Raw genomic sequence first — 57,671 nt, 5'->3', positions numbered from 1 at the left:
GTCGCCGTCACGGAGGCGTTGCCGGTGCCTTGGCCACGCGTGGAGGGCGTGTCCGGCGTAGGCGACGAACCAGCACACCGCGGCGGTCGGTCGGATGACGTTGAGCAGCTCGACCGCTGCCAGCCTGGGCGAGAGCGGTTCGCCGTCGGGTTCCCGGTGGTGCGCGACAACGTCCAGGGCGGAACCGGTCGGGACACTCAGGCTGTTCTCGCGGACGGCGGTCACGAGCCGCGCCAGCCACGCCTCGCGGCGGCCACGGGCCGCGCGGGCCCGCCAGTGCCGGGGGCCGGGTGTGGCGAAACCGTCGACCATGGCCACCAGGTCCGCCGCGACCTCGGGCACCGCCGTGTCGGCAGGAGGGATGCCGGCCCATCGGCACACGGCTCGTGCGAGGACGCGGCTCGCCTCGACGTCGCATGCGGACGTGTGCCCGTCCGGTACGCCGTCAAACCAGGAAGAAGATCGGCGGTTCAGACCACGACGTCCCACACGGTGTGCGGACGTTCCTGGCCGGTCACAGTCCTCAGTCGATGCCGCGGAGCACCGTGGGCTCCGGCTGGTCGTCCTGGGTGTCCTCATCCAGCATCGTGGTGTGCGCCCACACGGCAAAGCTCGTCTCGCGGTCCTCGACGGGCGTGTCGGACCCGGAGACGACACGGTGGGTCGACGCCCGCGGTTCCCGTGCCGTCATCATCGTCATCTCCTCGGGGTCGGTCTGCTTGTCAGTGGGCTACCCCTCATCGGGTCGCACAACCGTGGTGGTGTCGCGACGGGCGACCGGCCGACGTCCGGGGGAGCCCAGGGCTCCGTGGTTTCCTGGCGACCCGCCGGGGTACCTGCCACCGGGTGACACGTGAACAGGTCAGGGAACTGCGGCGGGTCGCCGAGGAGAACTTCGGTTGGTCGCAGCTGCACGACTACCAACTCCAGGCCATGGAACAGGTGATGGCCGGGCGCGACGTGCTGGCAGTGCTGCCGACCGGGGCCGGGAAGTCGGCGATCTACCAGGTGCCCGCGTTGCTGCTGGCGGGCCCGACGGTGGTGGTGTCCCCGCTGATCGCCTTGCAGCACGACCAGATCGACGGCCTCGACGGCAGCGGGATGCCCGGCGCCTTCGCGCTGAACTCGAGCCAGAGTCGCGGTGAGCGTGCGCGGACCTGGGAAGCCGTGCGTCGAGGCGACGCCGAGTTCGTCTTCCTCTCCCCGGAACAGCTGGCCAAGGACGAGGTGCTCGACGAGCTGAGCCGAGTCGGAGTCTCGTTGTTCGTAGTGGACGAGGCGCACTGCGTTTCCTCGTGGGGACACGACTTCCGACCCGACTACCTGCGCCTCGCCCCCGTGATCGAACGGCTCGGGCACCCGAGGGTGATCGCGTTGACCGCCACCGCGGCGCTTCCCGTGCGCCGGGACATCGTGGCGCGGCTGGGTCTGCGTGACCATCGGGAGGTGACAGGTGGTTTCGACCGCCCGAACCTGCGTCTCGCGGTCGAGCGGTTCACCGACGACCAGGACAAGCGCGGCACGGTCGTCGACCGCGTCCGCGACCTTGCCACTCGCCGCGGCCTCCTTTACGTCGCGACCCGGAAGGACACGGAGTTCTACGCGGACGAACTCACGCGGCTCGGAGTGCGGGTCGCCGCGTACCACGCCGGGATGAAGGCCGCCGACCGCGAGCGGGTGCACCAGGAGTTCATGGCCGACGAACTGGACGTCGTGGCGGCGACCTCCGCGTTCGGCATGGGCATCGACAAACCCGATGTGCGGTTCGTCGTGCACGCCTCGGCTCCGGAGTCGCTGGACTCCTACTACCAGCAGATCGGGCGGGCCGGCCGAGACGGCGAACCGGCCACGGTCACGCTGTTCTACCGGCCGGAAGACCTGAGCCTGCAGAAGTTCCTGACCTCCGGGAAGGTGTCCGAGAAGCCCCTGGCCGAGGTCGCGCGCGCCCTGGACGGGCACGAGGAGCCGGTTCGCCCGGCACAGCTCGACGACGAGGTGGACACCTCGGTGGGCCAGCGCACGAGAGCGGTGAACCTGCTCGAGCAGGCCGGCGTGGTCGCCACGACCGGGATGGGCGGGCTGGAGTACATCGATGCCGGTCGCTCACCGGAACAGGCGGTGGACGACGCGGTCGAGGTCGCCGAGGCACACCAGCGGCTCATCCGCTCCCGCATCGAGATGATGCGGGGCTACGCCGAGACGGCCGGCTGTCGCAGGCAGTACCTGCTCGGCTACTTCGGTCACCAGCTGCCCGGCCCGTGCCGCAACTGCGACAGCTGCGACACCGGCACGAGCGAGCAGGAGACCTCGGGTTCCGGCATGTTTCCAGTCGACACCGTGGTCCGCCATACGGAGTGGGGTCGCGGCACGGTGATGTCGGCCGCAGAGGACCGGCTGACCGTGCTCTTCGACGACATGGGCTACAAGACCCTCTCCTTGTCCGCCGTCGCGGAGCGGAACCTCCTCACCACCGAGCAGGGAGGGGTTGAACCGTCCGGCCGGGATCGGTAGTTCACACCGCCGGTCTCAGCCGCGGAGGGTGGTGCGGGCGAGTGTTTCGCGGTCAGTGTTTCGTTCGAGAGGCGAGTCGGGGGTGTAGGCGGGTGGCGTTGCCCGCACCGGCGGCGTGTGCGAGTCGTTCGGCGGTGTTCGTGTCGAGCACGTCGTCGGCGAGCCAGGTGTCGAGGAGGCGGCCGAGGTGGTGGCGCCACAGCGCGGCCGCGAGGTGGTGCAGTTCGGGCAGGACGTTGCCGTCCGACGAGTACAGCAGCGACTCGAACGGGGCGACCTCGAGTGTCTCGGCCAGGACGCCGCCCGCTCTGGTGCCGACGAACGGGATCATCAACCCGGTGTCCACGTACACGTGGTCGTACACGTGGGCCAGGTAGGCGGCGTGGCGGTGGTACGGCCAGCAGTGCAGCAGCACCACGGTGGCTCCGGTGTCCTGAGTGGATCGGAGGAAATGGGTGAGCCGCAGTGGGTCCACCTGGTGCAGATGCAGGTCGGCGTCGCCGAAGCCGGTGTGGAACTGCAGCGGCAGCCGCTGCTCGGCGCTGACGCGGGCGGCCTCGTGCACCACCCAGGCGTGCAGCACCGGGTCGGTCAGCTGCTCGCCGCCCGCCCGTAGCCAGTCGCCTGCGGCGTGCCGCGCCTGGTCGTCGGTGGGTTGGTCGCCGGGTAGGTCGAGCCCGGACCGGTAGGCGAGGACAGATTTCAGTGCGACCGCGTCCTGTGCCCGCTCGTGCAGTTCGGCGCGGAACCGGTCGAGCAGTGCGGCCGGTGAGTCCGCTCGGGCCGCGAGCCGTTCCGCGACCTGTTCCACGCGGAGCACCTCGTGGCCGGTGCCGCCACCCAGCTCGGCCAACTCCGCCGGTGACGTGTCCACGGCGTAGCCGGTGTCGAGCAGCCAGTGCTCGACCCCCGCCGCGGCCAGCAGCCGCTCGGTTACTTCCCGCCAGCCAAGCGCCGAGCGGCGTGCCAGGTAATCCTCCGGTGGGGAGTGTGGTGGCAGGTCCAGCACGGGGGCGCACCAGCGTCGCACCGCCAGCCCCAGCAGCGACTGGAAGCGGTCCCGGTTGCCTGCGGACTGTGCTTCCGCCAGTCCGGTGCCGAACTCCTCGGAATCCACGTCGCGGGTCAACACCCCGTGGCAGTGCTGGTCGACCAGCGCGATGCCGTCGGTCGCTGACATGTGACCACCTCCAGATACTGGACCGCCGCGTCGGCGTCGCCCAACCGGTCACCGCCTCGCGGTAGCCGAACTTCCCGAGCGCGCCTTTCTCGGTGTTCCGTCGGTGGTGGCCCACTCGGCGAGGCGGGGTTCCAGCGCGCGGTAGAAGTCTGGGTGCAGCGTCATGGCCGTGTGGCTGCTGCGGATCTCCACGCATTCGGCGGACGGGTCCTGGCACAGCCGCCACGGTGCGATTCTGTCCAGACGGGAGTACACCGCCAGCGCAGGCACACCGGCCGGCAAAGGTGCTGTCAGCGCGGTGGAGTGGGTGCGGTAGCAGGAGCCGGTTAAGCAGTCCGCGTCGAGCAGGCCCGGCACGCCCGCAGTGGACAGTCGAGTGAGGGCGCGGGCGATCCGCACCACGTTCGGGTTGGCGCCGAGCGGGTCGAGCACCGGGCTGCCGGCCGTCACCAGCCCGCGCACGAGGTCCGGCCGGCGGACCGCGACCAACCGGGCGAGCCAGCCGCCGCGGCTCTGTCCCAACAGGACCACCCGCCGTCCCGTGACCTCGGCGTGCCTTTCCAGCCGTCGTTCGACGCGGTCCACGAGTGTGGTGGTGCACCCGACGTTCAACCGGATCCGCGCGTCGGCCGGCCGGTAGCCGCGCGCCTGCAGCCAACCGCGGGTCAGCGTGAGGGTGCGGTCCCCGCAGCCGAACCCCGGCACGAGCAGCACTCCCAGCCCGGCACCCTGCCGCGCCTTCACCTGACACCAGGCGAAGTCACGCAACAGTCGCGGCACCATGCCGAGCATCTGTTCGTGTGCCTCGATCCACTGCGGCAGATCCCGGACACGTGACATCGGCTCGCCTCTCTTCTTCCACCCGGAATACCCGGTCGGCGTCGGGTGACACCCAGGCGGTTCGGCTGACGTGCCGTTGAGGAATCCAGCGTGTACAACGCAGCGGCGTGCCAGGACCGACCTGGTTGACGATCACCACCGTTGAGGCGGTTGGGAGTGGTCGGACCGCATCGGTGGACTGACCGAGGTGATGTCGGCGACCGAGGTGTTGTCGATGAGGTCGCGCAGGCGAGACAGAACGTCCCGAAGTTCGAGGCTCGCCCGGCTGAACCCCCTCGGATCGCGTGTGTCCAGACAGCGATCGATGTCGCGGTAGATGCCGCGGAGCCGGCAGAGGACATTCAGATCGGCCACAGGATTCACGGCTTGCTCCTCTCCGGTCCATGGCCGGCATCGTCGATGCGGCGGCCTGACAAGGTTCAGGTACCCGTCACCGCGCACCTGAACCCGGCGGGTATGGATCGGGTGTCCGCGCGGTTCAAGGTCAGGGGCCGAGGTGCCGGATGACGGTTTGAGGTCCGGCCTTGCCGGGAACAAGGACTCGTAACGAGTACCTGGACTGACGAGGTCGCATCATGGCCGTTGTCCCACCCTTTCCCGGCGCGATCATCACCTACCACGACCCCACGCGCCCGCAAGCCGCACCATTCCAGCGTGCTGTGGCCATGGCGGGCGCCGATCTGGTCGACCCGCAGGACCGGACACGCTGGGCGCCCGTCATGCATCCGGACGGCACCAGGTCCCTCGTACAACTGGACTGGATCGTCGACGTGACATCCACCGTGTCGCCGCCGAGCCGACAGGGGCAGCCGAGCGGCCGGCGGCAGCGATGAGCGACGACAACGCCCGATCTTCGACGAAGTCCGCCGACTGCTACCGCATGTTGACCTTCAGCGCGTCGATCCACCACTCGAACCGGACCAATCGACGGCGCAGGCCTACTAGCAGGAGATGCGGCGGTCGGACAGCACAGACCCGCCGACCCAGGTGATCTTGTAGGCGCGCCAGTCACCCGGTCGGAGGCGTAATTTGCGCTGAAGGTGGAACGGGTTGGCCGCGGTGTGCAGTGATTAGCGCAGCCAGGCAGGACTGTCGGGTGACATCGTCGCCGGCTCCACCGGCCCCTGCCACTCCTCGTACGGCGTGAGTTGGTGCGGTCATACCTCATCGACGTAGGACAAGCCGTGGAACCGCGGCACCGACGAAGCCGTGTTCGAGCTCGCCGATCGCTTCGCGCAGCCTGCCGACCGCGTTCGGTTCGAGCCACACGTCGTCGTCGAGGAACAGGACGTAGGGCGCACTCGCCTCGCCGAGGAGGAAGGCGCGGTGCTCAGCCAGTCCGCGCAGGGGAAGATGCCGGACGAACCGGACGGCCCGGTCCTGGACCCGTAACACCCGCGCGATGGACTGCGCTGACGGCGTCGTGTACGAGGGCTCGCCGTCGGACTGGTCCTGACCAGCACCCGGAAGCCGGGGTAGCTCTGCGACGCGAGACCGGCGAGGGTTGTCGCGAGTTCGGCCTGCCGGTTCCTGGTGGGAACGACGATGTCGATGTCGATGTCTGTCACCACGCCCGGGCGCCCGTGAACGCGCCGACGAAACAGGACCGGCGGAAAGTCGGGCCGGCTGGTTTACCTCCGCGGTACCTGGCAAATCCTGCCGCGTACGAGTGAACCCGATTGTCCTCTTAGGACACGAGGGGAGTGGGACATGTCCGCACCCAACCCGATCCAGATGCAGAAGTTCCTCGGCGGAGTGGACTATCCGTGCGACCGGGACGAGCTGGTGGAACACGCGCGGAGCAAGGGCGCCGACGATGAGGTGCTGCAACATCTCCAGGCGTTGCCTGACCGCACCTACGACGGTCCGAACGCGGTGAGTGCCGAGTTTGCCCGGAGTTGACCCATACCGCACGAAGGCCGGGACCGCGCACCGGCGGCATAATCCTACGAGAACCCAGTTGTGCTGGACGTTGGCGCCGGCGCAGGCCGCCTCGCCGGGGCCAGCATGGTCTGCGGCCCTGTTCGCGGGCGTGATCAGGTGTCCGTTGCTGATCGCCGGCCACAACGTCACCTCCTGGCCTCATTCGAGGTAACTGAGTTGGCGGCTTCACCGAGTGTCAAACGGTGGTCCACCCCGCGATCGAGTTGCTGGGACGTCGGGCAGCGGATGCTCGCGGCCGAATATCCCGACGGTGAATCCAGACTAAACGTTCGGCTGTTAAACCTGATGGAGCGGAACGGCTCGCCGTGCGAGGTCGAGGCGTTCGGGACGGTAAACACGAAGTGACAGGGAGTGTCGCAGGACGACGACGCTGCCGCCGCTGAACCGAGCGTGCGGAGTTTGCATGTTTGAGCACGTCGCGAGCAGGTCGCTACCACAAGCCGCCTACACCGATCCGGAGGTGTTCGCCGCCGACGTCGAGCACGTCTTCACTGTCGGTTGGCTGTTCGTAGGGCACAGCTGCGAGCTGCGCGCTGCCGGCGATTACTACACCGTCGACATCGGCCGCGACCGCGTAATCGTCGTGCGCGGGCGCGACAACGAGATCCACGCGCACCATGACGTCTGCGCACATCGCGGCTCGCGGATCGTCTCGGCGCCGCGCGGGAACACGCATTCGTTTGTCTGCCCTTACCACCGCTGGGTCTACGGGCTCGACGGCCGGTTGCGCGCGGCACGGCAGATGGGTCCGTGCTTTTCCACCGAGCAGTACCGGCTGGCCCCGGTCGCAGTTCGCGAGGTCGCAGGACTGGTGTTCGTTTGCCTCGCCGCCGACCCGCCGCCGTTCGAGCCGTTCGCCGAGGCGCTCGCTCCGCAACTGCGGCCGCATGGACTGGCCGACGCACGAATCGCCGCGCGGGAACGGTACCGGGTCGCGGCCAACTGGAAGACGGTGGTGGAGAACAGCCGCGAGTGCTACCACTGCGGCAACCATCCCGAGTTCCTGCGGTCCAACTTCGAGCTCGGAATGTACGGCGACCTGCGGACAGACGCCGGCTACGACGCTGTGCTGGCGGCGGCCCGTGCGCGGTGGCGTGCCCAGGGGCTGGCGCCCGAGGACGTCAACTTCCCCGACGGCGCCTGGTACCGGATCGCTCGGGTGCCGCTGCGCGAGGGGTACCTCACCGAGACTCTCGACGGGCACACGGTGGCACCGGTGATGGGCACCCTGACCGGCACTGACACCGGCAGTCTGCGCATGGTCGCGCTGCCCAACCTCCTGGTGGCCCACGCCAACTGCGACTACGCCATGACGACCGCGATCACACCGGTCGACGTGGGTACCACCGACGTCGAGGTGACCTTCCTGGTGCATCGTGACGCCGCGCTGGCCGACACGAACGCGCTGACCGCGGTGTGGCGCTCGACATCAGAACAGGACTGGTTGCTCTGCGAGCGCGCGTACGCCGGGACCGCCTCCCGCGGATACCGGCCCGGTCCGCTCTCCCCGCTGGTGGAGGGACCGTTGATGCGGTTCCACGAGTGGTACGTGGCCCGGCTGCGGGCCGGCGTCCGTGGCGAGACGAATGACCCGTCGTCGAAACTGCTGCTCTGATCGCTGTTCAGCCGTTCGTGATGCTCCGCCAAAGCATGCACAAGGGCGTTACCGGGTACGCAGCTGTCGTGACTCAGCTTGCTGACGGACCGGGAGCGACCGCCGCTGCGTGCCCGCTCCGGCCCGCGTCGGGATCGTTCCGGTGAAAGAAGGTGGCGGCCGCAGCCGGGCAGAGTCGCGTGACGACACCGGCGAACGCAGCCGTCCGGACCATCCGTCGGCGGTCGCGCTCGCGGTCGCCGGATCGGCGGCCGTGGCGACCGCGTTCGGCATGGCCCGGTACGGCTACGGCCTGCTGCTGCCGGACATCCAGGACGACCTCGTGCTCACCCCGACCATGCTCGGGGCGATCGGCACCCTCGCCTACGCCGCCTACGTCGTCACGACGACCCTGGTCGGCCGATGTGTCGTCCGCGTCGGTCAACGGGCGACGGTCGTCGTCGGTGGACTGCTCGCCGTCGTCGGGACGATCATCATCGCCATGGCCCACGACCCGGTCGTCCTGGCGATCGGGGTGGGCACCGCGGGCGCGAGCGCCGGTCTTGTACAACCCCCGTTCGCCGATGCCGTCGACCGGCTGCCCGCGACGATCCGCGCCCGCACCCTGGCGACGATCAGTTGTGGCACCGGGTGGGGGGTGGCGGTCGCCGCGCCGATCGCCATCGCGGCGGGCGACGAGTGGCGGGGCGCCTACCTCGGCTTCGCTGCATGCGCCCTCGCGAGCACGTTGTTCGCCGTGTACGTGCTGGGGCCCGGCCGAACCGTGCAGCCATCGGCACAGGGCGGTCCGCCGCGGCGCCGACCTGCGCCACGACCCGGCCACGGTGTGACGCCGATGCTCGTCGGCGCCCTGCTCGTCGGGCTCGGCAGCGCCCCGTTCTGGACCTTCGCTGTCGACACCGTGCGCGACGCAGGCCTCGACCAGACCGCGGGACGCGTGCTGCTCGGCGTGACCGGAGTCGCGAGTGTGCTGGCGATGGGCACCGCCGACGTGATCCGGCGTCTAGGTGCGGCCCGGACGTTCGTGCTGTGCGCGCTTCTGGAGGCAGTGGCCATCGCGACGGTCGGGTTGGCGCCGAGCCGCGTCGGGGTTGTGCTGATCGCCGCGGCCGCGTTCGGCGCCGCCTACAGCATGCTCGTGAACGTCTCAGTCCTCTGGGGTACGCGGCTCTACCCAGACCAGCCGTCGGTCGGCTCGGCCAGGGCGGTCGGGGCGCAGGCGGCCGGCCTGCTCTGCGGCCCGGTGATCGGTGGTCTCGTCGCCGACTTGATCGGGCTTACCGCCACCCTGCTGGGCGGCGCTGTCGTCGTTGTCATGGCCGCGTTCTTCGCCCCGCGGGGAGATGTCATCCAGAACGCCGCCCGGTGACACCCTGGCCCGTGTCACGACATGACGGGGGACTGACCGAGCGCGGATGTCCTGATGCCGTCGAGAGCGTCGCGCCACAGGCGGTAGTACGCCATTTCTTCCCGGTTGCGCAGTCGTGGCTCGACCGTCGAACGCGCCGCGCGGAACTCCGCCTCGGACACCGTCGAACTCATCCGGGACATGAGCACCTCGGACATGCCGGAGCCCGCGCCGAACTGGACTTTGCGCCGCCACAACACACCGTCGGGCAGCCAGCCGGAGAACGCCGATCGCAACAGGAACTTCTCGCATCCGCCGAAATCCGGCCTGCGCAGAGCGATCGGGGTGGTCATGGCGAGAGCGATGAGCCCTGAGTCCAGGAACGGGACCCGAGCCTCGAGCCCGAACGCCATCGAGGTGCGGTCGCACCGCTGCAGGTTGAGGCTGGGAAGCAGGCCGACGATCCGCTGGAGTTCCGCGTGGAGGAGGCCGTCGTCGCCCGCGAAGCGGTGGAGGTACTCGTACCCGGCGAACACCTCGTCGGAGCCCTCCCCGGTGAGCACGACCTTCGTATGCTCGCTGGCCAGCTCGGCCAGCAGGTAGTTGGCCACAGAACTGTGGATGAGCGCCGGGTCATAGTGCTCGACTGCCCGGATGACCGCCGGGACGGCGGCCACAGCGTCCCCCGCCGTGTAGACCCGTTCGAAATGCCGGGTGCCGAGGTGGGCGGCTACCTCGCGTGCGGCTCGCAGGTCGTCCGAGCCCTCGGTGCCCACGGAAAACGTCAGCAGCCGCTGTCCGCGCCGCGCGTACCAGCGTGCGGCGATCGCGGCGACGACACTGGAGTCGAGCCCACCGGACAGCAGGACGCCGACCGGGACGTCACCCATCATCTGCATTTCCACGCTCGCGACAAGGGCGTCTCTGACCCGCCGGGAGCACCCCGCGACGTCACCGGCGGCCGAGGACGGCGGGTCGGGCGGCAGAACGTGGGCGAAGCGGACGAGGCCCGAGGACGGCGTCCAGTAGTGGCCGGGTGGAAAAGGCTCCACCCACGGGCGATGCACCCGCTCGAACGCCTTCATCTCCGAGGCGAACAACACCGTGTCGCCGATCCTCGCCCAGTAGAGCGGTTTGATGCCGACCGGGTCGCGTGCGGCGAGGAATGGGTGCCGGCTTCCTGCCGTGGCGAAGGCGTACATGCCGCGCAAGCCCGCCAGCGCGGCACCTCCGCGAGTGAGCAACGAATGCAGGATGACCTCGTTGTCCGAACCGGTGCCCACGTTGTCGACCGTCAGACCAGCGCGCAGCGCCCGGTGGTTGTAGATCTCGCCGTTGCTGACGAGGTACTGGCCATCATGGGTCAAGGGCTGCGCGCCACCCTCGATGTCCACAATCGACAGTCGACGATGCCCTAGCCACGCGCCGTCTGTCCGGACCATGCCCTCGTCGTCGGGGCCGCGATGGGCGATCCGGCGCAGCATCTGCGGCCCGAGTTCCGGGTCGGCGGCGCTGTGGAGCGCTACGATGCCACACACCAACACTCACCTGCCTGTCCGGGGCTGCTCGATGAACAGCCGAACGAAGTAGTTCAGCCGGAAGTACCCGGCACCGGTGCCCGGCGAAGGCAGAACCTCCACCATGTGGTTCGCGACCAGCCCTTCCAGCAGTGCCTCGTCCGACGGCGTCAGCTCGCCGAGGGGCTGGGGGAGATCGTCTCCACCAGCCACGGGGCGCGCGCTCGCGGCGAGGCGGCCCAGCAGGTCACGTTCGGCAGCGCCGAGTCGTCGGTGGCTTGACGCGATCCGGGCGCGGACATCCAGTTCACCCAGCTGCAGTTCGTCCAGCTGACCATTGCCGGACAGCGTGGCCAGCAGCGTCCTGGCGGTCAGGCCTCGCTCCGCCGCCAGCTTGGCGCCGATGACGCACAACGCCACCGGCAGACCGCGGCACCACCGCACGAGTTCGCTGCTGCTCTTCGGGTCCTGCGCCAGCTGCTGCCGCCCTGCGAGGTTGCCCAGGATCGCCAGCCCGGTGTCGGCGTCGAGGGGGCCACACGTGAGGTGGACGGCACTGTCGAGCCCGGTCAGCGTTCTGCGGCTGGTGACAAGCACGGAACTCGCACCTGGGCCGGGGAGCAGGGCCCGTACCTGGGACTCACTGCCAGCGTCATCGAGCACGACGAGGATCTGACGGTCGGCGGTGATGCCGCGGAACAGTTCGGCGCGCTGGTACAGGCCAGGTGGTACGTCCGACTGGCTCACGCCCAGCGCGCGCAGGAAACTCAGGAGGGCGTTGGCCGTCGGCACCGGGCCGTCGGTGGCACTCAGCCGCGCGAACATCTGGCCGCCGGGAAACGAGTCCCGTACCCGTCGCGCCACATGCAGGGCGAGGGCGGTCTTACCGATCCCCGCGAGTCCGGACAGCGCCACGAGCGGCAGACCGCCCACCGAAGGCTTCAGCAGGTCCACAAGGTGTTCGGTTTCCCGGACCCTGCCGATGAAATCGTGGTGGCTGGCCGGCAACTGTCGTGGTATGGCGCTGCGACGCGGTCTCGACACCAGTTCCTGTCTTGGTCGGGACCGCAGCGCCAGGTTGTCGTTGAGGACTTCCTGCTCCAGCCGCCGCAGTGTGGTTCCCGGTTCGATGCCCAACCGGTCGACGAGTGCACGCCGGCCCTCCTGGTAGACCTCGAGGGCCTCGGCTCGACGGCCCAGTGCGTACAAGGTCCGCATCAGGTGCTCACGCAACCGTTCCCGGGTGGGGTGAACCAGGGCGAGCGCCGCGAGTTCGTCCACGGTCTCGGCGTAGCGGCCGACCGCCAGCTTCGCCTCGATGCGCATCTCCTCGGCGAATGCGCGCCGTCCGTTCAACCGCCGGGCTTCGGCGACGGTCCGCGGACCGCACGACACGTCGATCAGTGCCGGTCCACGCCACAGGTCCAGGGCCTCGGTCACAGCAACGACACACGAGTCCGTCTCGCCGCGGGCCGCCGCCCGCTGGGCGACAGCGACCCGCTCCTCGAACACGTTCCGGTCCAGGTAGCTTCCACGCAAATCCAGCGAGTACCCCGACGAGTAGGTGACTAGTTCGGGCCGGGAGCTCGTGGCGGACGCACCGGAAGAGCCGAGCTTCCTCCGTACGTGGGAGATGTACTGACGGACCAGGTTGACCGCCGAACGGGGCGGGTTCTCCTGCCAGATCTCGTCAACCAGCTGGTCGACGGTCACCACGTGGTCGTGTTCGCACAGCAACAGGGCCAACAGGGTGCGGTGCTTGCTCGCACTGACCCGTACGTGCCCGTCCGCGACCCGCAAGGGCCCCAGGATCTCGAAGTTCACGCCTGCCCCCAGACGAACGTCGCAGACTGTCGATCAAGCTTGACGCACTGTCCGAGGTCATACCCACAGCCATGTGGGGCAAACCAACCTGTGCCTACACGTCCCCGAAACCAGAACCGGATCGCGGCCGAACCCGGACTAAACCTCCGGCTGTTAGACCTGAATGACGAGGACGCGGCACCTTCGCGATTTCCGGATGTCGCCCATTTCCTTGGGTCGGCAACATTTCAGGAGGTAATGCTCATGACACTGCGGGTGGTGGCCTGTGCCGCGCCGCAATTCATCGAAGGTGATGTCGGGGAAAAGGCGTTGTCGAGCTCCGACCCCGCCAGTTTGTACAACGCCTGCCGGTACGCGGCCTCGCTCGCCGCGCAGGGCCGGGGCGCCTGGGGTGACAGCAACTGGGGCGGCGGTCGAGAGCAGCGCCGGGAGACGACACTCCTGCTTTGGAGTCTCCCCGAGGCACGACAGCGAATGCAGCGTGCCCTGGTGCGGGTCAGACCGAACCTCGTGCTGATCGGCGCGATGACCATCTGCCTGAGGGGCGCCATCGAAACGGCGGAGATGGTGCGTGCGGCCCTCGGTGACTCGGTGTGCATCGTTCTCGGTGGACGCCATGCCACGGAAACCGTTTATGCCGGGCGAAAGCCGGGGAAGGTCGCACACCACGTCTCCTCGCCGCTTCGGTTGATGGCGGAAGAAGAGATCCCGGAGGAGGTATTCGACGTCGTTGTCTCCGGAGACGGGGAGTACGTCATCGCCCGGCTCGGCGAGCTGGTGTCCTCATTGGACGAACGCGGAATGCCCGCGCGGTCGGCACGCCTGCACCTCGATGCGCTCACCGACTGTCCCGGCACCTGGATCGCCGGCTCCGTCAGCGGCGGCAGCGTCGCCGTGGTGTCCGGCGGGAACGTTCCCATCGACTACCACAGCATGCCGTCACCGTCCGCCATGTTCGGCATCACCGCGGCGTTCGACGTGTTCGGCGGGGCGCCCACCGCGCACGTGTTCAGCGATATCGGCTATGGCTGCATCTACGACTGCGCGTTCTGCAGCGAGCGGATCAGTGTGGTCGGCGCGCCGCGGCAGATGAGGTCCAGTGGAACGCGCCTGCACGCGCAGTTGTCGAGCGCCCGCCGGGTCGTCGACGAAGACCACGCCCCGGGGTCGGACGCCAGCGCGTTCGTCGAGGACTCGACGCTGCTCGGCTGGAACGCAAGGTTGGTCAGCCAGTTCGAGCAGTGCATGGAAGCCGAACCGGTGCGGATACGCCTGGGTGGTCAGGCGACGATCGACCAGATCGTGCGCAGCCCGGACCTCGCACACCGGATGTCCGCACTCGGCTTGGAGTACCTCTTCATGGGGCTGGAGACCCCGCTGCCGGATGTGGTCGGCGGGCTCCACAAGAACATCGGCGGTAAGAACGGCACATGGATGGAGCGCGCCGACCGGGCGCTGACCATCCTGGCTGATGCCGGAATCACGGTGGGACTGTCACTGTTGTTTGGGCTGGGCGAGGGGCGCTACGAACGAGATCTCCTCTTCACGGAGCTGGCGGAGTGGAGAAGGCAGGACATGTTCGGCGCCATCTCCATGAACTGGGCGACCCAGCACCCACTTCGGGACTCCGTTGTCGCACCCGAGTACAGGTACCTGGACTGGGCGGTCGGTCGCGGCCCGATGCTGCCGCTGCTGCGCCACTTCGGCGAGTCGTCAGAGTGCTATCCGGTCGCCGGTGGCAGCACCCCCGGAATGAGCGAGGTCAGGGACATCATCACCGCCACGGACATCGTGTCGCGACGTCGAAGGGCGAGCTGAGATCGACGGAGAGAGGGACGTATGACGCTCGTAGAACCCAAGGGTGCGATCCACCGGATGGGCGATAACCGGATCAGCGCGGGCACCCACCTTTTCATCGACATGTGGGACGCGAAGAACACCGACGATGCGGCAGCGGTCGGAAAGTCCGTCGAGTTGGCGGTCCGGTATGCGAAGGCGACACTGCTGGAATCCTGTTTCAGGAAGTTCGGCGACGACGGCGGAGTGACGGGGTTCGCCATTCTCGCGGAGTCGCACATCTGCGTGAACACATGGCACGAGGAGAAGATGGTGGCGGTCGACGTCTTCTTCTGCGGTTCGCTGGATCCCTACAAGTGCGTGCTGGCGTTCCAGCAGATCTTCGAACCGGGACGTATCGACATCAGTGAGCACAAGCGCCTTCTCGCGACACCCCAAACACATCCGGAGTTCGTCCGGCGGTCACCGGCGACGGGCGCGAGGAACGGGACGGGTGCCCGATGACCAAGATCATCGCTTTCGCGCGTGAGCGGTACCCCGGCGAAGCGCGATGCATGGTCGTGCCGAGCGAGGTGCCTGCGTACCGTGCGGCAGGGTTCGACGTGTGGGTCGAGACGAAGACGGGTGCCGAGCTGGGCATAGCTGACGCCGAGTTCGCGGACAACGGGGCGAGCGTCGTGTCCCGCGACGACGTCTGGCGTGCGGCCTATGTCGTGAAGTACAAGACGCCGCAGCCGGAGGATTTCCGGTACTTCCGCTCGGGCCTGACGTTGGCTTCCTCCTTCCATGCCGAGGGCGAGGTGGAGATGGTTCGCCTCATGTGCGAGTCCGGCATGACGGCGTACTCGCTGGAGTACTGCGTGACGCCGGACCACGTCGTGCCACTGCCGCGATCGGACATGGAGATCACCGGCAAGCTCGCCTTCATCCAGGGTGCCTACCTGTTGCAGGCACATTTCGGCGGCTCAGGCGTACTGCTCGCACACGTTCCCGGAGCGGACGACCCCAGGGTGCTGGTCATCGGTCATGGCAAGGTCGGCGGAGCCGCGGTACGCGCGGCCGCCGCCATGGGATGTGCGGTCACGGTCCTGGGGCGCGACCGTACCCGCCTGCGGGAGTTCGCGGCCACCGTCGGGCCCACCGTCACGTGCCGGCTGAACTCGGCGGACGTGCTGGAGGAGGAACTACGGAAAGCCGATCTCGTCATGGGCGCGATCCTGATAGCCACGGAGGACACGCCGCCGATGATCGAGAAGCGCCACCTGGCGATGATGAAGAAGGGGTCGCTGCTGATGGACGTCACGTGTGGCTACGGTGACGGCGTCGGCTGGATGCCGACGTTTCATCGCACCAGCTCGTTCGACGACCCGGTCTACGAGGTGGACGGTGTCCTGCACTACAAGATGGACCGGATCCCTTCGCGCGTGCCGCGCACGGCCTCGCAGGCGAAGAGCCGCAACGTCACACCGTACCTGATCGAGCTCGGCGACGCGATCTACGCGGAACGCGAGAACGCGTTCTTCACCACAGGCAAGATCGTCGAGGGTGGCAGGATCACCCACCCCTACCTCAAGGAGTCGTTCGCCGGCGCCCCCGGGATGGCGTCGCTGATATGAGCGTGGTCAACGACTACTCGCGCCGGTCGGAGATCTACGACGTCGAGTACACGGATGACAACGACCTGTCGTTCTGGGCGGCGCTCGCGGACGGCGCCGACACCATACTGGAGCTGCCGTGCGGGTCGGGCACGCGTGCGCTTTATCTTGCGGCACTGGGGAAGCACGTCACCGCGGTCGACCTCGAGCCAAGCATGATCGCGCTGGTCCGGCGAAAGCTGGCGCGCACCTCACCGCGACCACGCGTCAGGCCTGTCGTCGCCGACATGCGTGCGCTGGATCTCGCCGAGAGGTTCGACGCGGTCTTCGTCATCCGGGAAGGCTTCCAGTTCCTGACCGACGACGGCGAAGCCGTACAGGCGTTGCGCGGCTTCGCGCGACGGCTCGAGGACGATGGCTTCATCGCTGTCGATCTCGCCGACTTCTCGGCGCGTGTGGACGGCTCGCCCTACGCTCTCGGCTACTACGACAGGCGCGTCCCCGACGATGTCTGGGTCGACGAGTGGCGCCGTGTCACGGACGGAGCTGGCGGAGTGTGCACACGCCGTCGTCGCCAACGTCACCACCACGATGGCACGGTGACGATCGACTTCCACTACTCGCTCGACGAGGCGGGTGCCGGTGTGTGCGGCTGGCGGGCGTCGGTGCGGTACCGGCGGCACAACCGCGACAGTTTCCTGCGTCTCGCGGCGCGGTCTGGCCTGCGGTGCGCCGCGTTGTACGGCGACTACGCCTTCAAGCCCTACGAGGCCGGTGACCCACGAATGATCTTCATACTCGAGAACCGAGCACCCGGGAATGAGTGAGAGGCATGGTTCGCCAGTACACCAGGGAAGAGGTCACCGGCTGGATACCCGAGTCGACCCGGGAGTTCTCCAACGAGACCGGCTTCCGGGAGATCACGGACTGGGAGCACCTGAACGTCGACCGCGCCAGCCTGGCCTACTTCAACACGTACGCACAGAAGAACTTCTCCGGCCCGCTCGCGCACGGGATGGGAACCGAGCAGATCCTCGCCGCTCTCGACAGGTGGGGCGGGGGTGGCGAATGGCTGGATCTCGGCGCGGGAACGTCCACACTGTTCTGGTGCTGTGCTTTGGAAGAGGTCGCGTCGATTACCGTGGTGGACGCGTCGGTCGAAGCACTGGTGGTGCTGGATCGCATCGTGCGTTCATCCCGGGTCCCGCGGTGCTATCGCGACGCCTTGGCGATGTACGGCCGCGACGAACGGCACCTCGCTCGCTTTCGCGATGCTGGCTGGCGTTACCTGGTGTTCGACTTCTCCCAGACGTGGCCGGACGCGGTGCCACGCTCGACCTATGACTTGGTCACCGCGTTCGGTTGTTTCGGTCTGGCCGACGGCCCCGACCACTTTCACCGCAGCATCAACGAAACGGCGACCCGCGTCGCTCCAGGAGGGACGGTGATCGGTGCGAACTGGTTGCGTACACCCGACGCCATCGCGGAGAAAGGCTATGACACCACGTTCCTGTCCACCGATTTCGTTGCCGATGCACTGGAAACACGTGGGCTGGAGGCGTGCGAGGTGACCGTGGTGCCGATACAGGGGGAGGAATGGTACGAGGCGGTGGTCGTGTGGGCGGGACGTCGGGCCGTCTGAGGAGGGAGCCACGTGGGTCCTCCCTTCGAGGTGGCCGTCATCGGCGCCGGTATCGCGGGACTGTTCCTGGCCGACGAGCTGCGTCGGCGGGGAATCTGTCACACGGTCTACGAGCAAGCCCGCGAGGTTGGTGGCACGTGGCGGGACAACACCTACCCCGGTCTGTACGTCGATGTCGTCACGCGCGGGTACGAGCTCCCGTTCGCGCGCGGCCGCCGCTGGTCTCGACGGTACGCCCCGGGCCGGGAGATCCAGGACTACCTCGTGCGGCTCGCTCGCGGCCGGCGCATCGTCGAGCACGTCCGGTTCGGTTGTGAGATCCGCGCGGCCCGGTACGACGGCGGTCGCTGGGTACTGGACGCCGCCGACGGGCGGACGTTCACCGCGGACGTTGTGGTGAGCGCGACCGGCTTCCTGCGGGTGCCTGTCCTGCCGTCGATCACGGGACGCGACAGTTTCGCCGGGCCGGCGTTCCACTCCGCGTGCTGGGACCACTCGGTCGAACTGGACGGGCGGCGGGTCGGAGTGATCGGAGCCGGCTCGAGCGGCGTTCAGATCGTCACCGAACTGGGCATGCGCGGCGTGGAGGTCACACACTTCATCCGTCGACCGCAGTGGATCATGGTGCGCCCGAACCCGGCCATCTCGTGGTGGGAGCGGATGGTGCCCGCGCTGCCCGGAGCCGGGCGGCTGTGGGACCGGCGGCTGCGCGCCATGAAGGTCCGGGCCGAGGGCGGTGAAGGCTGGCGACTGGCGCCGGGCCCGGAACGCGACGGGATGCGGCGCCGGTACCTCGCCGAGCTGGCCCGCCAGGTACGCGACCCCGGGCTTCGCGCGCGGCTGACCCCGGACGAGGAGGTCGGCTGCCGGCGCATCCCGAAGTCCGAGCACTTCTACCAGGTGCTTCAACGACCCAACGTGACGCCGGTGACCGGTCCGCTGACCCGGATCACCCCGGCAGGCGTGATCGACGGCGACGGCCGCGCACACGACCTGGACGTCCTCGTCTTCGCCACCGGTTTCGACAGCCACGCCTACATGCGGCCGATGCGCGTCGAGGGCATCAGCGGTGTGACCGTCGACGAGCTGTGGGCGGACGGCGTGTACTCGTACCGCGGCGTCGCGCTGCCCGGCATGCCGAACCTCTTCCTGTTGAACGGGCCCTTCGCGCCGGTCAACGTGGTGCCGGCGCCGGCCATACTCGCCGACGAGGTCGGCTATCTGCTCAGGCTTCTGGACGTGATTCGTGCGCGCCGGGTCGCGCTGGCACCGACCACAGCGGCGACCCTCCGGTTCTGCGACACGGTGCGCGAAGCCTTGCCGAACACCACCTTCGTCGCGTGCTCGAGCTGGTTCACCGACCGGGCCGGACTGCCGATCGTCTGGCCGTGGACCGGCGCCGCGCACACCGAGCTGTTCGCCGAACTGAGCCTCGACGACTTCGCCCTGTTCCCCGTCGGGGCAGCCGCCGATCGCTGAACACTAGCTTGAGTTTTAACGTGTTCGGCGGGGTCGGGGGGTGCTGGACGTGGTTTTTGCTGCTGCGGGTCGTCGGTGTGTCGGCGCTGGTGGCGATGTGGACGTCGTGTCGTGGGGCTGGTCGTTGGTTGGGTTGTCCGGTGGGGCGTCCTGGGCCTGGTCGGGTGGGTTTCGGTGCGCTGGCTGGTGTACCGATTGTTGTGCGGAGGTGCCGAAACCCGCGGTGGACCCGGGCCGGGGTCAGTCGGCCAGGGCGGGCGGTTTCTCCCAGGGGGCGTAGGTCCGCGGTGAGATCGCGGGCGAGACGGAGTTGGGTGTAGGCGGCCAGGAGCAGCCAGGTCCAGCGATCGCCCTGCTCGGGCGTGCGGAGTTTCGGCGTGGTCCAGCCGAGGGTTTGTTTGAGCATGCGGAAGGTGTGCTCGATGTCGAACCGCCGCAGGAACGCTTGCCAGAGAAGGTCAACCACCGTGGCATCGAGATCGGTGGCGGAATGCCAGAGCCAGACCGGTTTCGGGATCGCGCCGGATGGCAGCCGGTCGACCTCGAGGCGGATCACGGTTCCCTCGATGATGGGGAGCTTCCCGAGGTGGGTTGTCCAGGCGGTGCGGTGGGTCAGGCGTGGGTGCAGCCGGTTCCAGGCGCGGGCCAGTGCTGGGCCGTAAAGCCGGGTGTCAGTACGTGTGGTCACGTCCGGCTCGCTCCAGGTGGCGGGGTCACCGAAGACGAACTCGTCGCCGTGGCGGCGAGGCCGCCCCATGGTGCCCGGCAGGCGCGCTGGCGTGGAGCGGCGTAGCACTCGGTCCGAGCGCATCCGAACCAGCACGACCACTGGCAGGTCCGCCAACAGGAACGCGAGCCGGGGACCGTCATAGCCCGCGTCGGCCACCAGCAGGATTTCTCGGTCGCCGGGCTGGCGCGGTCCAGGAGCTGCGGCCGGTCTCCAACGCCACGACGATCGAGTAGGGCCAGCCGGGCACCATGATGTGGGTGTCTTTGCCGCGTCCGTAGGTATGGCACAGGATCCGCTTCGGCGAGGTATGCGCCTCCGGACGCAGCCAGCAGGTGACATCGACCGCCAACACCAGCCGGCCATCCGCCGCCCGCGGCAACGGCCCAGCCGCCAGAGCACGTCGCAGCCGGTCGGCGTCCACCCGGCCACGCGCCAGGCCCGCATACAGGCTGCCGTGTCCGCGACGGTGTTCACCTACCAGGGACAACTCCGGCAACGACCGCACCGGCCCGTCCGCGCACAACACCGCATCGACCAGCTCGAACAACGCATCTCCCCGCCTGGACAAGCACCGGTAAAGCTCCTGGCGGAAGCGGGTGAGGTCCCCGGACACACCGGCAGAGCCGGTGTCGTGCACACTGATCAACAGAAGCCCTTGGTCGTGGTCGTCCTTCTGTCGCAGAGGAATGATCAACCAAGGGCTTCGTCCATGATCTACAGGGGTCAGCCATCAGGCCCAGCACGTTAAACTCAAGCTAGTCGCCGCCCGTACATCTCCCCTCATACCCAAAGCACACGGCCGCCGCCTCCCCCAGGAAGGCGGCGGCCGTCGGCGATCAGGTGATCAGGCTGCGTAGTGACCGCTGTTGGCGCCGGCGGTGCTGAACTGGAATCCGAATCGTGTGCCGTCTTTCACGCCGGTGGCGACCACGGTCCAGGCGCTGGGTTTGGTCAATGTCCACTTAAGTTGGCAAGACATCCCACCCTGAGAGGGGAGAAAACAGACCTTTACGTTTCGTTGTGCGGCAGTGAGGATGTTGATGTCGCCGCAGTTCGACGTCGTTGTGAACCAGTTTCTGGGGAATCCGCTGGGCGCGTACGCCTCGTCCATGTACTTGTTGTAGGGCTTCGCGTTGTCGTAGCAGCCCTGGACGGTGAGGGTGTCCGCGGTGGCCACACCGCCTCCGCTGATCAGGCTGGCCGCCGTGATGACCCCGGCCAGCAACACGAGAATCTTGCGCACAATCGCTCCCTTTCGGTCGTGTACCTGCTGTGTCTAGCGCGGATCCGTTGTGCACGATCGGTCGCTGGACGGTGCACAACGGATCGTGCACAATCGCAGTGGGGGACGGGGGTAGCGCATTGCCGCGTGGGGAACGCCCATTGGGCGACGAGGACGACGTACTACGGCGGTTCGCGGGGGATCTTCGGAGGTTGCGGGCCAAGGCCGGGCAGCCGTCGTACCGGGAGCTCGGCGCGCGGGCGCATGTGTCCGCTTCGGCGTTGTCGGCGGCGGCGGGTGGGCAGAAACTGCCCAGCCTGGCGATCACGCTGGCTTATGTCCGTGCCTGTGACGGTGATGCCGGGGAATGGGAACAACGCTGGCACGAGGTCGCCGCCGACATCGCCCGGCAGAAGGAACCTGAGCCGCCCGACCCGGACGCGCGGGCGCCTTATGTGGGTTTGAGCGCGTTCCAGGAACGTGACGCGGACCTGTTCTTCGGCAGGCAGGATCTCGTCGACAAGCTGAGCAAACGGGTCCGTGCACATCGGCTCGTCGCCGTGGTCGGCGCCTCGGGTGCGGGGAAGAGTTCGCTGCTGCGGGCGGGGTTGCTGCCGCAACTGCGGGCCGGGGAGTCGGTCGTCATCACGATGACGCCGGGGCAGCACCCGGTCGAGGAATGTGCGATCCAGTTCGCCGCCCCGCTCGGCGCGGGCCCGGCCATGCTGGCCGGCGAACTGGCCGAGGGGCCGCGTGGTCTGCACCGGCTGGTGCGGCAGGCGCTCAGCAACCGGCCGGACGACGCCGAGGTGATCATCGTCGTCGACCAGTTCGAGGAAGTCTTCACGCTCTGCCGCGACCAGCGGGAACGCTCCCGGTTCATCGAGTCGCTCGTGACCGCGGCGGCCGAGGAGAACAGCCGGGTGCGGATCGTCCTGGGGATTCGCGCCGACTTCTACGGCCGCTGCAGCCGGTACCCGGAACTGGTCGAGGTGCTGCAGAACCACCAGGTGGTGGTCGGCCCGATGTCGGGACAGGAACTGCGCGACGCGATCACGAAACCCGCGACGCGCGTCGGCTGCTCGGTGGAATCCGCTTTGCAGGCCACCCTGTGCACCCACGCCGACGGCGAGACCGGTGTCCTGCCACTGCTTTCCCACGCGCTCCGCGAAACCTGGCTGCGGCGCAGAGGGAACTCCCTGTCACTGGCAGGTTTCCAGGCGGCCGGTGGCATCGACGGTGCCCTGCGGCAGACCGCGGAAGCGGTGTACGACTCGTTCGAACCCCGTCAGCAGCAGGTGGCGGCCGCGTTGTTCCTGCGGCTGACCGCGCTGGGTGAGGGCACCGAGGACACCAAACGCCGTGTCACCCGCGCCGAACTCGACAGCCAGGACGCGGATCTCGCCCTGGTACTGGAACGACTCGCGGCCGCGCGGCTGCTCACCCTCGACCGTGACACCGTCGAGATCGCCCACGAGGCACTGATCGGCTCCTGGCCCCGGCTGCGCGAGTGGCTGACGGAGGACCGCGAAGCACTGCACCTGCACCGGCGGCTGACCGAGGCCGCAGCCGACTGGGACAGCCACGAGCGGGACCCGGGACTGCTCTACCGCGGTGCCCGGCTGTCCGCATGGGAACGGCGACCCGACACCGTGCTCAACGACCGTGAGCAGGCGTTCCTCGAAGCCGGCAGGGCCGGGGCGCGCCGTGAGCAGGCGGCCGCACGGCGTCGCAGGAACGTGCTCGTCATGAGCCTGAGCTGTGCGCTGGTGGTGGTCAGCCTCCTCGCCGGGCTGGCCGTCGTGCAGGCGGGCCGGGTGGCGGCCGAACGCGATCTGGCCGAGCACCGCAGGCAGGTGGCCACCGCCCGCGCCGAACTGGCCAGGCAGCCGGAACTCGGGCTGTCACTGGCCATGAAGGCGTTCGACACGTCGCCGTCGGCGGAGGCGGCGGCGGTGCTGCGCCAGGCGGTGGCCGACTCCCGGGGCCGCGTCGGGCTGGACACCGGCCAGGGCGACCTCTCCGGCCTCGACGTGAGTGCCAGCGGCGCCAAGCTGGCGAGTGCCGGCTTCGACGGCACGGTCCGGATCTGGGATCGCGACGGGGACGTGCTCGGCAGGAAACCGACGGTCCTGACCACCGGCGGCCCGGTCGCCGGGGTCGACTTCAGCCCCGACGACCGGCTGCTGGCCACCGTGGGTTCGGATGGCGCGGCCACGGTGTGGGACGTCGGTTCCGGTGCCCGGCAGCGCACCTTCCCCGGCCACACCGGGAACGTGAACGCCGTGGCGTTCGGCCCGTCCGGGCAGCTGGCGACCGGTGGTGACGACGGCACGGTTCGCCTGTGGGCGCCGGCGGCCACCGCGCCGAGGGTGCTCACCGTGCCCGGCCGGGTGCTGAGCCTGGCGTTCGACCCGAGCGGGCAGCGGCTCGCGGTCGGCGGGGACGACCGGGTGATCCGCGTCTGGCCGGTCGCGACGACGGCCGGGCCCGAGGTGCTGACCGGCCACACCCACCACGTGAAGGCGCTGGCCTTCAGCCACGACGGTCAGCTGGCCAGCGCGGGCCGGGACGGCTCGCTGCGGGTATGGCAGCTCGGCGGCGAGGGGCCGCCGACGGTGTTCGACAGCCAGACCAGCGAACTCACGTCGGTGGCGTTCGGACCGGACGGCCGTTCGATCGTGACCGGCGGCGGTGACGGTGCGCTCCGGCTCTGGGACACGACCGCGCGCACCGACCCGTTCGTGCTGCGCGGGCACGAGGGCGGGGTCGCGGGGGTGCGGTTCGCCCCCGACGGCACACGCCTGATCAGCGCCGGGGTCGACGGCACCCTGCGCGTGTGGGATCCCGCAGGCGGCGAGGTGCTCGCGCTGCCCGACGGCCATTGGGGTCCCGCGATGGACACGGCCGTCACCCCGGACGAGAAGACCGTGGTCAGCGGCGGCTACGACGGGACCGTGCGGGTCTGGCGTACCGCGTCCGACGAGGCACCGACGGTCCTCCGGGGCGGTCCGGCCACGGTGCTCGGTGTCGCCGTCAGCGCCGACGGCCGCCGGGCCGCCGCGCTCGCCGAGGACTGGGTCATCCGGGTGTGGGACACCGGGAGCGGCAGGGTGCTGTTCAGCCAACCGTCGAGCCCGGACGCGCTGGGAGTGGCGCTGAGCCCGGACGGCCTTCTGGTGTCGGGCTCCGGCCCGGACGGGTTCCCGCGCCTGTGGCGGGTCGGCGAGTCCACCCGGCCAACGGTGCTGCGCGGTCACCGGCATTTCGTGCGCCGCACGGCGTTCAGCGCCGACGGAAGGCGGCTGGTGAGCGCGTCCGACGACGGCACCCTGCGTGTCTGGGACACCAGGACGGGTGCGCTGCGACGGGTGCTGGACGCGGACCGGAGCATGCGGAACGCGGAGTTCAGCCGGGACGGCACCCGGATCGTCGCCGGGGCACAGGACGGGACGGTGCTGCTGTGGGACGCCGCCAGGCCGCCTGTCGTCCTGCGTGGGCACGAGGGTGAGGTGTGGGACGTGGCGTACAGCCCGGACGGCCGGTGGGTCGCGAGCACGGGCAGCGACAAGACGGTCAGGTTCTGGCCCGTCGGCGCGGGTCAGGCGCCGGTCGTCATGCGCTGGAGCGGGCCGATGGCGCCGTCGGTCACCTACGGCCGCGACGCGCAGCGCCTGGTCAGCGCCCACGCCGACGGGGTGACACGGCTGTGGACCTGCGAACCCTGCGCACCCATCGAACGGGTCCGGGCACTGGCCGGGGAACGAACCGAGCGAGGGTTCATGGGGTGAAGAACCGCGCGAGCACGACCGCGAACGCCAACGGGTCGGCGACGTGCGACTGGCCCTCGACGACCCGGCGTTCGCCGTTGGGGAGCGCGGCCACGATCGCGTCGGCTGCCTGGTCGAAGAACCCGGGTCGCAGCCCACCCATGTGCGGATCAGGAACCCCGCCGGTCGCCACCAGAGTCGGCTGCGTGATGGCGGCCAGCCGGGCGACGGGCGGCGGCCCGGCACCGAGGCAGGCCGCGTCGTGGGCGAGGGTGGGGGAGAGCGCCAGCAGACCGGGCCAGAACGAGGAGCCACGCGCCGCGGCGATGTCGTCGTCGGACGAGCCTGCGAGCCACATGAACAGGGCGATCGCGTCCGCACGCCGGTCGTCCGCGAGGGCTGCGGTCAACCGGTCGACGTACTCCGACCAGTGCTTCACCATCACGTCGTCACCCATGTAGGGGACCTCGTACACGGCGACCTGGCCGCCGGCAAGCGGCCCGTGCCGCCGGCGACGACTGTCTGGCCGCCCGGATCCGCGTGATCCACCGCGACTCGGCCGGCACCTGCGGCGTCCCGCGTGTCACCGCCCAGTTGCGTGAGGCCGGGCACCTGGTCAACCACAAACGCGTCGCCAGGATGCGCGGGATCGTTTGTCCGGGCTGCGGCTGCACCGTCGGCACCGTCGGCACCGCACCCCGATCGGCGATTCAGCTGCGGCAAAGGTCTCCGATCTGCTCGGGCGGAATTTCCGGTTCCTCGGCAGGCCGCCCTGGGGAGAAGGTGTGGTCACGACTGCTTCGATCCTCTTCGCCATGGCTGAGCAGGACTTCAGGTGAGGGGCGGATTCACCCGGTCGGTGCAACACCTGTTCGTGAGGTGAGGCGTGATGAGGGGTCGTCCTGGGTTGCCGGTCGAGGTTCGGCGTCGGTTCTGATCTGGGATTCGTGCTGGTGAGGTGGTTGAGCACGCCGCGTGTGGGGCCGGTGTGTCGAAGGCGGTGGCGTGGCGGTGGTTCCGCCAGGCTGGTGGTGTGATGCCTGAGGCTGTGCCTGTTGCCGGGGAATTGACCGCACGGTTGTCTTTCGCGGAGCGGGAGGAGATCAGCTGTCGGCGGGCCGCTGGCGGGGGTGTCCGCGAGATCGCTCGTGTGCTGGGTCGCGCGCCGTCCACGATCAGCCGCGAGTTGTCCCGGGGCAACGCCAAGGTGTCCGGGCAACGGGGGAAGCTCAACGCACGTTTTGCTCAGGTGTAAGGGGCCTAGCCAGATGTGGTTACCCAGGTGTGCTGGTCATTGGCCTCGGCATCGAGCACCGCAAGGTCGTGAGGAGGTTTCGCACAATCTCGCACAGGTCACGCCTCTCGAGGTTTGTGTTCTCGAGCCGGTCCTTGCTGCTTTCGGCAGAACGCCGCGCCCCGGCGGCTGGGGTGCGGCACAGTGGAGCGGGTGATGAACATGGACGACCCCGTCGCGTCTCTGAGAACTGCTGAGCGCCGTTTGCAGGCCGCGCAGTTGGCCTCGGACGTGCCGGTACTGATTGAGTTGCTCGCCGACGACGTGCTGTTCACCGGGCCGGACGGGTCCTTGCTCACGAAGGAGGACGACCTGGCGGCTCACCGGTCCGGGCAGCAGGTCCTGACCAGCGTCGAGGAGGAGGATCTGCGCGTGCTGGCCGGGCCGCACCTCGGGGTCACCTGGTTCCTTGGCTCGGTGGCGGGCACCGTCGGCGGACAGCCCTTCGCTGTCCGGATGCGCTACACCCGGACGTGGGCCAACACCCCGGCGGGCTGGCAGGTCGTCGCCGCGCACGCCTCCCTGGTTGCCTGAGTCACCGCGTGTGCTGCGGAAATCTGCTCCCGACCAGCGCTGATCGCAGGGTCGTGGCCCGTTGTTCCCGGTGAGGTCGTGGCATGCGGCACGACCGTGAACAGGTTGACGCCCTCGTACAGCTCCAGAACACGCCGCTTGGTTTCCTGCGTGGTGAACTGCAACCCCGTGTGGTCTGGGACGTGACGTCACGGCGGGTGGGCTCGGCCGCACCCCAACTGTTCACATCGCGGTATCAACCGTCTCGTCACAGTCGCTTTGGAGGTACTGGAGCGGGAGGGTGTCGCCGCCCTGACCGTCCGGCGCATCGCCAGCGAGGTTGAGTAGACGGCGCCGATGGTCTACCAGCATTTCGTGAACAGGGACGCCTTGTTGCTGGCCCTGGTCGAGATCGGCCACGAGCGTCTGCGCCTGCGGATGGCCGAGGCGGTTCGCGATGTGACCGACAGCGACCTTCGACTGATCGAGGCCGCGCGGTGCTATGTGGCGTTCGCCGCCGGCAGCCCGCACCTGTACCGGTTGATGAACGACACCTTCGTCGATGCCGAAGAACGTTTCCGGGCCGCCACCCCCGTGATCGAACTGGTCGTCGGATTGGTGGCCACGTGGGCCGCGAACCAGGGCATCGCCGTGCGTGATCCTTTGCAGACCTGCGAGCTCGCCCGGGGGATGTTGCACGGCGTCGCCGGTCTGGGGCAGTTGGGCCCCGTCGGTTCCCCCAGAGCTGTCCAGCTGGCCGAACAAGGCATGCAAGCCCTGACCCTGGTCTGGCGCACTCGGCCCGACCTGGCCTGAGCGTGGTGTGTGCTCGTCAGCGGTCGACGAGGGTCGGGACCGCGGCGTTGCCGGCTGATGGTGCCAGATCAGTTCCTCGAGTTGCCGGAGGATGGTCGCGGGCGGAACCGCCTGCGGTCGGGCGAAACGGCGAGAAGCGTGTCGACGGACTGTGCGACGGCACGACCACGATGTCGTGCCCGGCCATCAGCGCCGCCATGGTCGCCGGTGTCTGCGGGCGGTCATCACGGAGATGCCGAGGTGCTCGCCGAGCAGCCGTTCGATGATCTTTCCTGTGGTTTGTCCGCGCCCGCGTTCGTGGCGGTGAACACGAGGTCGACGTCCTGCTCGATTGATGTCGCTGGGTGCTCCAGGCCGACCCCGGTCCCTGCCGGTTCCGGTGGGCGTCAGAGTCCGTGCGGAATCGACGGACCCCACCGCCTACCTGTCTGCCCGGCCGCGTTGGTGCCGGTCAAGTCAACTGGGTGATGACGATCGTGGCGGGGCCGTTGGTCGCGGTGACGCCTTGTGGGGTGAGACATTGCGCGGGTGTCGTGTTGAGCAGGGCGGCGGTCATGACGACGGTGGCGCCGGTGAACCTGCCCGCGGTCACCGTTCCCTGGTAGACCACGACGACCTCGTTGGCGGGCCGTTGGGCGATGATGCCTATGGCGGTCACGGTGGTGGTCTCGCCGGTGTTCCAGGTGATGGTGACCGTGATGGCGAAGCTGCCGGCGAGGCAGGACACGACGCTGGTCGCGTTCGCCTGGTAGCCGCCGGAGGTGATCGCCGGTGAACCAGTCGAGACGCAGGGTTCGTAGTGGGCGCTGGAGGAGACCGCGACGGTCCTCGGTTGGAGGGTGACACCGGGCTGGTAGGTGTTGGTGCCGGTGCCGGTGCACGACAACAGCTCGGTATCGGCCGTGCTGACCGTCGGCGCCACCACCGCTGTCGCGGCGGCCATGACCAGCGTGATCACCGCAGAGACGAACCGGCTCCTGTTTTTTCTCATCGACAGAACCCTCCTTGGCGAAACTCATGGCCACGCCCTGGAACAGCCCGTCGGTCACGAACGCAGCCCCATGAATTCCCCGCGAACTTCACGGACAATCCCCCGAGTGTCACAGCGCGGCGCCCGGCGTTCAATCGGCCGAAAGAATCGAACCGACACACTCTCGGTGGGTGGCGATGGTGCCGTGAGGGGGTTCCGTCGGCCGGGGCCAGGCGAGCCGGGCGGAATGTTCCTCCGACCGGCCTCCACGTCGCCAATTCCCAGCACGACCGGACAGTGTCATGCTCGACCCATGGAGACCGATGACTTCCGCGGCCGACTCGTTCCCGGCGCCGAGCTTCGCGGAACCACTTTCCCGGCGGGGCATTACCGGGAATAGACCTGCACGGTGCGGACCTCCGCGGCGCGGACCTCAGCGACGTCACCGACGGCTTCTTCAGCGTGGAGCCGCCGTGGGCGGCGTACCGGTCGAAGCCGAGCTCGTCCCGCATGAGCCGGTGCCAGACCTGGTGAGTCTGGAGCGTCGGCGGGAGGGCCAGACGTCGCGGCGAGAACGCGTAGCCGGGCAGCGAGGGGACGACGACCGTGAACGCGTCGGACGCGTCGCCGCCGTGCTTCGACGGCTCCGCGAGACGCCGGGCGAGGTCGGTGAGCTCCAGGAAAGTGCTGGGCCAGCCGTGGGTCAGGACGATCGGCAGGGACGTCATGTCTGCGGAGCCTCGCCGTTTGTCGCAGGCGTTTCGGCGGGAGTGCGATCGGCAGATCCCGGGCGTGACGTCGAGCTGTCGCCACCGGTCCAGGACCCCGCCGGAGTTTGGTCACCGGGAGAGGCTGGCGGCCACGTCCGAACGGGCCGAGCGACGGACGGGGACCACGTGGCCATGCCGGTAGGCCAGCCACATGAACACGCCGGTGGCCAGCACGCCGAACACCACCGCGTAGATACTGCCCTCCGGTCCGAAGTCGCCGCCCGTGACCAGCGCGGGACCCGACATCGTCGCGTCCAGCAGGCCCTGCGCGGTGTTGCTGCCGGACACCTCGGTGCTGAAGATGGCGCTCGCGGCGATGTTCCAGCCGAAGTGCAGACCGATCGGCACCCACAGCTTGCGGGTGGCGATGTACGCGGCGGTCAGCATCCCACCTGCCTCGATGGCGATAGCGATGGCACCCCACAGGGTGGCGTTTGCGTTGAGCAGGTGGATCAGGCCGAACAGCGAGCCGGTCAGCGCGAGCGCGATCCAGGTTCCGGTCCAGCGCTCGACGTTCCGGAACAGGACACCGCGGAAGACCAGCTCCTCGGTCACGGCGGCACCCGCCATGACACCGAGCAGGGCGACGGCGCTCGCCGGCGTGCCCAGGCCGTTGATCGTGTAGTCACCGAAGAAGGCGATGTTCGCGATGACTGCCCCGAACAGCGCGATGCCGAGCAGCGTGCCCCAGCTGATTCCGGCACCTGCTCCCTTCAGCGACACCTCGACGGGGGCCCGGTGCTCGGTTCGCCGCACCACCCAGCCGTAGACCAGGACCGCGACGACAGCCGTCAGCAGGCCAGCGACGAGCGCCAGCCAGGGGTTGTCCTTCACCGCAGCCGTGCCCAGATTGCCAAGGATCCAGACCGCCGCAACCGCCAAGAGCTGCCATACCAGACGCACGATGACTCCTTTGTGAGAGTCCGCGGCGGGAGCGCCGCGGAGTACATCGACAAATATGGATTCGCCCGTCCGGAATTATCACCGCACGGTTGACACTCGCAGGTAGCGCGTTCGGCAGAACTCGCCCGCAGCACTCCTCACAACCTGGATACCAGCCCCCGGACCCACCCCGTTCCAGAGTGCGGTCGACGCGTGACCGCAGCTTGAACGTGACGGATTATCAGCACTATCCGCAACTATATGGGAGCGCTCCCGCAGATGGTGTTCACAATACGTTGTTCAGTCGGCGGAGAAGTAGTGGCCGTTGTCCAGATCGGCGAGGAGGCCGGGCTGGCCGGGTTCCCAGCCGAGGGTCCGGCGGGTGATGAGGTTGGACGTCGGGTAGCTCTGCGTGGCTACGTTCGCGAGGAACCCGAAATTTCCCGGCAGCATCAGTTCGTCCAGGGGCACGCTCACGGCGGGCAGACCCAGGCGGCTGCCGATGGCCGCGGCGATCTCGCGGAACGGAATGCCCCCGTCCTCAACTGCGTGCCAGTAGTTGCCGGCAGGGCCCTTCTCCAGCGCCATGCGGAACAAGGCGGCCCCATCGCGGACGTGCACGGCGTTCCACAGGTTCGCGCCGTCGCCGGGGTAACCGGCGAAGCCCTTCTCCTTCGCCAGGGCGATCAGCGTGGGGAGGAAGCCGGCACGATCGGTCGTGCTGTGCGCGATATTGGCAATCCGCACAACCGAAGACCGCACTCCCCGCTCGGCGAGGCCGATGACGGCGGTCTCCACGACGTTACGAGCCCGCAGGGTTCCCTTGTGCTCATCACCGACGGGAAGGGCCGGGTCCTCCTCGGTGGCCGGTCGGCCCAGGTCCCGCCCGGTCCCGGGCGAGCCGATGCTCCCCGCCGCGACCAACGGCTTCCCGGTTCCCGCGAGCGCCTCGCCGTACGCGAGCATGATCGGGATCTCCGCGGCGGCCACGGCGTCGATCCCGCCGGACGGAAGCAGGTCTTGCCTGTGCGCGACGTGGATGACGCCGTCCGAGTCTGCCGCCGCCTCCTTGAGTCCGTCGAGGTCCTGGAGGTCGCCGCGGCGGACCTTCGCGCCGAGCGCGGAGAGCGCCGCCGCGGCTGTGTCCGACCGGGCCAGGCCGGTGACCTCGTGCCCGGCGGTGACGAGCTCGGGAATGATGTACGAACCGGAATGGCCGGTCCCGCCAGTGACGAAGACGCGCACGCGACTGCTCCTTGTGAGTGATGCGGCGGAAGAATTGGTGGTGTGGGGTGCGCTCAGGCGGGGAAGTCGACGCCGAGGGCGACGTCGAAGGTTCCCGCGCCGTGGCGGGCCAGGCCCATCAGCAGCGGCCCGACCCCTTCCAGCCAGCGAGCCATCTCCAGGCCGCCGACGTCGAGGGGACGCAGTCCGAGGCTCTCGATGAACACCGACACGCTCGCCTTGGCGCCCGCGTCATCTCCGGCGAAGAACACGTCCAACGGACGCTCCTGGACCAGGACGTGGCCGAAGACGGTGTTGAACGCCTTCACGACGTACGCGCTCGCCGGGGCCGCCTTGGCGATCTCCTGCGCACCTGACGTGCCCTCAGGAGTGAGCAGGCCGGTGGCGTCGGCGTCGAAGGTGTTGGAGATGTCGATGATGATCTTGCCGGCCAGTGCATCCCCGTACCGGGCGACGACCGGCACAGCGCTGGTGTACGGCACGGCGAGGACGACGATGTCGCCCACAGGGACCGTGCCGAAGGTCCCCGCCGTGGTTCCGGTGCCGAGTTCGGCGGCCAGGCCCTTGGCCTTGGCCGGGTCGCGACCGATGAGTTCGACGGAGTTGCCGCCCGCGACCGCGCGTGCGGCGATGGCGTGGGCCATGCCCCCGAGGCCGATGAAACTGATGCTGCTCATGGTGAGTGCTCTCTTCCTTGGGGGGTCGTTCCTCAGGTGGCCGTTTCTTCGGCGGTCACAACCGGCCGGTACGCGCGATCACCTGGCCGGCGAAGTCGAGCAGCTGGTCAAGGCTGGTGAACATCGCGGAAGGCATCGAAGTACGCCTCGTCAACACCGGCCTCGGCGTACCGCTGCAACTTGTCCGCGACCGAGTCGACGGACGTGCCCGGTTCGAGGTTGATCCGCATGGCCGTCTTCAGTGCGTCGGGATCGCGGCCGGCGTCCTCCGCCGCTCGACGCGCGATCGACCACAGGCGGTCGGCGCCCTCGTCCTGACTGTTGGCCGAAGGGGCGGGCGCCGGCCCGTCGACCCCGAGCCAGCCGACCCCGCAGCGGCCGTCCTCGAGTCCGCGGCTGAATTCACTCAGGCCAGCAGCACTGCTGACGGCGGGCCCGGCAATGGGAATCACGAACCCGAGCTTCATCGCGAGATGTCTCCTTTGACAGGATCTTTCGCCAACATTGATGTCCGACATCAGCGAGTCGGTGGTCCATCAACCATTGTCAGGGCGTCCGGCACCCCTGTTCGCCGACTGCTCGGCCACGGGGTTCAGCCGGTAAATTCGTTGACGCCGAGGGCGAAGTCCCAGTGGCCGACCCCGTTGCCGGCGAGGCCCATCGTGACCACGCCCATTCCTTCCAGCCAGTGCGCCATTTTCAGGCCGCCGACGTCCAGCGGGCGCAGCTCGAGGCTTTCGATGAATGCCGACACGCCCGCCTTGGCCTGAGCATCGTCGCCAGCGATGAAGACGTTGGGCCGGCCATTCTCCAGGACATTGCGGAAGATGGTGTTGAATGCCTTCACCACGCTGGCGCCGGCCGGGGCCACCTTGGCGACTTCCTGCGCGATCGAGGTCTCCTCGCTGTGGGCCAGTCCGTCGAACGTGGCGTTGAAGGGGTTGCTGATGTCGACGATGACCTTGTCCGCGAGGGCGTCTCCGTACTCGGCGACGACCGGAACGACACCGTCGTACAACAGGGCCGTGATGACGATGTCGCCAGCCGGGACGGCGCCCCACTTGCCCGTCGTCGCGCCGCCGCCCAGAGCCTTGGCCAGATCATCGGCCTTGGACTGATCGCGTCCCACGACCTCGACGGTGTTGCCGCCCGCCACCGCGAGCGTGCCGATGGCACGGGCCATGTTCCCCGTACCGATGAGGGTGATGCTGCTCATGAGGTGTGCTCTCTTCCAGTTTCTCGAGGTGTCGCTCTGTCTCGTTCGTGCCGGGGCAGGCGCAGGGCGTCGGCCGTCACGTTCCCGGCCACCGCCGCGCTTTCCTGACATTTCCGGCTCGTCTTCCGCCGGTGGATTGGGATGCGTGAACCTGCCGCCATTCCCAGGAGGGTCAGGTCAGGGACATGGGACGAGGGCGTCCCGTGATCTGATGTGTGGTTCAGATGGCGGTGGTGCCGCCGTCGGTGACAAGTTCCAGGCCGTTGACGTAGCTGGAGTCGTCGGAGGCGAGGAACAGGGCGACGGTGGCGATTTCTTCGGGGCGGCCCATCTTTCCGCGGGGGATGAGGGATTCGAATGCGGCCTTGGTTGCCTCGTCGAACAGTTCTTCCTGTTTGGCGGTGGCGACCTGGCCGGGGGTGAGGACGTTGACCCGGATCTTGCGGTCGCGCAGTTCGTTGAGCCAGACGCGGGCCCAGGCCTGCTGGACGGCTTTGCTTCCCGCGTAGAGGCTCCAGCCGGGGAAGGCGCCGAGGGAGGCGCTGGATCCGGTCATGAAGATCGAGCCGTTGTCGTTGATCAGCGGCAGTGCTTTCTGCACGGTGAACAGGGTGCCGCGCGCGTTGAGCCAGAAGGCGCGGTGGAACTGTTCCTCGGTGATCTCGCCGAGGACGGCGGGTTCGCCCATCCCGGCGCTGGCCCACAGCACGTCGATCGAGCCCTTTTCCCGCTTGACGGTGTCGTACAAGCGCTCCAGGTCACCCAGTTCGGCCGCGTCACCCTGAACGGCGGTGACGTTGCGGCCGATCAGCTTGACGGCGTCGTCCAGCGCTTCCTGCCGCCGGGCCTGGATGAAGACGTGCGCTCCTTCCTCGACGAACAGTTTGGCGCCGGCCAGTGCCATACCGGTAGATCCACCGGTGATCACCGCTACCTTGCCATCGAGCTTTCCCACGATCACACCTTTGAATTTATGGGTTTCTGAGACAGGAACGGAAGAGGCCCGATTCTTGATGTGCTCATCCCGGTTTTGGGCCCTGCTATCAAATACCGATCCCGAATTCTTGTACCGAGTTCTCTCGGCCCCACGAACGATGCCACCGGCCTGAGCGGGTGTCCAAGACCTGTTTCAGCCGTGGTGATACCTTCGAGGCATTGCCGGACCGGGAGGCCCCATGGATCTGGACCTGCGCAAGCTGCGCTACTTCGTCGCCGTCGCCGACAGGCTGCACTTCGGCCGCGCCGCCGATGAGCTGCACATCGCGCAGCCGGCGCTCAGCCGGCAGATCCGCGCGCTGGAACGGGATCTCGGCGCCTCCCTGTTCACCAGGGACAGCCACGGCGTGACGCTGACTGACGCGGGCCGACAGCTGCTGGACGACGCCGGTCCGCTGCTCGCCTCCGCGCACGCGGTCCGGCGCCGGGTGTCCGTGGCAGAACGCGGCGGCCAGCGGCTGGTGGTCGGCTTTCGGGCCGGCATCCCGGTCATCCCGGCAACGCGGGTGTTCGAGGACCGGCATCCGGACGTAGTCGTGGACGTGCAGCGAATGGAATGGGACGACCAGGCCCCGATGCTGCTCGACGGCCGCGTCGACGTCGGCTACGTGCGGCTGCCCATCGACGAGGCCGGCCTGCGCCTGACTCCGCTCTACACCGAGCCCCTCATGGTGGTGCTGCCCGCCGATCACCGACTGGCCGGCAAGGATGAGGTCACCGAGGCTGACCTGGCCGGTGAGCCGCTGATCTGGCATGCCGACGCGAGCACGCAGCCCACCAGGCGCCCGCACCCCGACTCCGGGCTCCGGGTGCGCGGAGTGGAGGAGAAGCTCGAGCACGTCGCGGCCGGCCGTGGCATCTCGTTCGTGGGGCGTTCGGAGACCGTGTTCTTCTCACGCCCGGACATCAGCTACGTGCCCGTCCCGGACCTGGCGCCCGACCAGGTATTCGTCGCGATGGCGGCGTCGCGCACCTCGCCGCTGGCCGACGACTTCTTCGCCGCGGCACAGGCGACGGCTGAGATCACGGCAGAATGCGGGAACCATGAAATGTGGCAGCTTGTGACCGATGCCGCTTCAAAGCGCGGTTGAGCAGCTCGGCTGACAACAACCAGACCCGACCTCCAGTACCCGCATGCCCTGTTCGATCCTGGCCTGATGCAACATTCTGGCTTGTCTTGTTGACCGCACTACTGGCGTATCGTCCCCCCGAGCGCACGGTGATGGCGCTGACGCTGATGTCCTCTCGCTCGACCGTGAGGAGCGGCATCGACGGCACTGGACGTAGAAGATGAGGCGGCGGTCGTTCTGTCGCGGAGCTCGTTGTCGCGCGCAGCGGCTCGGTTCGGCCAACTGGCGCGGCGGATCTGCCGTGGGTCGTGCTCGACGGCACGGGCGTGGCGATCGAACCGGTCCGTGACTTCCTGCGTGAGCTTCTGGCGTGCGGGAACGGGGCGTCGTCGTGATCGCCCTGGAGTGCCTTCACTGGTCGTACGTCGACGGTGGCCGGCCGTCTGCCTGGCCCTGGTAGAAATCGGCTTCGCCTTCGACCAACTCCGCGGCTATCACACAGTGGCGGGTACGGCGCTGCCCATCGCGCTCTCCACCCGCGGCGATGAGTTCCGCCGCCGCTGGCCGCGCACAACGTCCGCATCCACACCAGCGGCGTCAAACTCCTTGGCGCTGCCCGCCGACTCCGGCCAGAGCCTTCTCACCTACACCACCGAGCCCGGATCGCCCACGCAGGACGCCCTGCGCCTACTGGCGAGCTGGGCCGCGGCCGGCGACAACCTCGGGCTACCCGCTCCGTCAGGGCGCGGAGCACTGACTTGGACGGACCGCGGTGACGGCTGGGTGCGGAGGAGTCGGCTGTCGTGAGGTGGGCATGAAGATCTTCCCGGGAGCTGAGAGCGGCAGTCCGGGTCGATCGGGAGATCAAGCGGTAGCAGGACACCGGCGACGGTGTCGGGCGCGGCGCCGGGGACCTCGGTGCGCACCTCGGAGTCCCGCAGCAGCACCTCCCGCGCCTGCGCCTCGGGATCGGCGCTGCCCGCCACGTACCCCGGTCAGGCGCTTTCACGCGTGCGCCGGGTCACCCATTCTGGCCGATTGCCCGAAGCAGGTCAACGAGTGTTCGACTGGGTAATGTCCCCAGTTCCGGTTCGCGCATTCCTGCTCATGTGTTTGCCTTTTCTGGAACCCCGATACGGCCCTTGACACTCGGTAGTGGTCCGCATAACTTGGCTGGAGATCGTTGCCGGGAACTCGTCAAGAAATGGCGAGGGGGAACTCCTCGGCACAATGGGGGATAGCCGGTCAATTCGTTCTCTCTGCCCCTGCCCTGCGGTCGTCACAGGAAAGGAGGGCGAGTGTCCCATGAGCACACAGGCCGACATCGGGACCGCGAACGCCGCGGTGTCCTCAGTGGTGGATCACATCTTCTCCCACCACCCCCACGTCGCCAGGCGGGCGGGCAGCCACGAGTTCGACGGTGTGCTGCCCGAGGTGGGTCCGCACCCGGTCGGTGCGCTCGACGACCTGCTGGCCACCGCGCGTGCCGAGCTGGCCGCGCTGCCAGCCACGGCCGACCCCGAGCTGCGTGCCGACCTGGACGCGGCCGTCCACGTCCTCGGCAGCGAACGGTTCCCCGCCGCCGCGCTCGGCCGCGCCTGGCCGGGCCCGCTGACGTGGCTCGGCGCCACGGACGTGCCCGGTCTTCCCGACGCCGGGCACCCGTCGCTCGTCGACCGCATGGCCGCGCTGCGCGCACAACTGGCCGGCCTGCCACGTTTCCTCGAACAGGCCGCCGGCACGGTCGCCGACCGCCTCCCGGCCGGTGAACGGCTCATCGGGATCGAGTACGCCCGCGCGCAGGCGGCACGACTCGAGGACGTCGGCCGCGTGGTGGCGCGCGACCACTCCGGATACGCGGAGGACGGCATCGCGGTGGCCGCCGCCGAGGCCGCGGCGGCGTGCAGGCGGTACGCGGAAGCGGTGGCGGCCGCCGAGCCCGCGAACCTGTTGTACGGCCCCGAGTTGCTCGACGAGTTCCTCCAGGTGACGCAGGGCGTCGACCAGCAGGCGGAGGAACTGCTCGACCACGCCGAGACCGAGGTTGCCGCGCTGGTCGCCCGGCTCGACGCCCTCGCGGCCCGGCTCGGCGTGTCCGGTCGCGGCGAGGCGTTCGACCTGCTGCGTGCGGAGGTCTCCGCCGCGCCCGTGCCGGACGTCCTCACCGCGACCATCGCCAGGCTGCGGGAGTTCTGGGCCCGCGCCGACGTGGTGTCCGTCGACACCGCGACGCCGCTGGAGGTCCGCCGGGCACCGCGGCTCACCGGCGCCGCCAGGGTGGAGTTCAGCATCTCCCCGCCACTGGCGCGAGACCGCGCGCCGCACGTGCTCTGGGTGCCGGAGCCGGACAGCGGACACGGTGACGTGCGCGTCCGGTTCCTCAACGACCCCATGCTCGAGGTCATCGCGGTCCACGAGGCCGTGCCGGGTCACTACGTCCAGATCGAAGCGGTCACCAGGGGCCCGAGCGTGCTGCGGGCCTGCGTGCCGTGGTTCCCCGCGTTCACCGAGGGGTGGGGGCACTACGTCGAGGAGCTGGCGATCGAGCGGGGGCTCGCGGAGGGCCGCCCGCTCGTCGAGGTCGCGCAACTGCGGTCCGCGTTGGAGGCCACGACCCGGCTCCTCGTCTTCCTCGCCGTCCACATGGGACGAACGTCCTTCGGTGCTTCGGTCACGCGGGCGATGGCGCTGTGCGGGTGGTCGGCGGAACGCGCGGCGCGCGAGGTCGTGATCGTGGCCGCCGACCCGGGCGGCGCCATGTACGCGCTCGGCAAGTCACGCATCCGCGCGTGGCGGCGCGAGGTGGGCACGGGCCGCCCGGCACTGAAGGAGTTCCACGACCGGCTCGTGGCCTGTGGCAACGTCCCGCTGTCCACGGCACTGCGCTACTACCGGGACGGGCTCGCGCACACCGACGACACGGACACCGGGAGCTGACGACCATGACCGAACGACTGCGGGTCGTGTACACCGTCGACGACAACTACGCGATGGCGCTCGCCGTGTCGCTGCACTCGTTGGCGGCACACACCTCCGACCTCGAGCACATCACCGTCACGATCGTGACGCCACGCTTCGCCGACGAGGTCCTGGGCAGGGTGCTCGAGTCCTGCCCTGGGCTCCACGTCGAGGTGATCAGGACGGCGCGGTCCCTGCTCGACGGTCTGCCCGACCTCGAGCACTGGAGCGTGACGCCGTACCTGAAGCTGCTGATCCCGTCGCTGATCGAGGACGACGAACCGTACGTCGTGCTCGACGCGGACACGATCGTCCGCACGGACCTGTGGGAACTGCGCAGGACCCCGCTCGACGGCAAGGCAGTCGGCGCGGTCCAGGACCCCATCATGCGGCGGTTCGACGTCAAACCGGAGGCCAGGCGGTGGGTCGAGATGGGCGTCGCGCGGAGCACGCCGTACTTCAACGCGGGCGTGATGCTCGTGGACCCGGCGGAGTGCAGACGGCTCGGTGTGATGTCCGAAGCGCTGGCGTACTGCCGCAAGTACCGGGAGGAGATCGAGAACCCGGACGAGGAGGCGGTGAACGTGATCCTGAAGGGGGACTGGCTACGCCTCGAGCCGGAGTGGAACATCCTCACGATGGTCGTCGGCACCATCGAGATGGCGGCGCGGCTCGGGCTGGCGTACACGCTCCCGGAGCGGTACGCGGCCGCGGTGCGCGCACCGAAGGTCGTGCACTTCTCCAGCGCGGACAAGCCGTGGCACGTCGACGGCAGGCGCGGGCCGATGAGCGACCTCTTCTACGAGCACCTGGACCGGACGGCGTGGGCCAGGTGGCGGCCGGGCGAGCGGGGGTGACCGCCGCCGGGTGCCACCCCCGCGGCGGTGTCGCCCGGCGGGGTCATCCGGCCTGCCGCACGACAGGTTCGCGTGGAGCGCGGGTCAGCAGCTCACACCCTGTCGCGGTGACCAGGGCAGTGTCGGACAGGCAGTACTGGCCCGCGTTCTCGCCGAGGATCCACGACATCACGTGGAAGACCATGCCCTCCGCGACGGTCAGTGCGCTGCCGTCGCGCAGCCCGGTGATGCCGCTGCCGCCGAACCAGCTCGGCGGGAACGCGACACCGATCAGGTACCCGCAGTGGTGGCGTCCCGGACCACCCACGGTGTCCTCCCACGCGGTGTAGACGTCGCCGCTCAGCACGCCGGGACGAAGCGCCCGCGTGATCGCGTCGAGCCCGGCCAGCGCGGTCGCCGCCGCGGCCGCGACGCCGGGTGGGAGGCGGTCGGCGTAGACCATCCTGGTCAGAGGCGCGTGGTAGCGGTAGACACTCGCGGACAGCTCGAACAACAGGCCCTGCCCCGACCGCACCGGCCGGTCCTGCCAGGTGATGTGCTCGTGGTGCAGGATGTCGGTGCCGCGCACGAACGGGGCGAAGCCCGGGTACTCGCTGCCCCGCTCGACGAGTTCGTGGTGGATCGCGGCGGCGACCGAGCGTTCCGACACACCCGCCCGGGTCGCGGCGACACCGGCGGCGACCGCAGCGTCCGAGATGGCGGCGGCCGCCCGCACGTGGGCGATCTCGGCGGGTGACTTGACCGCCCGGACCGCCGGCAGGAGACCGGAGCCGTCCCGCCACACCCGGTGCCCGGACCCGGCGGCCACGCGTTCCCAGATGTCGACGGGCAACGACATCGCCCGCCGGTCCACGCCGATGTCGCCGCTGGTCTCGGCCACCGCGGCGAGCACCGCCCGCGCCGGGTCCTCGTCGTCGCCGTAACCGACGTGTTTCACGTCCGGCGCCTGGTACTGGATGGTGTGCCGCTCCATCGTCCTGGCCACGAGGATCAGCGGACCGATGGCGGGGAGCACGAGCAGGGAAAACGAGGAATAACCCTGGAAGTTCAGCCCCAGCAGGTAATAGATGTCCTCCGCCCCGGTCGTCACCAGCGCGCCGAGCCCCCGTTCCCGCAGTACCGCGCGTACCCGGGTCGCGCGTTGTTCGAACTCCGCCGCGGCGAAATCCGCTCCGACATAGTCCGGCTGAACACTCATGCGTGGTCTCCCATCGGATTCCTTCGTTCCAGCTCGTCCGCCAGGTTCTGCAGTTCCTGTGCGCAGCCGCGGGCCACTTCGGCCACCGTCTCCATGCAGTGACCGGGCACGGTGTCGACCACCTGGTGCCATTCCAGGCGCTCGACGGCGATCACGCGGAGCCACCGCAGCAGTTCCCTTCCCTTCGCCGACAACCGCAGCGATGGGTCCTGCATCAGGGTTTGCAGCGCGGCGGTCTGGTCCCATGTGGTCGTGCGCCGCCTGCTCGGTGCGTGGACGCGGCGTTTCGGGGGGACGGGGTCCTCCCCGCGTCGCACGCGTTGCTGCACGTCCCGCACGGTGCTCGGGGAGATCCCGGCGACCCGCGCGACCTCGCGCAGCGACGCGCCGGGTCTCGCCGCGAGCACCTCGCTCGCGAGTATGCGTCCTCTCGCGCTGTCGACCGGGCGGACGCGGCCGTCCTGGCCGACCCTGGTGTGCAATTGCGGAAGGTCCCCGGTTGTACACCGGCGGATGCCCTTCACGGTCTTGGCGGCGAGGCCGCTGGCCCTGGCGATCGCGCGGTCGGACCACTGCGGGTACAGCGCGAGGATGCGGACCGCGGCGGCCTCGCGGTCGGCCAGCGACAACGGCAGGCCGTGGGTGACGTTGGCCCGCACCCCCAGCACGAACGCGAGCTCCGCGCAGCCCTCGTAGTAGCGGACCTCGATGGTCTCGTCGCCGCGCAGACGTGCGGCACGCAGCCGGTGCATGCCGTCGATGACCCGCATCGTGCCGCGGTGCACGAGGATGGGCGGCAGTCGCGTGTCGGCGCTGGCGAGCAGCCGGACGTGCGCCTCGTCCTCGCCGTCGCTGCGCGGCGAGTCGGCGGGCGCCAACTCGTCCAGCCGCACGGTCCGCACGGGTGAGCTGACCTCTGTCTCCTCGGGAACGGCGCTCTCACAGTCCACAGTGACCCCCAACGTCGATGACGGGCCCGGCACATTCGACATGTACCGCGCTCGGCGGAACTTGACCAGCGCCTGAGGAATGGTTTCGAGGTACTTCATCAAAATATGCCGGTTGTGTGCGCATCGACAATGCGAGCGCCCGTCGCTCCGGCTACCGGTGGCCGGCCCCGCGCATTCATTGGGGTCGCTTGACAGTTTCGGATGGCTCTCCTAGCTTGAGTGGGCGGGGTCGCACTTCGACGTCAACGGATTCGTCGCACCTTTGTATTTCACGTGTTTATCGGCGTGCGTCCGCAATTCGGTGTGGATCGTCCCGGGAAAGGTGTATTTCGATGTTCGACGACGAGAAAGCGAATTATCTGGTCGTTGTCAACGCTGAGGAGCAGTACTCGATTTGGCCCGACGGCAGGGACATGCCGAACGGCTGGTCCCCGGTCGGCGCGCCGCGGTCCCGTGCGGAATGCCTCGACCACATCGAGCGCGTGTGGACCGACATGCGGCCGAAGAGTGTGCGAGACGCGATGGCCCACCACGTCAGGGAGGACGCATGATCCTGTCCCAGCTCGTCGACGCCGATGAACTGAAGGCGCTCACGCCGGAGGAACTGCGCGACATGATCCTGCGCCTGGACGACGAGGTCGTCTACGGCGCGACCGAGGAACTCGTACCGGACCCGGCGCCGTCACAGCAGGCGCCGTCCGGGGAACAGGCACAGCCGTGACCGACCTGACGAGTGCGCCACCCGCCCGGTCACGGCCGGTCGCGGTGGACTGGGTGACGATCCCGGCCGGCCCGTTCACGATGGGCTGCGACGAGATCCGCCCCGACGGCAGGCCCGTGGCCGCGTACCCGGCCCACACGGTCGACGTGCCCGCGTTCCGGATCGCGCGGACGCCGGTCTCGGTGGCCGAGTTCGCGCGGTTCGCCGAGGAGACCTCGTACGTGACGACCGCCGAGCGCAAGGGCGGCAGCTGGGTCTGGCTGGGTGGCGAGGACACCACCACACCGGACCAGGACCACCTGTGGGCCGAGGTCGAGGGTGCGTCGTGGCGCACGCCGCGCGGCCCCGGCACCGATGTCGCCGACAAGGCCGACCACCCGGTCACGCACGTCAGCCGCCCCGACTGCCTCGCCTACTGCGCGTGGTCGGGCACCCGGCTGCCGACGGAGGCCGAGTGGGAGATGGCGGCGCGGGGCACGGACGGCCGCCAGTACGTGTGGGGAGACGCGCCGCCGACGCCGGACGTGTGCAACCACAGCATGTTCGTGGGCGACACCACCCCCATCGGCCGCTACCCGGCGGCGGCCGGCCCGTTCGGCCTCGCCGACGTCATCGGGAACGTGTGGGAGTGGGCGGCCACGAAATGGCACCTGTTCCCGTACGACGAGACCAAGCCCGCCCGCACCGTGCGGCTGCGCAGCGGTCCCGTCGAGCTCGGTGTGGTGCGCGGCGGGTCCTTCTACAACAACTGCAGCCCGAGTGGCACCGCCGCGTGGGTGCGGGTGTACTCGCACCCCGAGTACACCTCCTACGACATCGGTTTCCGTGTCTGCGCGGTGGGTTAGCGCGCATGGACGAGGTGTTGTGGCAGCGGGTCGAGGCGGCGAGGGGCACGCTCCCCGGTACCGCGCTCGTGCCCCTGCCGGACCCGCGGTCGCGGCTGTTCGCCAAGCTGGAGTCCACCAACCCGAGCGGGAGCGCGAAGGACCGGTCGGCCTACTGGATCCTGCGGGAGGCGGTGCGGCGCGGCGACATCACGCGCGGCACGACCGTCGTCGAGTCCTCGTCCGGCAACTTCGCGCTCGCGCTCGCGATGTTCTGCGGCCGTCTCGGTGTGCCGTTCGTCCCGGTGCTCGACCCGAACGTCAACACGGCCACCGAACGCGTGCTGCGGTCGGTGTGCGCGCGGGTGGAGAAGGTCGAGGAGCCCGACAGCGCGGGTGGTTTCCTGCTGAGCAGGCTGGACCGCGTCGCCCGCCTGTGCAAGGAGATCGAGGCCGCGTACTGGCCCGACCAGTACGCCAACCCCGACGGCGCGCGGGGGCACTACGAGCTGACCGGCGGCGAGCTGGTGGCGGCGCTGGACCGGATCGACTACCTGTTCGCGGGCGTCGGGTCGGGGGCGACGGTCACCGGGCTGTCCCGCCGGGTCGTCGAGAGCAACGCGTCGGCCACGGTGGTCGCGGTCGACGTCGAGGGTTCGGCGATCTTCGGGGCGGCGCCGCGGCGCCGCCGCATCCCGGGCATCGGGTCGAGCATCCGGCCCGCGCTGCTGGACCACGCGACGATCACCGAGGTCGTCACCGTGTCCGAGGTGGACGAGGTGGCGGGGTGCCACGCCCTGCTGCGCGACCACGGCATCTTCGCGGGCGCCTCGACCGGCGGGGTGTACACGGCGATCACCCGGTACTTCGCGAGCCACCGCGGCCCGCCGCCGGTCGTCGCGTTCCTGTGCGCCGACCGCGGTGAGCCCTACCGCGACACGGTCTACGACCGCGACTGGGTCGCGGCGAACCTCGGATAGAAAGGCGGCGTTCCCGTGCCGCACCCGTCACGCAGACCGTCCACCGTCGTCCTCCTGGTCTCGGTGCTGGCCGCCGCGCTCGTCGCGCCGGCACGGGCCACGCCGCAGGGGAGCCCGCTGATCCTGATCAGCACCGACCCGTACACCGACGCCCAGCTCGCGATGGACGGCCCGGCGGGCACGCCGCCGGTGCTGACGACCCGGTGACCACGGTGACCGGGTCCGCCGACATGAACTGGGTCGTGTGCGACAACCACGAGACCAGCCCGTTCTACGGCAACTGCTACACGCACTACGGCGACAACGACACGAGCGAGCTGCGGATGACCACGTCCTCGGACGGCGGCCGCACGTGGCGCCCGCCCGCGGCCACCGGCGACCACACGGGCGGCAGCGGCGGTCAGCCGGTCGTGCGCACCGACGGCGGTGCGACCTGGAGCAGTTCGGTGCTCGTCGCGCCCCTGTCGCACCACCGTGTCGCGGGCGGGCTGAAGGAGTACCCGCTGCCCTCCGCGGAGGTCGATGCCGAGGGCACGGTCTACCTGGTGTGGTGCGACCGGTTCGACGTGGCGATGTACGCCCCACCAGGCGGGCTTCCGGTGACCGGCGGCCCCATCCCGGCGACCCGAAGGGGAGCAGCGTGACCTCGCAAGCGACAGTGTGGACCAACCCGCCCGCCGGCGAGCAGGAGCTCGTCGCGTGGTTCCGGGAGATGCGCGACCGGGACCCGGTTCAGTGCGACCCCAAGGGCGGCTGGCACGTGTTCGGGTACTCGGAGGCGGTCGCGGTCCTCGCCAACCCCGCCGACTTCTCCAACACGGTGACCGAGGTGCCGGAGACCTCCCCGCTGAAGCTCTTCGGCACCGGCAACCTCGCCTGGATGGACCCGCCGCGCCACCGGCAGCTGCGATCGCTCGTGAACAAGGTCTTCACCCCGCGCTACGTGGCGGGCATGCGGCCGGTCATCGAGGAGGTGGCCGGTCAGGCCCTCCGGCGGATCCGCCGCCAGGACACGGTGTCCTTCGTGGACGAGTACACGTTCCCTGTGATGCTGACCGTCATCGCGCGGCTGGTCGGGATCCCGCGCGAGGACTACCCGCTGTTCGGGAAGTGGCTGAAGGTCCTGCTCGCGATCACCGAAACCCAGACGCAGAACCTGATCGAGGTCTTCTCCGCGCTCACCCAGGAGATGCACCGCAACGTGCACGCGTTGATCGCGAGCAGGCGCCGCGCCCCGGAGGACGACCTCGTCAGCATGCTGATCGGTTCCGAACTGGACGGTCAGGTGCTCGGCGACGACGAGATCGCCGGGCTCGTCGCACTGCTGGTCGCGACGGGCGAGGGCGGCGCGACGCAGACACTCGCGAACGCCATCCTGTGCCTCGACCAGCACCCGGAGGCGGCGGACCGGCTGCGTGCCGACAGCGGTCTGCTCGACGGCGCGGTCGAGGAGGTCATGCGGTTCCGGTCCCAGACGACGCGCGTCGCCCGGCGCACAACCAGGGACGTGCCGCTGGCCGGGCACGTGATCCCGGCGGGCGAGATGGTGTCGGTGTGGCTGACGTCGGCCAACCGGGACAAGCGGAAGTTCGACCGGCCGGACACCTTCGACATGACCCGCTCGCCCAACCAGCACATCTCCCTCGGCAGCGGGATCCACTTCTGCCTCGGCGCGCCACTGGCACGGCTCGAGGTCAACGTCGTGCTCGAGCAGTTCCTGGCCGCGACGGAGTCGTTCTCGATCGACTACCCGAACAGCAGGCTGCTCGACCCGAGGATGATCTGCGGCGCCAACGAGATCGCGCTGCGGGTCCGCTGGCGGGCATCGGAGGCCCCCGATGCCCGGTGACCCCTCCGGCGCCGGCGACATCGTCGCGCGGCTGCGCGCGCACGCGGACGCGGAACCCTCGCGGGTCGCGCTCACGTTCGGGCCGCCACACCGCGACGGCACGCGCACCGCGCTGACCTACGGCGAACTCACCGAGCGGTCGTACGCGATGGCCGGTGCGCTGGCGGACCGGGTGCCGCCGGGCGCGCGGGTCATGCTGATCCTGCCGCCCGCGCCGGAGTTCGCGGTGACCTTCCTCGGCTGCCTCGCCGCCGGTGCCATCGCGGTGCCGGTGCCGCCGCCGGTCGAGGACGGTGCCGTGCGCAGGGTGATCGCCGCCGCCGAGGACTGCGCGGTGTCGCTGATCGTCTCGACCACATTCGTACGTGAGGCCGCGTTGCACGGCACCGCGGCGACCCGGCATCTCGCCGAGGCGCACGACTGGCTGCTCGTCGACGCGCCCGGCGCCATGCGCGGGACCGGTGCGCTGCCCGCCATCGCGGCGGAGGACATCGCGTTCCTGCAGTACACCTCGGGGTCGACGAGCACACCGCGGGGCGTGCGGGTCTCCCACGGCGCGCTGATGGCCAACGAGGCCGCGATCCGCGACTCGTTCGGCGTCACCCCGGACTCGACGATCGTGAGCTGGTTGCCGCTGCACCACGACATGGGTCTGATCGGCGGGCTGCTGCAACCGCTGTACACCGGCGGGCGGGGCGTGCTCCTGGACCCGCTGTCGTTCGTGCACCGGCCCGCCTCCTGGCTGGAGGCGATCGCCGAGGAACGCGCGGACATCAGCGGCGGCCCGAACTTCGCCTACGACCTGTGCACCCGCAAGGTCACCGACGAGGAGAAGGCGCGTCTGGACCTGTCGAGCTGGCGCGTCGCGTTCAACGGCGCGGCACCGGTGTTCGGGCACACGATGCGGTCGTTCAGCGCGGCCTTCCGCGAGACCGGTTTCCGTGCCGGCGCCCACACCCCGTGCTACGGGCTCGCCGAGGCCACGCTGCTGGTGGCGACGGCGCCTGCACCGAGCAGCAGCACCACCTTCGACACCGAGGCCCTCGCGGCGGGCCGCGCGGTGGCGACGGAGGGGGACGGTCGCGAACTGGTCGCCTACCGGCTGCCCGACCACGCCACCGTGCGGGTCGTCGGGCCGGAGACGGCGGGTCCCCTGCCGGACGGGCGACTCGGCGAGATCGTCGTGGCCGGTCCTGGCAACGGTTCCGGGTACTGGGGCGGTCAGGCCGACACGTTCGGCGTGACGGTGCCCGACGAACCCGCGGGACCGTTCCTGGCGACCGGCGACCTCGGGTTCGTCCACGACGGGGCGCTGTTCGTCGCGGGCCGGCGCAAGGACCTCATCGTGTACCGCGGCCGGAACGTGCACCCGGAGGACCTCGAGGACGACATCTCCCGCTGCCACGAGGACATCCGGCCGGGGTGTGGCGCCGTGTTCGGCATCCCGCACGACGGGGACGAGGCCGTCGTCGTGTGCCAGGAGATCAGGCCGGGCACGCCACCGGAACGTCACCCGCGGATCGCAGCGCGCATCAGGGCCGCGCTCACCATCGGCCACGGCGTCACCGCCCGCACCGTCGTGCTGGTCCCGCCGCGCACGGTGGAGAAGACGTCGAGCGGCAAGGTGCGGCGGCACGCCGCGCGCGCCCGGTTCGTCGAGGACGGCCTGCCCGCACTGCACGTCAGCACGGTCGACGCACCGGACCTGGCGCCCCCGCTCGCGGACCGCCTGCCCGCGGGCGCCGGTGCCGACGTCGTGACCGACGTTCTGCGCGACCACCTGCGCGAGGTGCTCGGGCTGCCGGAACGCCCAGGCGGTGCCGACTCCCTGCCCGCTCTCGGCGCCGACTCGCTGACCGCGGCGCGGATCGGGCGCGAGCTGGAGACCGCACTCGGCGTACGGCTGCGTCCCGGCACGGCGCTGCGGGCCGGGTCGATCGCGGAGCTGGTGCACACCGCGCTCGCCGCACCGGCGGGGTCGCCGACACCGTCCACACCGGACATCGGCGACTACGAGCTGAACGCGGCCCAGCGCGCGCTCTGGTTCCTGCACCGGGCACTGCCCTCGGGCGGCGACTACAACGTCACGCGGGCGTTCCGGCTGACCGGCGAGGTGTCCGCCGACGCGGTGTCGGCCGCGCTCGCCGCCGTCGTGCGGCGGCACCCGAGCCTGCGCCTCGCCGTGCGCGGTGCGGGCGGCGTACCGCGTGCCGAGGTGTGTGCCGACGCCGACGTCCCGGTCCCGGTCGTCGACGCGCGCACGTGGGACGAGGCGGCGGAGGCGGAGTGGTACCGGACGTTCGCGACCACGCCGTTCGACCTCGCCGCCGACCGCCTCGTGCGCGCCGCCCTGCTGCGGCGGGGGACTGACTGGCTGCTCGTCCTGTCGCTGCACCACATCGTGTGCGACGTCGCGTCGTTCGGGGTGCTGATCGCGGAGATGGTGGCCGAGTACGCGGGCGTCCCCGTGCCTGCCCCGGCCGCGGTCTCGCCCGCGGCGCTCGAACGGGCCGCGCTCGCCGAGCGCGGGGAGGAACTGGCCGCGTACTGGCGGGACCGGCTCGCGGGTGAGCTGCCCGCGCTCACGCTGCCCGTGCACCAGGACGCGACGCCGGGCACCGGCGAGGCGCTGGCGTTCACCGCCGGTGCCGAGGTGGCGAACGGGCTCGCCCGGTTCGCCCGCGCGGCCGGGCTCACCCTGCACAACGTCCTCCTGACGGCCTACCAGGTGGTGCTGCACCGGCTCACCGGTCAACCCGACCTGGTCGTCGGCGTGCCGGCGGACGGCCGCGCGGACCTGGCGCTGGAGTCGTGGATCGGGTACCTCGTCAACGTCCTGCCGATCCGGTCCACTTACGCGGAAGAGGTGCCGTTCCCCGAGTTCGCGCACACGACGCAGGCGAACGTCCTCGACGCCCTGGATCACCAGCAGCTGCCGCTGTCCGACATCACGCGGCTCGTGAACCCCGACCGGGACGCCGTCACCGGCACGGTGTTCCAGGCGATGTTCTCCTGCTACACCACGGCCTTGCCCGGCGGCGCGGACGTCGCCGCGGTGGTCGTGGGCGACCCGGACGCGAGTATCGCGTGTGGACCAGCGGTGCTGCACGGCTACCCCGTTTCGGACCACACGACGCAGTCCGACCTCGGCCTCAACGCCGCGGTCCGGCCCGGCAGGCTCGACTTCCAGCTCCAGTACGACCGGGACGTCGTGTCCGGTGCGCAGGCCGGTCAGGTCGCCACGACCTACCTGACCCTGCTGGCCGCACTCGCCGCGCGGCCGGACACCGAGGTGGGCGCGTTCCCGCTCCTGACCCCCGCCGAAGCGGCGGTCGTGGTGGCGGCGGGCACGGGCCCGGACGTCGAACGCCCCGGGAACTACCTGGACTCGTTCGAACGCATGGCGGACCTGACCCCGCACGCGGTGGCCGTGGACGACGGCGAGGTGCGGCTGACCTACGCCGAACTGGACGCCCGCGCGAACCACGTGGCGCACCGGCTGCGTGCCGGGGGAGTGGGCGTCGACGGCAACGTCGTCGTGTGCGCGGCCCGGTCGGCCGACTACCTGGTCGCGCTCGTCGGCATCCACAAGGCCGACGGGTGCTACGTCCCCGTCAGCCCACGTGAGGCCCCGCGGCGGGCGGCCGCCATGGTGGCCGCGGTCGAGCCCGCCGCCGCGATCGCGGACGGGAGCGGGCTGGCGCTGCTGTCCGGCGCGCTCGGCGACCGCCCGGCCGCGTTGGACCTCGCGACCCTGGCCGCGGGCAGCAGCACCACGCGGCCGCCGCGGCTGTGCGCCGAGCACGGCGCGTCGACGATCATCCACACCTCCGGGTCGACGGGCGTGCCGAAGGCGGCAGTGTCGACCAACTTCGGTGTCACCAACCACATGTGGCAGCTGGCCGAGCACTTCGGGCTCGCCGCGGACGACTGCGTCGCGCAGACCGCGCCCGTGTCGTTCGACATCTCCGTGTGGCAGCTGCTGACCCCGCTGATGCTCGGCGGCCGGGTCCGGATCGTCCCGGAGCCCGTGTCGCAGTCACCCGCCGGCCTGCTGAGGTCTGTTGTGGACGGTGGCGTGACGATGCTGGAGCTCGTGCCGTCGAACATCGTGGCACTGCTCGACGCCGGGCTCGCGGCCACACCGGGCGACCTGCGCGTCATGCTGTCCACCGGTGAGGCGCTCACCGGCGACGTGCTGCGCAGGTGGGTCCGTGAGCTGCCGGACATCCCGGTCCACAACGCGTACGGCCCCGCTGAGTGCACCGACGACGTCACGGCGGGCCTGTGCGCCCACGGCCCGGACGGGCCGTGCACGACGTCGGTCGGCCGCCCGCTCGCGAACACCTCCGTGCTGGTGCTGGACGACCGGCTGCGGCCGGTGCCGCCCGGCGTCGTAGGGATCCTGCACGTGGGTGGCGGTGCGGTGGGCCGCGGCTACCGGGGCAACCCCCGGCGCACGGCGGAGATGTTCGTCCCGGACCCGTGGTCGGCGGCACCGGGAGGAAGGCTCTACCGCACGGGCGACCTGGGACGCGTCGATCCGCACGGTGACGTGGAGTTCCTCGGCCGCGCCGACCGGCAGATCAAGATCAGGGGCCAGCGGATCGAGGCGGGCGAGGTCGAGGCCGCGCTGCGCGAGTGCGCCCGTGCGCCGGAGGCCGCGGTGAAGGTCCACGGCGGACCGGCGGGTGCCTCTCTCGTCGGCTACGTCGCCACCGGCGGCGGCGAGGACGGCACGGCGCGGCTGCTCGGCGTGGCCGAGGACGAGCGGCTCCGGACCGCGCTCGCGGACCTGTTGCCCCGGCACATGATTCCCACCGTGCTCGTGTCGCTCGGCGCGCTGCCGCGGTCGAAGAACGGCAAGGTCGACCACGCGGCACTGGACTACCCGGCACCGGAGGCCGCGGACCGGCCGGTGGCGGAGGACCACGACGACCCGGTCGGGGCCGCGGTCCGGCGGATCTGGGCCGACCTGCTCGGCCGCGACACGATCGGCGGGCAGGAGAGCTTCTTCCAGCTCGGCGGGCACTCGCTGCTGGCGCTGACGATGATCGACCGCGTCGAGCAGACCGTGGGCGTCGCGCTCGGGGTCGACGCGGTGTTCGCCCACCCGAGCCTCGGCGACTTCGTGGCGGCCGTGCACCGCGCCGACCCGGCGACGCCGCGGCCGGTGCCCTCGGACACGCCGGTGCCCTCGGACACGCCGGTGCCCGCGAGCACGGCGCAGCAACGGTTCTGGTACCTGCGCGAGCTGGACCCGGACCGGCCCGCCTACAACATGCCCGGCGTGCTGCGCATGCGCGGGGTGCTGGACGACGACGCGCTGGACGCCGCGCTCCACGAGGTGCTCGCGCGGCACCCGGTGCTGCTCGCGCGGTTCGCCACCGAGGACGGCACACTGACCTGGACCCCGCGCCCCGCCACGGACTTCACGCTGCACCGGCTCGACCTGCGTGGCGCGGTGGCCGAGTTCGGCGACGAGGTGTTCGACCGGCTGGTCGCGCAGGAAGCGGGCAAGGTCACCGACCTCCGCCACGACCTGCCGGTGCGCGCGCTGCTCGCCCGCCTCGGCCAGAAGGACTGGGCACTGTTCGTCACGATCGACCACCTCGTCTGCGACGGTTGGTCCCTGTCGGTGTTCCTCACCGACCTGGCGCAGGCCTACAACCGGCGCCTGGCCGGTGACACCGCACCGCCACCCCGCGACGGGTACGGGTTCGCGGAGTACTGCCGCGACGAGCGGGCCGCCCGCGACGGTCAGGACCGCGACGCCATGGCGCGGCTGTGGCGCGGCGTCGGGGACGGCACGGTGATCCGCTCGCCGCTGCCCTCGGCGCCCGGCGCACCCGGTGCGGGCAGGCACACGCGCTGGATCGACGACGACCTCGCGGCAGGCATCCGCGACCTCGCGGGCCGCACCGGCACGACGCCCTACCTCGTGTTCGTGACCGCCCTGTCCGCGCTCGTGCACAGCGGAGGCCCGGCCCGGGAGACCGTGCTCCTCGGCACGCTCATCGCCCAACGGGACCGTCCGGAGTGGACGAACGTGGTCGGGCCGCTGCTGAACGTGTCGATGCTCGCGGTCGAGTTGTCGGCGGGCGACACCGGCGCCGAGGCGGTGGCACGGGCACGAACCGGTGCGTTGCGCGCCTACCGGTCCGCCGGTCTCCCGTTCCAGGACCTGGTGCCGCTGCTGCCGTCCGCGTCCGAACCGTTCGACGTCATGGTGGTCATGCAGCCCGGTGACGTCCCGGTCGAGTTCGACGGGCTGACCACCGAACTGACCGACGTGGACACCGCGGCCGCGCCCTACCCGCTCCTGGTCGACATCGAGGCGCGCGACCTCGGCTACCGCGTGTCCTACCGGTACGCGACCGACCGGTACGGCCACACGGGAGTCGAGGACCTCGCCGCCCGCGTGCACGCCGCGCTGCGCGTCCTCGTCGCGGACGCGGACCGCACGGTCGCCGAACTCGCCGGGAGGAGCTGACGATGCCACGCGATATCCCCACCGCCTTCGCGGCCCACGTCGCCGACCGTCCACACGCGACGGCTGTGGTGGGCGACGGGACGCATCGCACCTATGCGGAGCTCGACCGGGAGGCAGGCGCCTTCGCCACCGCGCTGCGGCGGCACGGCGCGGGACCGGAGGACGTCGTCGCGGTCGTCGCCGACCGGGGGCCCCGGTACGTGGCGATGGTGCTCGGCGTCCTGCGCACCGGCGCGGCGTTCGTGCCCGTCGCCCCGGACACCCCGGTCGACCGTGCCCGGCGGATGTGCGGCGCGGCGCGGGTCCGGGTGGTCCTCGCGGAACCGGAGCACGAGGCGCGGGCGAAGGAGTTCGCGCCTGCGCCGGTCGTGACCGCGGCGGGCGCGGCGGTGGCGGCCCCGGTCGAGCGCCATCCGGAAGGACTCGCCTACGTCATCTTCACGTCCGGGTCGACCGGGGTGCCCAAGGGCGCGATGGTCGTCGACGCGGGGATGGCCAACCACACCGCGGCCAAGGTGGCCGACCTGGCGCTGCGCCGGGACGACGTGGTCGGCTTCACCGCCCCGCTGTCGTTCGACATCTCGGTGTGGCAGGCGCTGACGGGGCTGACGGTCGGTGCGGCCGTCGCGGTCGCCGCACCGGAGAACCTCGCGGAGCCCGCCGAGCTGGCGGCGTGGGTGCGGCGTCACGGCGTCACGGTGCTGGAGATCGTGCCGTCGTTCCTCGCCGTCGTCGTCGAGCAGCTCGCGGCCGACCCCGGCATGCGCGCCGCACTGCGGTCGCTGCGGTTCCTCGTCGCGACCGGGGAGGCGCTGCCCGCGCCGCTGGTACGCCGCTGGTACGACTGCTGCCCCGACGTCGGTGTGGTCAACGCCTACGGCCCCACGGAGTGCTCGGACGACGTGACCCACCACCTCGTCTCCGCGCAGGAGTGCGCGGGGCGGGACTGGCCGCCGATCGGCAGGGAGGTGCTGAACACCCGCCTGTACGTGGTCGACGAGCACGGCGGCGAGTGCCAGGACGGGACGGCCGGGGAGCTGTACGTCGGCGGTCGCGGCGTGGGGCGAGGGTACGTGGCCGACCCGGTCGCCACCGCGCTGGCGTTCGTGCCGGACCACCTGACGGGTGCGGCGGGGGCACGCCTCTACCGCACCGGCGACCTCGGCACCCGGGGCGCCGACGGTGCGCTCGACTACCACGGCCGCCGCGACCGCCAGGTCAAGGTGCGCGGGCACCGCGTCGAGCTGGGTGACGTCGAGGCGGGGCTGCTGCGGGTACCGGACGTGACCGCGGCCGCCTGCGTGCTGTCGGCGGGCCGCCTGCACGCGTTCGTCACCGTGCGCGGCGGGACGGAGGCGGACCGGGTGCTGGCGCACGTCCGCGCCTCGGCACCCGGCTACCTCGTGCCGCACCGCGTGACCGTCGTCGACGAGATCCCCACGAACGTGGCGGGCAAGGCCGACCACCGCGCGCTGCTCGGCGTGCCAGAACCGGACGCGGTGCGCGCACTGGTGGCCGAGGTGCTCGACGTGCCGTCGGTGGCGGCCGACGAGAACTTCTTCGCGGCGGGCGGTGACTCGCTCGTGGCGATGACCCTCGTCGCCGCCGCCCGCACCCGGTTCGCCGCGGACACCCTGTCGTTGCGGGCTTTCCTCGCCGACCCCACCCCGCGCGGGCTGGCCGCGGCGCTGACCGCGGCCCGCGCCGCGCCGGACGCCGCCGCGGCGCCGCCGGTGCCCGGCGCGCTGTCCTCCGGCCAGGAACGGCTCTGGTTCCTCGAGCAGCTGCAACCGGGTAAGGGCGCCCAGCTGATCCACGTCGAACTGGCGCTGACGGGTCTGCTCGACCGGGACGCGCTGCGGCACGCACTCGACGCCGTGGTCGCCCGGCACGAGCCGCTGCGCACGGTGTTCACACAGGAGGGCGGGGTGCCGGCAGGTGCGGTGTGGCCCGAGGCGACGGTGCGGCTGTCCGAGGACGGCGTGCCGGACCACGGGCTGTCCGCGGCCACCCCGAGACCGCCGCTCATGACCGCCCACCTGCGGCGGGTCGCCGACGACCACCACGTCCTGACCCTCGTGCTCCACCACCTCGTCGCCGACGGCTGGTCGCTGGCGATCCTCGGCCGGGAGATCGCCGAGCACTACCAGCGGTGGCTCGACGGCGACACCGCGGTGTCCCCGCCCGCCGCGACGTTCGGCCAGTACATCGCCGAGGAACGGCGGTGGCTGGCGGGCGCAGAGGCGGTCGAGCACGAGCGGTACTGGACCGGTCGGCTCGCGGGCGCGCCACCGGCGATCGACCTGCCGGTCGACCGCCCGCGACCCGTGGTCGGCGACTTCACCGCGCGCCACGTCGTGACCGAGCTGTCCGCGCGGGAGACGAGCACCGTGGTGGCGACCGCACGCGCGGCGGACGCCACACCGTTCATGGCGGTCGTGGCCGCCTTCCACGCCGTGCTCCGGGACCTCACCGGCACCGACGACGTGGTCGTCGGGATCGACTCGGTGAACCGGTCCTGGCCGGGCAGCGAGGAACTGGTCGGCACGTTCGTCAACCAGCTGCCGGTCCGGCTCGCCGGTGGCGGGCGGACCTTCGGCGAACTGCTGGACCTGGCGCGCACGCGCTGCCTCGGCGCCTACGAGCACGACCGGCTGCCGTTCCACAAGATCGTCGCCGCGGTCGCGCCACCCCGCAGGGCGGGCAGGTTCCCGCTGTTCCAGGTGAAGGTGACCCACCAGAGTGCCTGGCGGACCGGCACGTCGCTGCCCGACATCGAGGTGGTGCCGAGCGACCACGGCGAACCGGTGACCGACCTCGACCTCATGCTCGACGTGTCCGGCGAGCACGATCGTCTGCGCCTGGAACTGCTGTACCGGCCGGAGATCCTCGACGAGAGCACGGCGGCGCGCTGGCTGGCCGCCGTCGCGCACGTGCTGCGGACCGGAGCCGCCGCACCCGGTGCCGGGGTCGCGGCGCCGGGTGCGGTCCGCACACCGACCGAGCAGGTGGTCGCCGACGTGTGGTGCGAGCTGCTCGGCCGCGACTCCGTCGACGTCGAGGACAACTTCTTCGAGATCGGCGGGCACTCGCTGCTGGCGGTCCAGGTGACGCACGAGATCTCGGTGCGGACCGGGTTCCCGCTGGAGCTCGAGGCGCTCTTCGAGCTGGGCACCGTCGCTGAGATCGCCGCGGCCGTCGACCGGGGACGGGCGGACGTCGGCGCGCCCGCCGTGCTCGCCGGGTACGAGGGGGAACTGTGAACGCGCGGGACCTGTTGGAGCGCCTGGAGGACGCGGGCGTCACCGTCACGCTGACCGGTGACCGGATCCACTACCGCGGCGCGGGCACGGCGCCGCCGCCGGACCTCCTCGCCGAGATGAAGAGCCACCGCGCCGAGCTCGTCTCCTTCCTGACGAGGCGCCGGAACCTGACGTGGCCACCGGCGCGGGACGGCGCCGCGCGGCGCGGACCGTTGACGATGGCGCAGCGCGGGCTGTGGGCGACCGACTTCTTCGCCGAGGACGGCACGTACAACCTCGGCGGCGCGCTGCGCCTGCGCGGGCCGCTCGACGACGCCGCCCTCGACGGCGCGCTCACCGACCTGCACCGCAGGCACCCGTCGCTGCGCACGGTGTTCACCGCCGGGCAGGGCGAGTCCCGCCAGCACGTCCTGCCCGCCGTGCCGGACCGGCTCACGCGCCGGGAGCTGCCGGGCCTCGACGCGTGCCTGCGGGAGTGCGCGCGGCTCGCCGACCGGAAGCTCCCGCTCGACGGGATGCCGCCGGTGGCGATGACCCTGTTCCGCACCGGCCCCGACGACCACGTGTTCTTCGTGGTGCTCCACCACGTGCTCGCCGACGGCGTGTCGGTCGCGGTGCTGCTCGACGACCTCGCCCGGTGCTACGACACCCGGCTCGACGGCGGCCGCGCGGCCCCGCCCGCCCACGACCTCGACATGGTCGACTACGCCCGCTGGGAGGACGACCAGCTGCGCTACGCCGACCTCGGTGCGGCCCGGCGGTACTGGCGGGACCGGCTGCGCGGCGCCGCGTTCGGCGCACTGCCGCTGCCGCCGCCGGGGCCGGACGACGACGAACGCGGCGGTGCGGTCACCGCGACCGTCGACGAGGCCACGACCGCCGCCGTGCGTGCGTTCGCCGCCGGTACCCGGTCCAGCGCGTTCCTCGTCGTCACGGCGGCGATCGGCGTCGCCCTGTCCCGGCTCACCGGCCGCGACGACCTCGTGCTGGGCATGCCGGTCGCCCGCAGGGACCGCGAAGGCCTGGCCGGACTGGTCGGCCTCCTCCTGGACACCGTCCCGGTCCGGCTCGACGTCACCGGCGGCGCCACGTTCGCCGAGCTGGTGACGCGGACCAGGACGGCGGTGCTCGGCGCGGTCGCGCACCCGTACGTGCCCGCCGCAGGCGACCCGGCGGAGCGGGCCCGGTTCTCCGTCGTCGTCGCCGACGCCGGCACCGCCCTGCCCGCGCCCGCCTTCCGCGGCCTCGACGTGACCGAGCTGCGGGTGCCGCATGCGGGCGCGAAGTTCGACCTCAACGTCCTCGTCCGCGACGACGGCGGCATTCTCGCGGTCGACGTCGAGTTCGACCGGCGGGCGACCGGGGCGCAGTCGGTCACGGCGCTGCTCGACCTGGTGCGCGCGATCCTCACGGCAGGCACGGCACCGGGCGCCCGCCCGGTGCACGAGCTCGCCGCCGCTCCGGCGGCGGTGGCCGCCGAGGGCGCCGTCGGCGTGGCCGCCGACCGCGTGCCACGCGCGGACGAGTCGGTCGGCCGCCGCTTCGCGGCGGTGGCCGCGGCGCGGGCCGGTGCGACCGCGGTCAGCTGCGCGGGCACCGAGCTGTCCTATGAGGACCTCGCGGCTCGCGTGGGCCTGCTGGCAACGGGGTTGCGCGACAGGGGGATCGGCCTCGGCGACACCGTCGCGGTCGCGCTGCCCCGCGGCACCGACCTCGTCGTCGCGATCGTCGGCGTGATGGCGGCGGGCGCGGCGTGCGTGGTGCTCGACGACTCCTGGCCACCAGCGCGGGTCGACGCCGTGCTCGCCGACTCGGGGGCGCGGCTCACGATCACGGAGGACAACCTGGCGGGGCTGGTAGGTGCCGACGTCGGACCGGTCGCGCCGGTGCCGGGGCACGCCACCGCGTACGTGATCTACACGTCCGGGTCGACCGGGCGGCCCAAGGGCGTGCACGTGACCCACCACAACCTGCTCAGCCTGCTGGACGCGACCGCGGGCCCGTTCGGGTTCGGCCACGACGACACCTGGTCGCTGTTCCACGCCTGCTCGTTCGACGTGTCGATGTACGAGCTGTTCTGCTGCCTGCTGCACGGCGGCAGGCTCGTCGTCGTTC

Annotated in this window: 47 protein-coding genes and 1 pseudogene (1 of these 48 cut by a window edge); 29 read left to right on the top strand and 19 right to left on the bottom strand. The window is 70.3% G+C overall.

The window, feature by feature from the left end:
- Positions 1–523 precede the first annotated feature (523 nt).
- Entirely contained in the window at positions 524–694 is a 171-nt protein-coding gene (locus FHR82_RS11950; RefSeq protein ID WP_184810320.1) for a hypothetical protein, read from the bottom strand.
- Positions 695–846: 152 nt separating this feature from the next.
- Here FHR82_RS11950 and FHR82_RS11945 point away from each other — a divergent pair, with 152 nt between their 5' ends.
- Complete coding sequence (locus tag FHR82_RS11945; protein WP_184810319.1) at positions 847–2,511, top strand: RecQ family ATP-dependent DNA helicase; 1,665 nt, start codon at positions 847–849, stop codon at positions 2,509–2,511.
- Between the two features lie 52 nt (positions 2,512–2,563).
- On the opposite strand, the gene FHR82_RS11940 is transcribed toward FHR82_RS11945, so the two are convergent.
- From FHR82_RS11940 to FHR82_RS11930, 3 genes are all read right to left on the bottom strand, one after another.
- Complete coding sequence (locus tag FHR82_RS11940) at positions 2,564–3,691, bottom strand: amidohydrolase family protein (RefSeq protein ID WP_184810318.1); 1,128 nt, start codon at positions 3,689–3,691, stop codon at positions 2,564–2,566.
- 48 nt (positions 3,692–3,739) lie between these two features.
- Positions 3,740–4,531, bottom strand: a complete 792-nt coding sequence (locus FHR82_RS11935; protein ID WP_376706398.1) for an alpha/beta hydrolase — start codon at positions 4,529–4,531, stop codon at positions 3,740–3,742.
- 132 nt (positions 4,532–4,663) lie between these two features.
- Complete coding sequence (locus FHR82_RS11930; protein WP_184810317.1) at positions 4,664–4,894, bottom strand: hypothetical protein; 231 nt, start codon at positions 4,892–4,894, stop codon at positions 4,664–4,666.
- A gap of 212 nt (positions 4,895–5,106) precedes the next feature.
- Between FHR82_RS11930 and FHR82_RS11925 the strand changes: the two genes are divergently transcribed.
- Positions 5,107–5,364, top strand: coding sequence for a hypothetical protein (locus FHR82_RS11925; RefSeq protein ID WP_184810316.1), 258 nt, complete (start codon positions 5,107–5,109; stop codon positions 5,362–5,364).
- Positions 5,365–5,695: 331 nt separating this feature from the next.
- On the opposite strand, the gene FHR82_RS47980 is transcribed toward FHR82_RS11925, so the two are convergent.
- Complete coding sequence (locus tag FHR82_RS47980; RefSeq protein ID WP_184810315.1) at positions 5,696–5,926, bottom strand: glycosyltransferase family A protein; 231 nt, start codon at positions 5,924–5,926, stop codon at positions 5,696–5,698.
- 315 nt (positions 5,927–6,241) lie between these two features.
- Between FHR82_RS47980 and FHR82_RS11915 the strand changes: the two genes are divergently transcribed.
- The 3 genes from FHR82_RS11915 to FHR82_RS11905 all read left to right on the top strand — a co-directional run bounded on the left by FHR82_RS11915 (position 6,242) and on the right by FHR82_RS11905 (position 9,459).
- Positions 6,242–6,433, top strand: a complete 192-nt coding sequence (locus FHR82_RS11915; protein WP_184810314.1) for a DUF2795 domain-containing protein — start codon at positions 6,242–6,244, stop codon at positions 6,431–6,433.
- 502 nt (positions 6,434–6,935) lie between these two features.
- A complete protein-coding gene (locus FHR82_RS11910) occupies positions 6,936–8,090 on the top strand; it encodes an aromatic ring-hydroxylating oxygenase subunit alpha (protein ID WP_184810313.1) in 1,155 nt (384 codons plus the stop codon).
- A gap of 142 nt (positions 8,091–8,232) precedes the next feature.
- The gene (locus FHR82_RS11905) at positions 8,233–9,459 is read left to right on the top strand and encodes an MFS transporter (protein ID WP_184810312.1); all 1,227 of its coding nucleotides are present in this window, start codon (positions 8,233–8,235) and stop codon (positions 9,457–9,459) included.
- A gap of 14 nt (positions 9,460–9,473) precedes the next feature.
- On the opposite strand, the gene asnB is transcribed toward FHR82_RS11905, so the two are convergent.
- Both asnB and FHR82_RS11895 read right to left on the bottom strand, forming a co-directional pair.
- Positions 9,474–10,976 (bottom strand): asparagine synthase (glutamine-hydrolyzing), encoded by a 1,503-nt coding sequence (asnB, locus tag FHR82_RS11900; RefSeq protein WP_311771021.1) that lies wholly within the window; start codon positions 10,974–10,976, stop codon positions 9,474–9,476.
- 6 nt (positions 10,977–10,982) lie between these two features.
- Positions 10,983–12,779: an AfsR/SARP family transcriptional regulator gene (locus FHR82_RS11895; RefSeq protein WP_184810311.1), complete on the bottom strand. Its 1,797-nt coding sequence runs from the start codon at positions 12,777–12,779 to the stop codon at positions 10,983–10,985.
- A 243-nt stretch (positions 12,780–13,022) separates the two neighbouring features.
- On the opposite strand from FHR82_RS11895, the gene FHR82_RS11890 reads away from it, so the two are divergent.
- The 6 genes from FHR82_RS11890 to FHR82_RS11865 are packed head-to-tail and all read left to right on the top strand — an operon-like array spanning position 13,023 to position 19,292.
- Positions 13,023–14,597: a B12-binding domain/radical SAM domain-containing protein gene (locus FHR82_RS11890; protein ID WP_184810310.1), complete on the top strand. Its 1,575-nt coding sequence runs from the start codon at positions 13,023–13,025 to the stop codon at positions 14,595–14,597.
- Between the two features lie 21 nt (positions 14,598–14,618).
- Positions 14,619–15,080, top strand: a complete 462-nt coding sequence (gene speD / locus FHR82_RS11885) for an adenosylmethionine decarboxylase (RefSeq protein WP_184810309.1) — start codon at positions 14,619–14,621, stop codon at positions 15,078–15,080.
- On the top strand, positions 15,077–16,192 hold the full coding sequence (locus FHR82_RS11880; protein WP_184810308.1) for an NAD(P)-dependent oxidoreductase: 1,116 nt from the start codon (positions 15,077–15,079) through the stop codon (positions 16,190–16,192). Before speD ends, FHR82_RS11880 begins: the two co-directional genes overlap by 4 nt.
- Complete coding sequence (locus FHR82_RS11875; protein ID WP_184810307.1) at positions 16,189–16,998, top strand: class I SAM-dependent methyltransferase; 810 nt, start codon at positions 16,189–16,191, stop codon at positions 16,996–16,998. The genes FHR82_RS11880 and FHR82_RS11875 overlap by 4 nt, the downstream gene beginning before the upstream one ends.
- Before the next feature lie 5 nt (positions 16,999–17,003).
- A complete protein-coding gene (locus FHR82_RS11870; RefSeq protein ID WP_184810306.1) occupies positions 17,004–17,813 on the top strand; it encodes a class I SAM-dependent methyltransferase in 810 nt (269 codons plus the stop codon).
- A 12-nt stretch (positions 17,814–17,825) separates the two neighbouring features.
- Positions 17,826–19,292 (top strand): flavin-containing monooxygenase, encoded by a 1,467-nt coding sequence (locus FHR82_RS11865; RefSeq protein ID WP_184810305.1) that lies wholly within the window; start codon positions 17,826–17,828, stop codon positions 19,290–19,292.
- Between the two features lie 373 nt (positions 19,293–19,665).
- Here FHR82_RS11865 and FHR82_RS47975 read toward each other — a convergent pair.
- Both FHR82_RS47975 and FHR82_RS11855 read right to left on the bottom strand, forming a co-directional pair.
- Positions 19,666–20,548: pseudogene (locus FHR82_RS47975) on the bottom strand (transposase); the annotation flags it as partial.
- A gap of 318 nt (positions 20,549–20,866) precedes the next feature.
- A complete protein-coding gene (locus tag FHR82_RS11855; RefSeq protein WP_184810304.1) occupies positions 20,867–21,265 on the bottom strand; it encodes a hypothetical protein in 399 nt (132 codons plus the stop codon).
- Positions 21,266–21,405: 140 nt separating this feature from the next.
- Between FHR82_RS11855 and FHR82_RS11850 the strand changes: the two genes are divergently transcribed.
- Entirely contained in the window at positions 21,406–25,035 is a 3,630-nt protein-coding gene (locus FHR82_RS11850) for an nSTAND1 domain-containing NTPase (RefSeq protein ID WP_184810303.1), read from the top strand.
- Here FHR82_RS11850 and FHR82_RS11845 read toward each other — a convergent pair.
- Complete coding sequence (locus tag FHR82_RS11845; RefSeq protein ID WP_184810302.1) at positions 25,025–25,471, bottom strand: hypothetical protein; 447 nt, start codon at positions 25,469–25,471, stop codon at positions 25,025–25,027. The two genes, FHR82_RS11850 and FHR82_RS11845, sit on opposite strands and share 11 nt — an antisense overlap.
- On the opposite strand from FHR82_RS11845, the gene FHR82_RS47970 reads away from it, so the two are divergent.
- The 4 genes from FHR82_RS47970 to FHR82_RS11825 all read left to right on the top strand — a co-directional run bounded on the left by FHR82_RS47970 (position 25,414) and on the right by FHR82_RS11825 (position 27,637).
- Positions 25,414–25,971 carry an IS3 family transposase gene (locus FHR82_RS47970; protein WP_376706402.1) on the top strand — a complete coding sequence of 186 codons (558 nt, stop codon included), beginning with the start codon at positions 25,414–25,416 and terminating at the stop codon, positions 25,969–25,971. The two genes, FHR82_RS11845 and FHR82_RS47970, sit on opposite strands and share 58 nt — an antisense overlap.
- Positions 25,972–26,050: 79 nt before the next feature.
- Positions 26,051–26,269: a helix-turn-helix domain-containing protein gene (locus tag FHR82_RS47965; protein ID WP_376706401.1), complete on the top strand. Its 219-nt coding sequence runs from the start codon at positions 26,051–26,053 to the stop codon at positions 26,267–26,269.
- Between the two features lie 183 nt (positions 26,270–26,452).
- Positions 26,453–26,842 carry a nuclear transport factor 2 family protein gene (locus tag FHR82_RS11830; RefSeq protein ID WP_311771020.1) on the top strand — a complete coding sequence of 130 codons (390 nt, stop codon included), beginning with the start codon at positions 26,453–26,455 and terminating at the stop codon, positions 26,840–26,842.
- A 336-nt stretch (positions 26,843–27,178) separates the two neighbouring features.
- The gene (locus FHR82_RS11825; protein ID WP_184810300.1) at positions 27,179–27,637 is read left to right on the top strand and encodes a TetR-like C-terminal domain-containing protein; all 459 of its coding nucleotides are present in this window, start codon (positions 27,179–27,181) and stop codon (positions 27,635–27,637) included.
- A gap of 451 nt (positions 27,638–28,088) precedes the next feature.
- On the opposite strand, the gene FHR82_RS11820 is transcribed toward FHR82_RS11825, so the two are convergent.
- From FHR82_RS11820 to FHR82_RS11790, 7 genes are all read right to left on the bottom strand, one after another.
- Positions 28,089–28,628, bottom strand: coding sequence for a hypothetical protein (locus tag FHR82_RS11820; RefSeq protein WP_184810299.1), 540 nt, complete (start codon positions 28,626–28,628; stop codon positions 28,089–28,091).
- A gap of 818 nt (positions 28,629–29,446) precedes the next feature.
- Positions 29,447–30,280, bottom strand: a complete 834-nt coding sequence (locus FHR82_RS11815; protein ID WP_184810298.1) for a CPBP family intramembrane glutamic endopeptidase — start codon at positions 30,278–30,280, stop codon at positions 29,447–29,449.
- 279 nt (positions 30,281–30,559) lie between these two features.
- Complete coding sequence (locus tag FHR82_RS11810; RefSeq protein ID WP_184810297.1) at positions 30,560–31,504, bottom strand: SDR family oxidoreductase; 945 nt, start codon at positions 31,502–31,504, stop codon at positions 30,560–30,562.
- 53 nt (positions 31,505–31,557) lie between these two features.
- Positions 31,558–32,181 carry an NADPH-dependent F420 reductase gene (locus tag FHR82_RS11805; RefSeq protein ID WP_184810296.1) on the bottom strand — a complete coding sequence of 208 codons (624 nt, stop codon included), beginning with the start codon at positions 32,179–32,181 and terminating at the stop codon, positions 31,558–31,560.
- A 107-nt stretch (positions 32,182–32,288) separates the two neighbouring features.
- On the bottom strand, positions 32,289–32,648 hold the full coding sequence (locus tag FHR82_RS45950) for a hypothetical protein (protein WP_225943770.1): 360 nt from the start codon (positions 32,646–32,648) through the stop codon (positions 32,289–32,291).
- Between the two features lie 125 nt (positions 32,649–32,773).
- The gene (locus FHR82_RS11795) at positions 32,774–33,397 is read right to left on the bottom strand and encodes an NADPH-dependent F420 reductase (RefSeq protein WP_184810295.1); all 624 of its coding nucleotides are present in this window, start codon (positions 33,395–33,397) and stop codon (positions 32,774–32,776) included.
- A gap of 220 nt (positions 33,398–33,617) precedes the next feature.
- Positions 33,618–34,352, bottom strand: a complete 735-nt coding sequence (locus FHR82_RS11790) for an SDR family NAD(P)-dependent oxidoreductase (RefSeq protein ID WP_184810294.1) — start codon at positions 34,350–34,352, stop codon at positions 33,618–33,620.
- A 220-nt stretch (positions 34,353–34,572) separates the two neighbouring features.
- On the opposite strand from FHR82_RS11790, the gene FHR82_RS11785 reads away from it, so the two are divergent.
- The 3 genes from FHR82_RS11785 (at position 34,573) to FHR82_RS11775 (ending at position 39,278) form a co-directional block, all read left to right on the top strand.
- Positions 34,573–35,484 (top strand): LysR family transcriptional regulator, encoded by a 912-nt coding sequence (locus FHR82_RS11785; RefSeq protein WP_184810293.1) that lies wholly within the window; start codon positions 34,573–34,575, stop codon positions 35,482–35,484.
- Between the two features lie 1,284 nt (positions 35,485–36,768).
- Complete coding sequence (locus FHR82_RS11780; protein ID WP_184810292.1) at positions 36,769–38,400, top strand: DUF885 family protein; 1,632 nt, start codon at positions 36,769–36,771, stop codon at positions 38,398–38,400.
- 5 nt (positions 38,401–38,405) lie between these two features.
- Complete coding sequence (locus FHR82_RS11775) at positions 38,406–39,278, top strand: glycosyltransferase family 8 protein (protein WP_184810291.1); 873 nt, start codon at positions 38,406–38,408, stop codon at positions 39,276–39,278.
- Positions 39,279–39,321: 43 nt separating this feature from the next.
- Here FHR82_RS11775 and FHR82_RS11770 read toward each other — a convergent pair whose 3' ends face one another.
- Positions 39,322–40,476, bottom strand: coding sequence for a M24 family metallopeptidase (locus FHR82_RS11770; protein ID WP_184810290.1), 1,155 nt, complete (start codon positions 40,474–40,476; stop codon positions 39,322–39,324).
- A complete protein-coding gene (locus FHR82_RS11765) occupies positions 40,473–41,525 on the bottom strand; it encodes a ParB/RepB/Spo0J family partition protein (protein WP_225943771.1) in 1,053 nt (350 codons plus the stop codon). Before FHR82_RS11765 ends, FHR82_RS11770 begins: the two co-directional genes overlap by 4 nt.
- A 233-nt stretch (positions 41,526–41,758) precedes the next feature.
- On the opposite strand from FHR82_RS11765, the gene FHR82_RS11760 reads away from it, so the two are divergent.
- The 10 genes in view from FHR82_RS11760 to FHR82_RS11715 are tightly spaced (at most 15 nt apart) and all read left to right on the top strand, a layout consistent with a single transcriptional unit that may run on beyond the window.
- Positions 41,759–41,977: an MbtH family protein gene (locus FHR82_RS11760; RefSeq protein WP_184810289.1), complete on the top strand. Its 219-nt coding sequence runs from the start codon at positions 41,759–41,761 to the stop codon at positions 41,975–41,977.
- The gene (locus FHR82_RS11755; protein WP_184810288.1) at positions 41,974–42,147 is read left to right on the top strand and encodes a hypothetical protein; all 174 of its coding nucleotides are present in this window, start codon (positions 41,974–41,976) and stop codon (positions 42,145–42,147) included. The genes FHR82_RS11760 and FHR82_RS11755 overlap by 4 nt, the downstream gene beginning before the upstream one ends.
- On the top strand, positions 42,144–42,992 hold the full coding sequence (locus FHR82_RS11750; RefSeq protein ID WP_184810287.1) for a formylglycine-generating enzyme family protein: 849 nt from the start codon (positions 42,144–42,146) through the stop codon (positions 42,990–42,992). Before FHR82_RS11755 ends, FHR82_RS11750 begins: the two co-directional genes overlap by 4 nt.
- A gap of 5 nt (positions 42,993–42,997) precedes the next feature.
- Entirely contained in the window at positions 42,998–43,951 is a 954-nt protein-coding gene (gene sbnA / locus FHR82_RS11745; RefSeq protein WP_184810286.1) for a 2,3-diaminopropionate biosynthesis protein SbnA, read from the top strand.
- Between the two features lie 15 nt (positions 43,952–43,966).
- Positions 43,967–44,158: a hypothetical protein gene (locus FHR82_RS11740; RefSeq protein WP_184810285.1), complete on the top strand. Its 192-nt coding sequence runs from the start codon at positions 43,967–43,969 to the stop codon at positions 44,156–44,158.
- Complete coding sequence (locus tag FHR82_RS11735; RefSeq protein ID WP_184810284.1) at positions 44,155–44,595, top strand: sialidase family protein; 441 nt, start codon at positions 44,155–44,157, stop codon at positions 44,593–44,595. The genes FHR82_RS11740 and FHR82_RS11735 overlap by 4 nt, the downstream gene beginning before the upstream one ends.
- The gene (locus FHR82_RS11730) at positions 44,592–45,800 is read left to right on the top strand and encodes a cytochrome P450 (protein ID WP_184810283.1); all 1,209 of its coding nucleotides are present in this window, start codon (positions 44,592–44,594) and stop codon (positions 45,798–45,800) included. Before FHR82_RS11735 ends, FHR82_RS11730 begins: the two co-directional genes overlap by 4 nt.
- Complete coding sequence (locus tag FHR82_RS11725; protein ID WP_184810282.1) at positions 45,790–52,293, top strand: non-ribosomal peptide synthetase; 6,504 nt, start codon at positions 45,790–45,792, stop codon at positions 52,291–52,293. The genes FHR82_RS11730 and FHR82_RS11725 overlap by 11 nt, the downstream gene beginning before the upstream one ends.
- Positions 52,294–52,295: 2 nt before the next feature.
- Positions 52,296–55,556, top strand: coding sequence for a non-ribosomal peptide synthetase (locus FHR82_RS11720; protein WP_184810281.1), 3,261 nt, complete (start codon positions 52,296–52,298; stop codon positions 55,554–55,556).
- Positions 55,553–57,671, top strand: partial view of a non-ribosomal peptide synthetase gene (locus FHR82_RS11715; RefSeq protein ID WP_184810280.1) — the 5' portion only. It continues 4,136 nt past the right edge of the window; the window shows 2,119 of its 6,255 coding nt (coding positions 1–2,119); its start codon is at positions 55,553–55,555; the stop codon falls past the right edge of the window. The genes FHR82_RS11720 and FHR82_RS11715 overlap by 4 nt, the downstream gene beginning before the upstream one ends.

The organism is Actinophytocola algeriensis (assembly GCF_014203735.1).
In the GTDB taxonomy this organism is placed as follows: Bacteria; Actinomycetota; Actinomycetes; order Mycobacteriales; family Pseudonocardiaceae; genus Actinophytocola; species Actinophytocola algeriensis.
The sequence above is the reverse complement of the archived record's forward strand: the minus strand, read 5'-3'. Positions and strand labels throughout refer to the sequence as shown.

Bases quoted from the DNA above. Each gene is read 5' to 3' on its own strand.
- FHR82_RS11950 (WP_184810320.1), bottom strand. From the start codon at position 694: ATGATGACGGCACGGGAACCGCGGGCGTCGACCCACCGTGTCGTCTCC.
- FHR82_RS11775 (WP_184810291.1), top strand. From the start codon at position 38,406: ATGACCGAACGACTGCGGGTCGTGTACACCGTCGACGACAACTACGCG.
- FHR82_RS11780 (WP_184810292.1), top strand. From the start codon at position 36,769: ATGAGCACACAGGCCGACATCGGGACCGCGAACGCCGCGGTGTCCTCA.
- FHR82_RS11845 (WP_184810302.1), bottom strand. From the start codon at position 25,471: ATGGGTGACGACGTGATGGTGAAGCACTGGTCGGAGTACGTCGACCGG.
- FHR82_RS11925 (WP_184810316.1), top strand. From the start codon at position 5,107: ATGGCCGTTGTCCCACCCTTTCCCGGCGCGATCATCACCTACCACGAC.
- FHR82_RS11760 (WP_184810289.1), top strand. From the start codon at position 41,759: ATGTTCGACGACGAGAAAGCGAATTATCTGGTCGTTGTCAACGCTGAG.
- FHR82_RS11755 (WP_184810288.1), top strand. From the start codon at position 41,974: ATGATCCTGTCCCAGCTCGTCGACGCCGATGAACTGAAGGCGCTCACG.
- FHR82_RS11935 (WP_376706398.1), bottom strand. From the start codon at position 4,531: ATGTCACGTGTCCGGGATCTGCCGCAGTGGATCGAGGCACACGAACAG.
- FHR82_RS45950 (WP_225943770.1), bottom strand. From the start codon at position 32,648: ATGAAGCTCGGGTTCGTGATTCCCATTGCCGGGCCCGCCGTCAGCAGT.
- FHR82_RS11795 (WP_184810295.1), bottom strand. From the start codon at position 33,397: ATGAGCAGCATCACCCTCATCGGTACGGGGAACATGGCCCGTGCCATC.
- FHR82_RS11875 (WP_184810307.1), top strand. From the start codon at position 16,189: ATGAGCGTGGTCAACGACTACTCGCGCCGGTCGGAGATCTACGACGTC.
- FHR82_RS11785 (WP_184810293.1), top strand. From the start codon at position 34,573: ATGGATCTGGACCTGCGCAAGCTGCGCTACTTCGTCGCCGTCGCCGAC.
- FHR82_RS11820 (WP_184810299.1), bottom strand. From the start codon at position 28,628: ATGAGAAAAAACAGGAGCCGGTTCGTCTCTGCGGTGATCACGCTGGTC.
- FHR82_RS11765 (WP_225943771.1), bottom strand. From the start codon at position 41,525: ATGAAGTACCTCGAAACCATTCCTCAGGCGCTGGTCAAGTTCCGCCGA.
- FHR82_RS11870 (WP_184810306.1), top strand. From the start codon at position 17,004: ATGGTTCGCCAGTACACCAGGGAAGAGGTCACCGGCTGGATACCCGAG.
- sbnA (WP_184810286.1), top strand. From the start codon at position 42,998: ATGGACGAGGTGTTGTGGCAGCGGGTCGAGGCGGCGAGGGGCACGCTC.
- FHR82_RS11805 (WP_184810296.1), bottom strand. From the start codon at position 32,181: ATGAGCAGCATCAGTTTCATCGGCCTCGGGGGCATGGCCCACGCCATC.
- speD (WP_184810309.1), top strand. From the start codon at position 14,619: ATGACGCTCGTAGAACCCAAGGGTGCGATCCACCGGATGGGCGATAAC.
- FHR82_RS11880 (WP_184810308.1), top strand. From the start codon at position 15,077: ATGACCAAGATCATCGCTTTCGCGCGTGAGCGGTACCCCGGCGAAGCG.
- FHR82_RS11890 (WP_184810310.1), top strand. From the start codon at position 13,023: ATGACACTGCGGGTGGTGGCCTGTGCCGCGCCGCAATTCATCGAAGGT.
- FHR82_RS11720 (WP_184810281.1), top strand. From the start codon at position 52,296: ATGCCACGCGATATCCCCACCGCCTTCGCGGCCCACGTCGCCGACCGT.
- FHR82_RS11725 (WP_184810282.1), top strand. From the start codon at position 45,790: ATGCCCGGTGACCCCTCCGGCGCCGGCGACATCGTCGCGCGGCTGCGC.
- FHR82_RS11915 (WP_184810314.1), top strand. From the start codon at position 6,242: ATGTCCGCACCCAACCCGATCCAGATGCAGAAGTTCCTCGGCGGAGTG.
- FHR82_RS47965 (WP_376706401.1), top strand. From the start codon at position 26,051: ATGCCTGAGGCTGTGCCTGTTGCCGGGGAATTGACCGCACGGTTGTCT.
- FHR82_RS11940 (WP_184810318.1), bottom strand. From the start codon at position 3,691: ATGTCAGCGACCGACGGCATCGCGCTGGTCGACCAGCACTGCCACGGG.
- FHR82_RS11770 (WP_184810290.1), bottom strand. From the start codon at position 40,476: ATGAGTGTTCAGCCGGACTATGTCGGAGCGGATTTCGCCGCGGCGGAG.
- FHR82_RS11825 (WP_184810300.1), top strand. From the start codon at position 27,179: ATGGTCTACCAGCATTTCGTGAACAGGGACGCCTTGTTGCTGGCCCTG.